59 protein-coding genes, 2 tRNA genes, 1 pseudogene and 1 CRISPR repeat array (1 of these 63 cut by a window edge) are annotated in these 56,114 nt (G+C 44.9%); of the genes and pseudogenes, 25 read left to right on the top strand and 37 right to left on the bottom strand.

Annotation, left to right across the window (positions count from 1 at the left end):
* Positions 1-641: a CRISPR direct-repeat array (repeat unit 25 nt; unit sequence CTTTCAATTCTTTCTTAGTTGCATC) (it extends 497 nt beyond the left edge of the window).
* Positions 642-1,235: 594 nt separating this feature from the next.
* Positions 1,236-1,856: an SAM-dependent methyltransferase gene (locus QXT17_RS05605; protein ID WP_020962216.1), complete on the top strand. Its 621-nt coding sequence runs from the start codon at positions 1,236-1,238 to the stop codon at positions 1,854-1,856.
* Between the two features lie 54 nt (positions 1,857-1,910).
* On the opposite strand, the gene pyk is transcribed toward QXT17_RS05605, so the two are convergent.
* Both pyk and QXT17_RS05595 read right to left on the bottom strand, forming a co-directional pair.
* Positions 1,911-3,308 (bottom strand): pyruvate kinase, encoded by a 1,398-nt coding sequence (gene pyk / locus QXT17_RS05600; protein WP_342783335.1) that lies wholly within the window; start codon positions 3,306-3,308, stop codon positions 1,911-1,913.
* 30 nt (positions 3,309-3,338) lie between these two features.
* Positions 3,339-6,464: a DEAD/DEAH box helicase gene (locus QXT17_RS05595; RefSeq protein WP_020962218.1), complete on the bottom strand. Its 3,126-nt coding sequence runs from the start codon at positions 6,462-6,464 to the stop codon at positions 3,339-3,341.
* A gap of 105 nt (positions 6,465-6,569) precedes the next feature.
* On the opposite strand from QXT17_RS05595, the gene QXT17_RS05590 reads away from it, so the two are divergent.
* From QXT17_RS05590 to QXT17_RS05580, 3 genes are read left to right on the top strand one after another with little or no spacing between them, the layout of a single operon-like run.
* Positions 6,570-7,262: a VTT domain-containing protein gene (locus tag QXT17_RS05590; RefSeq protein ID WP_020962219.1), complete on the top strand. Its 693-nt coding sequence runs from the start codon at positions 6,570-6,572 to the stop codon at positions 7,260-7,262.
* 56 nt (positions 7,263-7,318) lie between these two features.
* On the top strand, positions 7,319-7,567 hold the full coding sequence (locus QXT17_RS05585) for a hypothetical protein (RefSeq protein ID WP_020962220.1): 249 nt from the start codon (positions 7,319-7,321) through the stop codon (positions 7,565-7,567).
* Positions 7,568-7,576: 9 nt separating this feature from the next.
* Positions 7,577-8,455 carry a metallophosphoesterase gene (locus tag QXT17_RS05580; protein WP_020962221.1) on the top strand — a complete coding sequence of 293 codons (879 nt, stop codon included), beginning with the start codon at positions 7,577-7,579 and terminating at the stop codon, positions 8,453-8,455.
* A gap of 8 nt (positions 8,456-8,463) precedes the next feature.
* Here QXT17_RS05580 and QXT17_RS05575 read toward each other — a convergent pair whose 3' ends face one another.
* Entirely contained in the window at positions 8,464-10,377 is a 1,914-nt protein-coding gene (locus tag QXT17_RS05575; protein ID WP_020962222.1) for an anaerobic ribonucleoside triphosphate reductase, read from the bottom strand.
* A 290-nt stretch (positions 10,378-10,667) separates the two neighbouring features.
* Between QXT17_RS05575 and QXT17_RS05570 the strand changes: the two genes are divergently transcribed.
* The 3 genes from QXT17_RS05570 (at position 10,668) to QXT17_RS05560 (ending at position 15,526) form a co-directional block, all read left to right on the top strand.
* Positions 10,668-12,164, top strand: coding sequence for an acetate--CoA ligase family protein (locus QXT17_RS05570; RefSeq protein WP_020962223.1), 1,497 nt, complete (start codon positions 10,668-10,670; stop codon positions 12,162-12,164).
* A gap of 105 nt (positions 12,165-12,269) precedes the next feature.
* Positions 12,270-15,107: a V-type ATPase 116kDa subunit family protein gene (locus QXT17_RS05565; RefSeq protein WP_020962224.1), complete on the top strand. Its 2,838-nt coding sequence runs from the start codon at positions 12,270-12,272 to the stop codon at positions 15,105-15,107.
* 62 nt (positions 15,108-15,169) lie between these two features.
* Positions 15,170-15,526, top strand: coding sequence for an ATP synthase subunit C (locus QXT17_RS05560; protein WP_342783784.1), 357 nt, complete (start codon positions 15,170-15,172; stop codon positions 15,524-15,526).
* 7 nt (positions 15,527-15,533) lie between these two features.
* Here QXT17_RS05560 and QXT17_RS05555 read toward each other — a convergent pair whose 3' ends face one another.
* The 4 genes from QXT17_RS05555 to QXT17_RS05540 are packed head-to-tail and all read right to left on the bottom strand — an operon-like array spanning position 15,534 to position 20,249.
* The gene (locus QXT17_RS05555) at positions 15,534-16,418 is read right to left on the bottom strand and encodes a V-type ATPase subunit (protein WP_342783333.1); all 885 of its coding nucleotides are present in this window, start codon (positions 16,416-16,418) and stop codon (positions 15,534-15,536) included.
* Complete coding sequence (locus QXT17_RS05550; protein ID WP_342783785.1) at positions 16,418-17,020, bottom strand: V-type ATP synthase subunit D; 603 nt, start codon at positions 17,018-17,020, stop codon at positions 16,418-16,420. Before QXT17_RS05550 ends, QXT17_RS05555 begins: the two co-directional genes overlap by 1 nt.
* Positions 17,021-17,028: 8 nt before the next feature.
* Positions 17,029-18,444, bottom strand: coding sequence for a V-type ATP synthase subunit B (locus QXT17_RS05545; RefSeq protein ID WP_342783786.1), 1,416 nt, complete (start codon positions 18,442-18,444; stop codon positions 17,029-17,031).
* Positions 18,444-20,249 (bottom strand): V-type ATP synthase subunit A, encoded by a 1,806-nt coding sequence (locus tag QXT17_RS05540; RefSeq protein WP_342783787.1) that lies wholly within the window; start codon positions 20,247-20,249, stop codon positions 18,444-18,446. The genes QXT17_RS05545 and QXT17_RS05540 overlap by 1 nt, the downstream gene beginning before the upstream one ends.
* Positions 20,250-20,331: 82 nt before the next feature.
* On the opposite strand from QXT17_RS05540, the gene QXT17_RS05535 reads away from it, so the two are divergent.
* Positions 20,332-21,435: a transglutaminase domain-containing protein gene (locus QXT17_RS05535; RefSeq protein ID WP_342783788.1), complete on the top strand. Its 1,104-nt coding sequence runs from the start codon at positions 20,332-20,334 to the stop codon at positions 21,433-21,435.
* A 10-nt stretch (positions 21,436-21,445) separates the two neighbouring features.
* On the opposite strand, the gene QXT17_RS05530 is transcribed toward QXT17_RS05535, so the two are convergent.
* The 6 genes from QXT17_RS05530 to QXT17_RS05505 all read right to left on the bottom strand — a co-directional run bounded on the left by QXT17_RS05530 (position 21,446) and on the right by QXT17_RS05505 (position 26,308).
* On the bottom strand, positions 21,446-22,105 hold the full coding sequence (locus QXT17_RS05530) for a zinc ribbon domain-containing protein (RefSeq protein ID WP_342783476.1): 660 nt from the start codon (positions 22,103-22,105) through the stop codon (positions 21,446-21,448).
* A gap of 61 nt (positions 22,106-22,166) precedes the next feature.
* Positions 22,167-22,514 (bottom strand): hypothetical protein, encoded by a 348-nt coding sequence (locus QXT17_RS05525; protein WP_148681998.1) that lies wholly within the window; start codon positions 22,512-22,514, stop codon positions 22,167-22,169.
* A gap of 106 nt (positions 22,515-22,620) precedes the next feature.
* The gene (locus tag QXT17_RS05520; protein WP_342783502.1) at positions 22,621-23,886 is read right to left on the bottom strand and encodes a M48 family metalloprotease; all 1,266 of its coding nucleotides are present in this window, start codon (positions 23,884-23,886) and stop codon (positions 22,621-22,623) included.
* A gap of 22 nt (positions 23,887-23,908) precedes the next feature.
* Positions 23,909-25,831 carry a carboxypeptidase-like regulatory domain-containing protein gene (locus QXT17_RS05515; protein WP_342783789.1) on the bottom strand — a complete coding sequence of 641 codons (1,923 nt, stop codon included), beginning with the start codon at positions 25,829-25,831 and terminating at the stop codon, positions 23,909-23,911.
* A 152-nt stretch (positions 25,832-25,983) separates the two neighbouring features.
* A tRNA-Asn gene (locus QXT17_RS05510) sits at positions 25,984-26,080 on the bottom strand.
* A gap of 120 nt (positions 26,081-26,200) precedes the next feature.
* A tRNA-Leu gene (locus tag QXT17_RS05505) sits at positions 26,201-26,308 on the bottom strand.
* A 183-nt stretch (positions 26,309-26,491) separates the two neighbouring features.
* Here QXT17_RS05505 and QXT17_RS05500 point away from each other — a divergent pair.
* The 7 genes from QXT17_RS05500 (at position 26,492) to QXT17_RS05470 (ending at position 30,159) form a co-directional block, all read left to right on the top strand.
* Positions 26,492-26,752, top strand: a complete 261-nt coding sequence (locus QXT17_RS05500; RefSeq protein WP_020962235.1) for a histone family protein — start codon at positions 26,492-26,494, stop codon at positions 26,750-26,752.
* A 58-nt stretch (positions 26,753-26,810) separates the two neighbouring features.
* A complete protein-coding gene (locus QXT17_RS05495) occupies positions 26,811-27,086 on the top strand; it encodes a 30S ribosomal protein S17e (RefSeq protein ID WP_020962236.1) in 276 nt (91 codons plus the stop codon).
* Positions 27,087-27,147: 61 nt separating this feature from the next.
* The gene (locus tag QXT17_RS05490; RefSeq protein WP_228647261.1) at positions 27,148-27,495 is read left to right on the top strand and encodes a hypothetical protein; all 348 of its coding nucleotides are present in this window, start codon (positions 27,148-27,150) and stop codon (positions 27,493-27,495) included.
* Positions 27,496-27,501: 6 nt separating this feature from the next.
* Entirely contained in the window at positions 27,502-27,783 is a 282-nt protein-coding gene (locus tag QXT17_RS05485; protein ID WP_342783384.1) for a hypothetical protein, read from the top strand.
* A 91-nt stretch (positions 27,784-27,874) separates the two neighbouring features.
* The gene (locus QXT17_RS05480) at positions 27,875-28,198 is read left to right on the top strand and encodes an RNA polymerase Rpb4 family protein (RefSeq protein ID WP_020962239.1); all 324 of its coding nucleotides are present in this window, start codon (positions 27,875-27,877) and stop codon (positions 28,196-28,198) included.
* A gap of 23 nt (positions 28,199-28,221) precedes the next feature.
* Entirely contained in the window at positions 28,222-28,848 is a 627-nt protein-coding gene (locus QXT17_RS05475; RefSeq protein WP_342783383.1) for a DUF655 domain-containing protein, read from the top strand.
* 9 nt (positions 28,849-28,857) lie between these two features.
* Complete coding sequence (locus QXT17_RS05470; RefSeq protein ID WP_342783382.1) at positions 28,858-30,159, top strand: tRNA pseudouridine(54/55) synthase Pus10; 1,302 nt, start codon at positions 28,858-28,860, stop codon at positions 30,157-30,159.
* A gap of 11 nt (positions 30,160-30,170) precedes the next feature.
* Here QXT17_RS05470 and QXT17_RS05465 read toward each other — a convergent pair whose 3' ends face one another.
* Entirely contained in the window at positions 30,171-30,479 is a 309-nt protein-coding gene (locus QXT17_RS05465) for a 50S ribosomal protein L21e (RefSeq protein WP_020962242.1), read from the bottom strand.
* A 111-nt stretch (positions 30,480-30,590) separates the two neighbouring features.
* On the opposite strand from QXT17_RS05465, the gene tgtA reads away from it, so the two are divergent.
* Complete coding sequence (gene tgtA, locus QXT17_RS05460; protein ID WP_342783381.1) at positions 30,591-32,237, top strand: tRNA guanosine(15) transglycosylase TgtA; 1,647 nt, start codon at positions 30,591-30,593, stop codon at positions 32,235-32,237.
* 11 nt (positions 32,238-32,248) lie between these two features.
* Here the strand turns inward: tgtA and QXT17_RS05455 are convergent, their stop codons facing one another.
* Positions 32,249-32,998: a PAC2 family protein gene (locus QXT17_RS05455; protein WP_342783380.1), complete on the bottom strand. Its 750-nt coding sequence runs from the start codon at positions 32,996-32,998 to the stop codon at positions 32,249-32,251.
* A gap of 161 nt (positions 32,999-33,159) precedes the next feature.
* Between QXT17_RS05455 and QXT17_RS05450 the strand changes: the two genes are divergently transcribed.
* Both QXT17_RS05450 and QXT17_RS05445 read left to right on the top strand, forming a co-directional pair.
* Positions 33,160-33,546: a 30S ribosomal protein S8e gene (locus QXT17_RS05450; protein ID WP_342783217.1), complete on the top strand. Its 387-nt coding sequence runs from the start codon at positions 33,160-33,162 to the stop codon at positions 33,544-33,546.
* A 2-nt stretch (positions 33,547-33,548) separates the two neighbouring features.
* Positions 33,549-33,854 carry a signal recognition particle subunit SRP19/SEC65 family protein gene (locus tag QXT17_RS05445; RefSeq protein ID WP_342783218.1) on the top strand — a complete coding sequence of 102 codons (306 nt, stop codon included), beginning with the start codon at positions 33,549-33,551 and terminating at the stop codon, positions 33,852-33,854.
* Here QXT17_RS05445 and gatE read toward each other — a convergent pair.
* Both gatE and gatD read right to left on the bottom strand, forming a co-directional pair.
* Positions 33,841-35,736: a Glu-tRNA(Gln) amidotransferase subunit GatE gene (gatE, locus tag QXT17_RS05440; RefSeq protein ID WP_342784306.1), complete on the bottom strand. Its 1,896-nt coding sequence runs from the start codon at positions 35,734-35,736 to the stop codon at positions 33,841-33,843. The genes QXT17_RS05445 and gatE overlap by 14 nt on opposite strands.
* Before the next feature lie 6 nt (positions 35,737-35,742).
* A complete protein-coding gene (gatD, locus tag QXT17_RS05435; RefSeq protein WP_342784307.1) occupies positions 35,743-37,104 on the bottom strand; it encodes a Glu-tRNA(Gln) amidotransferase subunit GatD in 1,362 nt (453 codons plus the stop codon).
* A gap of 153 nt (positions 37,105-37,257) precedes the next feature.
* Here gatD and QXT17_RS05430 point away from each other — a divergent pair, with 153 nt between their 5' ends.
* Positions 37,258-37,410, top strand: a complete 153-nt coding sequence (locus QXT17_RS05430) for a 30S ribosomal protein S30e (RefSeq protein ID WP_273026666.1) — start codon at positions 37,258-37,260, stop codon at positions 37,408-37,410.
* 12 nt (positions 37,411-37,422) lie between these two features.
* Here QXT17_RS05430 and QXT17_RS05425 read toward each other — a convergent pair whose 3' ends face one another.
* From QXT17_RS05425 to QXT17_RS05415, 3 genes are read right to left on the bottom strand one after another with little or no spacing between them, the layout of a single operon-like run.
* Positions 37,423-37,794 (bottom strand): ribonuclease III family protein, encoded by a 372-nt coding sequence (locus tag QXT17_RS05425; protein WP_020962250.1) that lies wholly within the window; start codon positions 37,792-37,794, stop codon positions 37,423-37,425.
* On the bottom strand, positions 37,791-38,081 hold the full coding sequence (locus QXT17_RS05420) for an RpoL/Rpb11 RNA polymerase subunit family protein (protein WP_187147050.1): 291 nt from the start codon (positions 38,079-38,081) through the stop codon (positions 37,791-37,793). Before QXT17_RS05420 ends, QXT17_RS05425 begins: the two co-directional genes overlap by 4 nt.
* A 46-nt stretch (positions 38,082-38,127) precedes the next feature.
* Entirely contained in the window at positions 38,128-38,634 is a 507-nt protein-coding gene (locus tag QXT17_RS05415) for a class I SAM-dependent methyltransferase (RefSeq protein ID WP_342783791.1), read from the bottom strand.
* Positions 38,635-38,756: 122 nt separating this feature from the next.
* Between QXT17_RS05415 and QXT17_RS05410 the strand changes: the two genes are divergently transcribed.
* The gene (locus tag QXT17_RS05410) at positions 38,757-39,221 is read left to right on the top strand and encodes an Lrp/AsnC ligand binding domain-containing protein (RefSeq protein WP_342784308.1); all 465 of its coding nucleotides are present in this window, start codon (positions 38,757-38,759) and stop codon (positions 39,219-39,221) included.
* A gap of 15 nt (positions 39,222-39,236) precedes the next feature.
* Here the strand turns inward: QXT17_RS05410 and QXT17_RS05405 are convergent, their stop codons facing one another.
* Genes QXT17_RS05405 through QXT17_RS05390 form a run of 4 tightly spaced genes read right to left on the bottom strand, consistent with a single transcriptional unit; the run spans position 39,237 to position 42,291 of the window.
* A complete protein-coding gene (locus QXT17_RS05405) occupies positions 39,237-40,007 on the bottom strand; it encodes a hypothetical protein (RefSeq protein ID WP_342784309.1) in 771 nt (256 codons plus the stop codon).
* Complete coding sequence (gene cca, locus QXT17_RS05400) at positions 39,965-41,335, bottom strand: CCA tRNA nucleotidyltransferase (RefSeq protein WP_342784311.1); 1,371 nt, start codon at positions 41,333-41,335, stop codon at positions 39,965-39,967. Before cca ends, QXT17_RS05405 begins: the two co-directional genes overlap by 43 nt.
* Complete coding sequence (gene thpR / locus QXT17_RS05395; RefSeq protein ID WP_020962256.1) at positions 41,322-41,885, bottom strand: RNA 2',3'-cyclic phosphodiesterase; 564 nt, start codon at positions 41,883-41,885, stop codon at positions 41,322-41,324. The genes cca and thpR overlap by 14 nt, the downstream gene beginning before the upstream one ends.
* Complete coding sequence (locus QXT17_RS05390; protein ID WP_020962257.1) at positions 41,878-42,291, bottom strand: winged helix DNA-binding protein; 414 nt, start codon at positions 42,289-42,291, stop codon at positions 41,878-41,880. Before QXT17_RS05390 ends, thpR begins: the two co-directional genes overlap by 8 nt.
* Positions 42,292-42,400: 109 nt before the next feature.
* Between QXT17_RS05390 and QXT17_RS05385 the strand changes: the two genes are divergently transcribed.
* A complete protein-coding gene (locus QXT17_RS05385) occupies positions 42,401-43,186 on the top strand; it encodes an ATP/GTP-binding protein (RefSeq protein ID WP_020962258.1) in 786 nt (261 codons plus the stop codon).
* A gap of 10 nt (positions 43,187-43,196) precedes the next feature.
* On the opposite strand, the gene QXT17_RS05380 is transcribed toward QXT17_RS05385, so the two are convergent.
* The 5 genes and pseudogenes from QXT17_RS05380 to QXT17_RS05365 form a co-directional block, all read right to left on the bottom strand.
* Positions 43,197-43,889 (bottom strand): orotidine 5'-phosphate decarboxylase / HUMPS family protein, encoded by a 693-nt coding sequence (locus QXT17_RS05380; protein ID WP_020962259.1) that lies wholly within the window; start codon positions 43,887-43,889, stop codon positions 43,197-43,199.
* A gap of 56 nt (positions 43,890-43,945) precedes the next feature.
* Positions 43,946-44,890: a coiled-coil protein gene (locus QXT17_RS05375; protein ID WP_020962260.1), complete on the bottom strand. Its 945-nt coding sequence runs from the start codon at positions 44,888-44,890 to the stop codon at positions 43,946-43,948.
* A gap of 146 nt (positions 44,891-45,036) precedes the next feature.
* Positions 45,037-45,612 (bottom strand): transcription initiation factor IIB family protein, encoded by a 576-nt coding sequence (locus QXT17_RS05370; protein ID WP_020962261.1) that lies wholly within the window; start codon positions 45,610-45,612, stop codon positions 45,037-45,039.
* 150 nt (positions 45,613-45,762) lie between these two features.
* Positions 45,763-45,876, bottom strand: a pseudogene (locus QXT17_RS10060) (TFIIB-type zinc ribbon-containing protein); the annotation flags it as partial.
* On the bottom strand, positions 45,873-46,157 hold the full coding sequence (locus QXT17_RS05365; RefSeq protein WP_020962262.1) for an H/ACA ribonucleoprotein complex subunit GAR1: 285 nt from the start codon (positions 46,155-46,157) through the stop codon (positions 45,873-45,875). The gene QXT17_RS05365 and the pseudogene QXT17_RS10060, both read right to left, overlap by 4 nt.
* A 104-nt stretch (positions 46,158-46,261) precedes the next feature.
* Here QXT17_RS05365 and QXT17_RS05360 point away from each other — a divergent pair, with 104 nt between their 5' ends.
* The 4 genes from QXT17_RS05360 (at position 46,262) to QXT17_RS05345 (ending at position 50,432) form a co-directional block, all read left to right on the top strand.
* Entirely contained in the window at positions 46,262-47,533 is a 1,272-nt protein-coding gene (locus QXT17_RS05360; RefSeq protein WP_020962263.1) for an NOP5/NOP56 family protein, read from the top strand.
* Positions 47,530-48,231 carry a fibrillarin-like rRNA/tRNA 2'-O-methyltransferase gene (locus QXT17_RS05355; RefSeq protein WP_020962264.1) on the top strand — a complete coding sequence of 234 codons (702 nt, stop codon included), beginning with the start codon at positions 47,530-47,532 and terminating at the stop codon, positions 48,229-48,231. The genes QXT17_RS05360 and QXT17_RS05355 overlap by 4 nt, the downstream gene beginning before the upstream one ends.
* A 61-nt stretch (positions 48,232-48,292) precedes the next feature.
* A complete protein-coding gene (locus tag QXT17_RS05350) occupies positions 48,293-49,216 on the top strand; it encodes a helix-turn-helix domain-containing protein (RefSeq protein WP_020962265.1) in 924 nt (307 codons plus the stop codon).
* 61 nt (positions 49,217-49,277) lie between these two features.
* Positions 49,278-50,432 carry a tRNA (guanine(10)-N(2))-dimethyltransferase gene (locus QXT17_RS05345; RefSeq protein WP_020962266.1) on the top strand — a complete coding sequence of 385 codons (1,155 nt, stop codon included), beginning with the start codon at positions 49,278-49,280 and terminating at the stop codon, positions 50,430-50,432.
* Here QXT17_RS05345 and QXT17_RS05340 read toward each other — a convergent pair.
* The 8 genes from QXT17_RS05340 to QXT17_RS05305 form a co-directional block, all read right to left on the bottom strand.
* Positions 50,419-50,850: a translation initiation factor IF-2 subunit beta gene (locus QXT17_RS05340; RefSeq protein WP_020962267.1), complete on the bottom strand. Its 432-nt coding sequence runs from the start codon at positions 50,848-50,850 to the stop codon at positions 50,419-50,421. The two genes, QXT17_RS05345 and QXT17_RS05340, sit on opposite strands and share 14 nt — an antisense overlap.
* A 65-nt stretch (positions 50,851-50,915) precedes the next feature.
* Complete coding sequence (locus QXT17_RS05335) at positions 50,916-51,473, bottom strand: hypothetical protein (RefSeq protein WP_052887163.1); 558 nt, start codon at positions 51,471-51,473, stop codon at positions 50,916-50,918.
* 89 nt (positions 51,474-51,562) lie between these two features.
* Entirely contained in the window at positions 51,563-52,117 is a 555-nt protein-coding gene (locus QXT17_RS05330; RefSeq protein ID WP_020962269.1) for a phosphoribosyltransferase, read from the bottom strand.
* Between the two features lie 42 nt (positions 52,118-52,159).
* Positions 52,160-53,149: a ribose 1,5-bisphosphate isomerase gene (locus QXT17_RS05325; protein WP_020962270.1), complete on the bottom strand. Its 990-nt coding sequence runs from the start codon at positions 53,147-53,149 to the stop codon at positions 52,160-52,162.
* 6 nt (positions 53,150-53,155) lie between these two features.
* A complete protein-coding gene (locus QXT17_RS05320) occupies positions 53,156-54,118 on the bottom strand; it encodes a translation initiation factor eIF-2B (RefSeq protein WP_020962271.1) in 963 nt (320 codons plus the stop codon).
* Complete coding sequence (locus tag QXT17_RS05315; protein WP_020962272.1) at positions 54,099-55,004, bottom strand: ribose-phosphate pyrophosphokinase; 906 nt, start codon at positions 55,002-55,004, stop codon at positions 54,099-54,101. Before QXT17_RS05315 ends, QXT17_RS05320 begins: the two co-directional genes overlap by 20 nt.
* 29 nt (positions 55,005-55,033) lie before the next feature.
* Positions 55,034-55,351 carry a hypothetical protein gene (locus tag QXT17_RS05310; protein WP_020962273.1) on the bottom strand — a complete coding sequence of 106 codons (318 nt, stop codon included), beginning with the start codon at positions 55,349-55,351 and terminating at the stop codon, positions 55,034-55,036.
* Positions 55,341-56,111: an RNase P subunit p30 family protein gene (locus QXT17_RS05305; RefSeq protein WP_020962274.1), complete on the bottom strand. Its 771-nt coding sequence runs from the start codon at positions 56,109-56,111 to the stop codon at positions 55,341-55,343. The genes QXT17_RS05310 and QXT17_RS05305 overlap by 11 nt, the downstream gene beginning before the upstream one ends.
* Positions 56,112-56,114: the final 3 nt, after the last annotated feature.

Genomic DNA, 56,114 nt, shown 5'->3' with positions numbered 1-56,114 from the left:
AATGCCGCGCTCAACATCCTCAAAAAAGCCTTTCAATTCTTTCTTAGTTGCATCTGGAGGTTGGGGACTTCGAGGAACGAAAAACTCTTTTAGACTTTCAATTCTTTCTTAGTTGCATCCTCGAGGTCTAGGATTGCACTCTTAAGCCTAATATAGTTCTTTCAATTCTTTCTTAGTTGCATCTCTACCTGGCTAAAAGATTTGATTACTATTTCTTCCACTTTCAATTCTTTCTTAGTTGCATCCTCAGGGCGAAAAAACTGGCCGCGGTGAACCCGGCAATCAAGACTTTCAATTCTTTCTTAGTTGCATCCCGCGAGAAATTCAAGCATGCAAAGGGTAAAACGATAGGAGCTTTCAATTCTTTCTTAGTTGCATCTAGGTTGAACGCTTAGCCATTACAAGTACCAGCTTGTTCTGCTTTCAATTCTTTCTTAGTTGCATCTAGGCGCACCGTGAGGAGCATCATTGCGCGTGAACGTGTGACTTTCAATTCTTTCTTAGTTGCATCAATAGTCTTTTTTTCTTTATTTCTTGAGGTGATACAGTCTTTCAATTCTTTCTTAGTTGCATCCGGGCGGCGTCGTGGCGCTGGCGCTTGCAGCCATAGGGATAACTTTCAATTCTTTCTTAGTTGCATCCGAAATTTTTTACCCAGGAGGGGTTTATATGTTTAACGTTTGATTTTATCAAGAAGTCTGCAAAACTGCCCTAGCACTAAAATTTACACATTAGAAACTTCTGAAACTTCCTTATCGAGAAACTTCCCGAAACACCCCGTTTTAGGTCGGGAATTTTTCCCGTAAACCTAAATTTAAAATAACCTTCCCAACGAGAAACTTCATAAATAACTTTTAGTTTGGCTTTAAGGAAGATATTGACAAAAATCTATTTTGGTTTATAAGAAGGCTTTTGTATACTTGGAGAACTGGAGGGGTGAGTTTTCCTGTTTGGGTCTGACTAATCACTTGAATGTTTCCTGTCGGAGGTTTCGGGCTATCTGGGTTTTGATTTAGGATGGCCGTGTGTTTTCGTTTTTGAGTGGTGGATCCTGGGAGGCTGTGGCTGTGGACTGTTGTTTTGGGGGCGCTCGTTTTAAATAGGTCTCTACGTATCTAACAATGCAATGATGATCCTTGTAAGGTCTGTATAGGTGATGTGTCGAACCCCGCTGAGCTAGAAATTCTTTAAAGCGGCATTGTTGTTTCGTTTTTGTGGGTGGGTGCCAGTATATTGTGGCTATAGAGGTGCTTGAGCCGTTTATAAGCAAGTGGATGTTCCACGAGTTAAAGCATGTGTTAGAGGTGCTTCCCGGGGACTGTGTTCACATTTATAACGTTAGGAGGGAATGCGAGGTCTCCATTCTTGCGGGTCTTTTCGGCTATGTGTCTCAGGGGAGCATAGCGGAGAGCGGGGACTTGCAGCGGTTTGACAGGGTGTTGGTGCTTGATCCACGTGCAGAAAAAGCGCTCTCGCCGGGGGACTTCTCGGGCCGGGTTCTAGTCGTTGTTGGTGGTATTATGGGTTCGCATCCACCTTCTGGGAGAACCCATAGAGAGCTGACTAGCAGGCTTTCCGTGGGCGAGGCGAGAAATATTGGGGCTGGGCAGTATACGATTGACGGCGCAGTATATGTGGCTAGCGAGGTTGCGAGGGGGAAGAGGTTGGAGGAGGTCCCCTTTGTTGACGGGCTGACTTTGACGGGTGAAGGTTTCGAGGTGTTTTTGCCGTATCGCTACCCATTGAGGAACGGTGCCCCGTTTATTTCTGAGGAAGAGAAAAGATACATTCTAGAGGAGCTAGAGGAGGACGAGTACCAGTTTTTATCCCAGGGCAGGCCCCCGGCCATATGCTAGAGACATGTTGCCGTGCCGGCGCCAAGCCCTCTTGGTTCTTGTTCAACGGTGCGTTTACTCGCTTGTCTTGACTCTTTCTACAGATACGAGGTCGGTTGAGCCGCGTCTCCTGCCAGACGTGAAGACTACTAGTTCTCCCACGTTGACTAGGCTGTTTTCGAGGGCTTTTGCGAGCATTTTCTGGAAGATTTCTGGGTCGGTTTTTTGTATCTCTGGATAGTAGAGTGGAGTTGCCCCGCTCATGAGGTTTGTGTAGCGTGCTGTTTTGAGGTCGTTTGTAATGAGTATTACTGGTTTCTGTGGCCTGAACTTTGAGAGCCGTCTCGCGGTGTTTCCCTTTTCGGAGAACGCTATGATCTTTGCGTTGATTATTTTTGAGAGGAGAACTACTCCTTCCGCTATCGACTCGTATAGGTCGGCCTTGTCTGACGTTATCTCTAGGGGTTCTGGGGGGAGTTTCTCTGCCTCTGTGATTATTTTCTTGAGCCAGACAACTGATTCTACTGGGTATTTGCCCGCGGCTGTTTCTCCTGCAAGCATGAGGGCGTCGGCCCCCATTCGGACCGCTGTTATGACGTCTACGACCTCGCTCCTGGTGGGAATGGGGTTGTTGATCATTGATTCTAGGAGCTGGGTGGCAACTACGCTTGGTTTTCCCTGTCTTCTAGCCTCTCTTATTATGAAGTTCTGTAGCCTGTAGATTTCTTCTAGCTCATAGTAGTTTGCTAGGTCGCCTCGCGCAACGAGGACTGCGTCGCTCAGCTGGAGTATGCTTTCAAGGGACTCCACTGCGCTTTTCGTCTCTATCTTTGCCATTATCTTGACGTCTTCTGCGCCCAGGTCGAAGAGAGTGTCTCGTAGTTGCTGTATGTCTTGAGGCTTTCTTACAAAGCTGAGAGCAATAACATCGAAGCCTGTTTTAACTGCGAACTCTATGTCCTTCATATCCTTCTCTGTGATCGTGGGTAGCGGGACATCCTTGCCCCTAATTGTTACAGTCTTCTTGGGCTTGACTTCGCCTTCTACCACCGCTTGGCAGACGGCTTCGCCGGCGCCGACCTTTGTGACTCTAAACGTGAGTGCGCCTCCTTCGACTAGTACCTCGTCTCCCTCCTTAGCTATTTCAAAGAACGGGGCATAGGGGACTGGGACTTTTTTGCTCTCGGCTGTCTCTTTCGCGTTTACAAAGACTACGTCGTCTCCTGGGTTAACCCTGAAGCTGTTGAAGTTTCCTAGACGTATTACTGGTCCCTGCAGGTCTCCCAGTATCGTTATTGGACGTGTCTGGGTCTCGAACTTTCTGAGAGTATCTACTATTTCCTTGTATTTTTCATAGTCTGCATGGGAGAAATTTAGCCTGAATATTCTTACCCCTTCCAAGATTAAGCGTTTTATTGTTTCCTCGCTCCAAGATGCGGGTCCAAGCGTTGCCACGATCTTAGTTCTTTGCATGGGTTTTGTTTGCCTGGATTTAATATAAAGCTATGTTTGTTCCTCTTTTTGGCCTAATAGAAGCCACAGGAGATAAATTATCCTCGCGTTCTCTTCGACAAATTTTTTGAAGAATTCGTCGTAGGTTTCGCTTACCATGTCTGGATAAATTTTCCTGGAGTTTTTTACCTTCAGCTGGAGGTTTGTTATCTTGAGTTCTAGGTCTTCTAGCCTAATGGGCTGTGTTACCCCTATTGCCCTGTATGCGTCGCTTCCAAGGAACTGCCTAATGGTCAGGAGGGTGGCAGGCGAGCCAAATTTTTCTTCGGCTTTCTGCTTGAGGTCTATGACTAGTTTGAGCTGGATGAGTCCGCTTAGGAGGGCTGCCTGGTATGTTAGGCCAGAATTGTGGAGCTCGCTTCTTACCCTGTCAAGGTCATAGACCAGGATCTTAAAGCCACTATTGACAAGATTCATGAGCGTGTTGTTTACTGTGTCTACGGGGCCGCTTGACTTGTAGTAGTACTTGTCGAACGAGGATACCTTGGCTTCTTCCCCGTCGTAGATGCAGATATAGGTTCTGAGGACTTCTCCCGTCTCTGTTAGGGGGATCTGGAGGGTTTCCATTGATAATACTTTGAGGTGCCTGCCAGGCTTCGGCACGAAGAACTCTTTTCCGCCAAACTGAAGTCTTATCTTGTTCTTTGCAAGTATATATTCCAGGACCCTCTTCGCAAACATTTTCGCAATGTCCCAGCTCCCAGACAGCGAGACCCATTCAACGTGTGCCTCCTCGTCCCTCTGCAGAAGGTATATCTCGCTGAGATCAGAGGGGGCGAAGCCGTCTATTTCATTGTAGATTTTTGCCCAGTCTAGCTTCTCGATGTAGCCTGCACATTCTTCTTCCCACAGTACAAGGGTTTTCCTGCCCCCAAAAGATGAGAGGGAATATGAGAATGTCCACAGGGGAAGATTGTATTTTTCGCGCAGAAAGACTGAAAGCGTGGCCAGCCCGAGCCTTATCTTGTTGGTGTCTTCCCGAGAATCGAGCTCGTATAGTTCTCCGTACGTGAAATCACTGTACCTGCCGGCCACGAATCCTGGAACCTCTATTACCTTGCGTCTATGCAGGATGAGCGTTTTTCCGGAAAGGTCGTACACTTGGCCCCTCTCGCTCTCCGTTATCCAGAGAACCTTGTAGGGGAGCTTAATGTACATCCCGAAGCCAGTAGTTGGCGGTATCACGTTGCTGACGGCTTCTGAGCGTAGCAGCCCCCTATAGAAGTCTCTGTAGAGGCTTGGTTGCTCGCCCCACTGTATCTTTGTTTTTTTGTATTCCTCGATGGTGTAGGCTAGGGCATCGTGGCTGTAGAGGAGCTGCTCGCTCAATGGATACACTTCTATTTTCCTGACTACTCTCCCCTTGCTACCGCCGATCTGAATATTTGCAACGATGCCATCACTAGTGTAGTCGAAGCATCCAACTTGGAACTTTTCCACGAGGTCAGAGAACGAGACGTCTTCTAGGTATTTCTCTGACGAATCTATCTTGAAGACTCTTTTCACGCCGAACGGTGGGGCATATTCGTAAAAGTTGATATAGTACCATGCCTGTTCCCCTCTTTTGGTGAGCCTGTTCCCCTCGAGAAGCCCTAGACTCTGCAGGAACTCTGCTTCGCTTCTTGACAGCTTTTGTCTCGCCTTTACCTTGAATAGGTAATAGAACAAGTATGCATACTTGTTGTCCTTGTTTATCAGCGTGATTTCTAGTGGAGACTTCACCCAGCTAAAGAAGGCGTCTACGCCACGCGAGAGTAGTTCGCGGTCCCACCTAGAGATAGGTATTATTATAGACTCGGTAAACTCTTGTTCAAGCCTTCTACCTTTTCTTCCCTCCTTTTGGTAAAACTCCCTTACATCTTCTGGAAGCCCAAGATGTATTATCCTGGCTATGGTTCCAATGTCTATTCCCTGGGCAAGGGTCTTCGGAGAAATAATGATCCTTATTTCTCCCTTTCTGGCTTTTTCCTCTATTTCCTCTCTTTGCCTTTTCGAAACAAGGTGGTGATGTGTAGCCACGAGTTCAAGGTTTTTCTCGCCGAGCCGGCTCCTCAGCTTCCTGTAGAGGTCTTCTGCAGACTCAATACTACGTGTAAAAACAACAGTAACGACGTCGTCCTCCAGATATGAGGAGACAATTTCCACGGGGTCTATAAAAGGCGATGGGACATCTACTCCAAGCGCCCTGAAGACCTCCACTATTTTGTACAAGTTTTTCTTGAAAAGGTCGAAGTCTTTTAGTGAACGCTTTATGTCTTCACCGACTCCGGCCTCTTCGAGCAGATATGCGTGTTCCTGTGCAAACTTCCATAGTTCTTCCAAGTTTTTCCCGAGAACCAGTATGTACTTGTTCCTCCTCTTGAAGGGCTTACCTTCTATAACCACGCATTCACGTGAAGTTGTCTCTGTCAGCATGGCGCATAGCTCCTCGGGGTTCGAGATCCCGGCGGTCAGCACAGCTACCTGTAGCTGTTGCCTGATTTCAGAGAGAATCTTTAGCATAGAATAGAGTAGGGCGATTTCTCTTGGGCTATAGAAGTCTACCTCGTCTATAACGATTAGGTCTAGATTGTTAAGGAAGGCATACAGGATTGAGCTGGAGGGTTTTGTAGCTATTCTCTTTATCTCCATTAGCATGAAGGCTGGATTAGTCACAACGATGTCTGCCTCTTTTAGTTCTCCTCTCAGCGTAGAAATCTTCTTTCCGTCTCTTAGCAACTGCTCTTTCGAAACAGAGTCTATCCTTGCAGTCTTTATGCCAAGGCTACGTGAGTAGTCCTCTATCCTCTTCAACTGGTCAGAAGCAAGGGCCAGCGTGGGGTAAATTGCCAGGGTCTTTTTGCGGTGTTTCCACGCATATATGAACCATGCCTCCGTCTTCCCACTGCCAGTTCCAGCCCTCAGTATAATGTTTTTTCCCTCGGTCAGAGCCTGGAGTGCCCTTAACTGATGCACGTATATTTTTCTCGTCAAAAGTTTCCCAAGTAGTCCTTCAGCCCCGCTTATGCCAAATAGCTCTGAGAACGTTGTTTCAAGCGTTTCCGGCTCTGACTCCGGCTCCTCGCCTGTAGTGTAGTAGTAGGACAGCTTGTCTAATAATGTCTCCGAATTAAGCATGTCTTCCTAGCGTTGCGATATTTCTAGGCATTATTTTACCCTTTTGCTGTTTTTCATTTCGTATATAACTTTATAAGGAGAGTAGGTCTTCAACCTTAGAGTAATATGCATCCATTCATCAAATGGCTGTTTGATGTTGCTAATTGGGTAGGAGGCTACCCAGGGATTTTTGTCATTTCTCTTCTTGGTAACCTCCTGCCGTTTATGCCAATTCCCTACCTTTTCGTGGTATATCTCTATGCGACCTTTATTCCTGGCTCCAACCCAATCTTGGTTGGTATCGTGAGCGGCCTCGGTGGTGGGGTAGGCAAGCTTCTTGTCTACCTGGCTAGCAGGGAAGGTGCACATGTAGTTTTAAGCGAGGAGTCACAGAAGAGATATGAGCGAATCGGCAAGCTACTAGGAAACTATGGCGCCCTAATGGTCTTTCTCTTCGCAGTTACACCTTCTCCCGACGACGTAATTATTATCCCGCTTGGCCTCATGAAGTATGACCCCCTAAGGTTCTTCGTCGCAGTTACAATCGGAAAAATAATGATCAGCATTGCTACTGCATATTTAGGTAAAACTGTTGCATTTTTGACAAAAGAAAGCCTCCTATATGAGATCATAACATCCATACTTCTCTTTTTATTTGTAATGATATTGCTAGTTATCGTTGACTGGGAACTACTTCTAACAGACCTAGGAGAAAAGGGACTGCAGAGATTCCTCATGGAACTTAGGAGGAACGGCTTCTCAAGGTATCTCAGAAGAACTAATCGAGCAAGAGAAGACACGGGAAATTCTAAGTCCTAATAATCTCAACCCTCAAATAAAAAAGGATATTAAGCTGGAAAACTCCTGGTTTCTTCGTGGCCGAAAAAGACTATAAGTATGAAATCGAGATAATCAAGCTCGAAAAGCCTCTGAAGATTGACGCAAAGCTTCTAGAAGACCTAAAGCAGGCCAAGCTTTCCAGAAAAATGATTGCAGAAATGAAGAAAGAGGCTGTAAACTGCCCTGTTCTAGGCACACAGGTGCCGTTCCTACAATGCTATAACTGCAAGAACTTTGTCCGCAGAGTCAAGGGAAAAGTTTATTGTAGAGGCAACCCACTCTAAGATAAAGCTATGGAGAACCGTCCGGGAATAGAACAAATTGAAGAGACTGCAAAGAAATACTATTTTCCCGACAAGGATTTTTCCATTGAAAAACGCCAAGTAGAAGAGCTTCTCGAGGAGTCAAAAAAGACGCTATCTCGGGAAACTATAGTCATAGATGCAGAGACGGGCAAGGTGCTCTTTGTGGGAGATACTCATGGGGACATTGAAAGTACAAAAAACGCGTTGCTGAAGGCGGTTGAATTATCGGTAGACAAAGTTGTATTCTTGGGGGACTACGTTGACAGGGGGCCCTACCAGTTGGGAAATATTCTCTTTCTGTTAGAAGTAAAAAACATGTATCCAGGGTGGGTCTATCTTCTCAGGGGCAACCACGAAACAAGGGTGATGAATGAGGCGTATGGTTTCCTTAGAGCCGTGACTCGTATATATGGGCCAGGTTTGTACGACGTGTTTGAAGAATTGTTCTCGAACCTTAGTCTAGCATTTTTGTTGAACAAAAGAATACTTGCCGTACACGGGGGAATACCTATTCGACCTATATCTATCGAAGAAATTCGCGGAATTCCCAAGGGTCTAAAAGACCATGAGATTGAAGGGAACGATATAGTTCTCCAGATGCTCTGGAATGACCCGGACGAGTACATTGAGGACTATGCCGATAGCCCTAGGGGTCCAGGCATCTATCTCTTCGGCAAAAGAATTTTTGAAGAGTTTATGTCTAGAAACAGCCTAGATTTGCTTATAAGGGCTCATGAGCCGGTAGAAAATGGTGTCAAGTATTTGTTTGATGGGAGGCTGGCCTCAGTTTTTAGTTGCAGGTTTTACGGTATTTCGCCTGCGGCATTGCTACTGGATGGTAATAAGAGAGAAATTGTAACGCTCTAGTTTTGCGTCTAGTATGTTACGCGTAGTTTGAACTCTGCCTTCTTTCCTATGTTCCAGTTTCTGACTGGCCTATAGTATCCGACTATCCTGCTCCAGTGGTCTACCTCGTTGCTGCCGCAGTGTGGACAGGTGTCTATGTATCCCGTCACGCTTTTTCCACATTTTCTGCAGACGGTTATTGTTGGGGTTATGCTGAAGTAGACTACCTTCGTGTTTGTGGCTATCCTGTATATGAGGTTTCTAAGTGCCTTGGGGTCTGGCTGCTCGTGTAGGAATAGGTGCATCATTACTCCTCCCGTAAATTCTTGCTGAACCTCGCCTTCCCATATTGCTCTCTGGTATATGGGGACATCAGCATAGTATGGCACGACGCTGTTGCTGTAGAAGTACGCGGTGCCATCCGTGGGTATGAGTATGTCGCCGTTTTGCAGCTCTTCCTTGAAGAGCTTCACGTCTGCCGAGGCGAGTTTGTAGCCTGTGCTCTCGCCTGGTATCTCTTCAACGTTGTATAGGACGCCGTCTTTCTGTTCAAGCTCTTGTGCCCTCTCCCTTATGAGCGACACCATCTTTTTCTCGATGTCTATTGCCTCCTTCATGTCGCTTGTAGAGCCCTCGAACCACAGCTTGGGGTTTCTCATGAAGTTTGCAGAGGCTTCAGGTAAACCAATCACGCCGATAGTGTTGAAGTGGTGTTTAAAGTGCCCGAGGTAGGTCTTTGTAAGAGGCATCAATCCAGCCTTAAGAGATTTCTCATATCTCTTTCTAAGGGTGTTTAGCACGCTCCTGGCATTTTCCAGCAGAGAGTCCAACAGTTCCTCGAATCTAGGCCACTCTCCCCTGCTAAGTATCGCTAGCCTTGGCAAGTTAAGCGTAACAACGCCTATGCTCCCGGTGGCGTCTGGCAACGCCCATATACCGTAGGCTCTGGAGTTCTCTTTGGACTTCATGAATTTTTCAAACGCGTCCTCTTCGTCTGCATGGTCAAGCTTGAGCTTGAGCCCGTTGGACGCCCCATTCATTACGTGGCTTACGTCGATTGTGAGGCGGCAACACATCGCGTAGAGAGCTTCAACGTTGCTTGCATAGCCGTTGAGCAGGTATGCGGAGCCCTTCCTAGACAACGTCTCGAAGAATACATCTGTGAAATCTCCCCATCTCCTGCCGTTCCAGTCGAAATTCTTGGTAAGCATCACTGTTGGAATGGGGAAGGTGAAGGGTTGCCCAATTGCGTCCCCGTCCCTATAAAGCTCGAATAACATCCTGTCGGCTATTAGTGCCTCTTCCACGTAGTCTCCAAGGGTTCCCTTCTTTTGTCCCCCAATTATCGCCTCTCCTTCAAGCATGTCTTTGCTAGTATCCATCACTATCGTTATATTGGTGAATGGGCTTTGATAGCCGGCTCTAGCCGGATAGTTAAGCTCGAAAAGCATTCCCTGGAGTATCTGCTTTACCCTCTCTGGCGACAAGGCGTCTTTAGCTATGAATGGAGCAATGAATAGGTCGAAGGCGCTGACTGCCTGCGCGCCTGTCCACTCCTGGGCACCCATAAAGAAGAAGTTCGTTAGATGGGCAACGGCTGTGTCGAGGTGCTTAGCTGGAGAAGAAACAATCGTGGGAGTCTTAAGACCCATCTGTAGAACCTTCTTGTAGCTCCATCCGGCACAGTAGGGTATCCAGAGCGCGTCTGGAAGCTTGTGTATGTGCAGATCCCCCCTAAAGTGTTGCTCGACGGCTCCTGCAGGCAGGTACTCTGCAAGTACTTCTCTGCGTTTAACCATTTTCTCGAAGAGATAATTCCTAAAATTACTGTAACTAACATTATGATTAGCGTTTTCATTTTTCTCCCAATCTAAATCCGAAAGATACGATCTCTCAAACTCAACAATTTCTGGAACCTTTTTCTGGGCAACAGTTTCAACCATAGTGATCACGTAGATGTGTATGTGCAGACAAGTTTTTCACTGTCTGGAAATATATGCAGGAAGAACTCATAATCGAAAATGAATATCATAGTAAAAATGCTAAGACTAAATTTATTTTATGACTTTTTACAAAATTTCTCTATCAAGTATATCGAAAAATCTAGATAGTTTTTCGTTGCTTGTAGTAGATCAATTAAAGGCTAAGTGTTCATCTTTTGTAGTTTCTCCCATAGTAGGTCTTAACATTAATAATAAAAATATCTTCATTCCTATACATACAATCGGTAAGTATGACTGACCCGAATCTTGAGAAGTTTTTTAACCCCGAGAGCATTGCTGTTATTGGGGCTTCCCGGGAAGAAGAAAAGCCCGGCCACGTCATCTTTAAGATTCTGCTTGAAAACAGGAAGAGGGGCCTCTTAAAGGCAAGGGTTTACGGGGTGAACCCTAAGGCAGACTATATTTTAGGAGAAAAAATCTATCCCAGCGTCTCCGCGATACCTGACAACGTTGATCTTGCAGTTATCGTGGTTCCAGCTAACCTCGTAGAGAGCGCGATGGAGGACCTAGGAAAGAAGGGCGTGAGGGCCGCAATAGTGATCACTGCCGGCTTTAGTGAGATTGGCAACGTAGAATTAGAGAGGAGAGTTGTTGATAAAGCCAAAAAGTTTGGAATCAGAATTATGGGTCCAAACTGTGTCGGAGTGTTCTCTGCGTGGAGCGGTGTTGACACTATATTTCTGCCGTACACCAAGGTTCTTGGTGACGGTAGAGAAGTTTTGAGTGCACCAAGACCCGAGAAAGGTTACGTAGCATTAATTTCGCAGAGCGGCGCTGTAGGCACAGCGGCCCTTGACTACATGTCTGGAGAGGGTATAGGGCTTTCACACTTCATCAGTGTTGGCAACAAGGCCGATGTCGACGAGGTCGAGCTGATCGAGTTTTTGAAGAACGATCCACGGACAAGAGTTATACTGCTGTATGTTGAAAACATAAAGGAGGGCAGGAAATTTATAGATATAGTTAGCGAGGTCACAAAGGAAAAACCGGTAATAGCCCTGAAGGCTGGCCGAACAGCGGCAGGAAAACGCGCAGCCGCTTCACACACAGCGGCTATCGCTGGCGTAGACGAAATCTATGATGCGGCGTTCAGGAGGGCTGGCGTTATAAGGGCAAACGACATCGAGGAACTGTTTGACTTGGCAAAGGCATTTGTCAAGCAGCCTCCCGCCAGGGGAAACAGGATTGGAATAATCACCGATGGGGGCGGCGCAGGGGTCATGGCTACGGACATGGCCGAGATGCTTGGCTTGAGGGTTCCCGAGCTCAAGGGCGAGGCTCGGGAAAAGCTGGAAGAGCTGAAGGATAAAGGTTTTCTACCCAAATATTCACAGCTGTCAAACCCAGTTGACTTAACAGGCTCTGCTACCAGTGAAATGTTTGTAGAGTCCACCAGGATACTTCTCGAATCAGACGAGGTCGACGCTGTCGTTATTTTGGCTCTGCACCAGGTGCCCGGCATCCCTGACCCAGTAGCCCTCGCACGTGAAATCGCAGGCATTGCCAAGAACTACGATAAACCTGTCGTCGCTGTAGACACTGGGTGGAGCGAGACAGCCATACTGGAAAGAAGGGAATTCGACATAAATGGTATACCAGCGTATCCTACTCCCGAGAGAGCTGTAAAGTCCCTTGCAGGTCTGATTAGGTACGGTGAGTACCTTTCTCGCAAGGGGGTGCTTGATAGATACGTTGAGGGGATCCTAAGGCTAAGGGCTAGAGATTAAGGTTCTTCTCTTTATGTATATCTTTTTATATATATAATGAGGTATTTGTTAATAGTAAATATTGAAAAATTTATATTGGTTTAGCCAACTGTTATATGAGGAAAATTGTCGCTACCAGAAAAAGTTGCAAGGTTTAGGGCAGCGGCTCCAGCTGAGCAAGAAGTAGCATTGCTAAATGCAATTATAAGTGTTGGCAGTGTCCACTTGGAAAGCGAGCTTGGGTCTTTGAAGAGTGCTCTACCAGAGCTTCTTGTAGATGTCCTAGAAGGCAGAGTGAACTATGCTAACCTGAATGTTGACGAGGCCTTAGAGGTTGCAAGGAAGGTTCTCCGCCCAGAAGACCCGTTCCTGCTTAAGCTAGAGGACAAGGTAAAGGAATTGAGACAAGTAGAGTTTATAGAGAAAATTTTGGATAAGCTTGGTGGAATAGGGGTTTCGCCTGACAGCTTCGGCAAACAGCGTCTCGGCGTCATAACGGGCTTTATGCTGGTTAGAGATGAGAACGTGCACGATGCCATAAGTGAACTTGTAAATGCTGGGATAATTGTTAGACGTGCAAGAGTCTCACCCGAGCACCACATAGTCATCATGATTTACAGCGTCAACAAGAGCCAAGAGGTAGATGCAGTAAAGAAAAAATACTCTTTAGGCATACAGTTACCGCAGTGGTTCTTTGAGCCCCTAGAAACGGCAAAGAGAAGGGCCGAGGAAGAAAAAACCAGGATCAAAAAAGAGATAATAGAGACGCTCGTAGAGATTGCTGGTGTCCTAAGAGACGCCTTTGAATTTGAAAGAGCCACTAGGATAGAAATTATCTCTAACACCTTGAAGGCAATAGAAAACGCTGAAAAGAACATCCAAGAACTAGAGAGACTCTTCACTGAACTCATGGCTTTTAACATCGTGCACGGGATCTGTAGAAAGAGAATCACTGTTTTCGAAGAAATCGGCCTTAAAAAACCAGTATGTGAGCTTTTAAGAAACATACTCAATAACGAAAAGGTTACACGTCAACAGTTCAGGAGAGTGCTGGCTCATATCTTTTCCCAGGAGGAACTAGACGAAATCGAAAACGAATATACAAGGCTTCTCTCTCTACAAAGCCTGTATAAAGCCTTGGGGACACTAAAATTAGAAGAATTAGCCGAGAAAAGCGTTTACATTGTGGCATCAGGAGGACAAAGACTAGAAGAAGTAGAGCGCCCAGAATACATTGTGAGTTATGGGTACAAGACTATAAACAAGTTTGCTGACGAAGACATGCGTATCTACATCTTCTCAGTCCCGGAGGAAACCTCGTCAGCTTTAGTCAATTATTTGAAGGACAGACTGAGGGCACAAGTAATTGTTGTAACTAGAGACAGCCAAGCTTTTAACAATACTCAGGAACAGCTTGCTAGAAGCCTAGAAACTGTAAAAAACAGTCTTTTGACAACTATAGTCTCAAGGAGCATCTTTAAAACAGGTACAAAGCCTGAAAGGATCCTCTCAATACTTAACAATGAGGAGCTGAAAAAAGCCTACAGCTACATATCCCAGCTTAAAAGTGGTGTTCCACAGAGGGGGCTACCAGAGGGAGACATATATTCATATCTAAAGTCTCTAACAGGGCTCGCAGATGAGACTTCCGAGGAGATAAGCCATGTGCGCGAGGAAATAGAGTTTGTAAAAGAGGTTCCATGTGAAAACGTTACGGAGAGACTCAGAAACATTGAAAAATCCCTCGTAGATGTCTCGAGCAAGCTTGTCGAGCTACTTTCATACAAATCCGTCGTTGAAACAATGTTTAGGGCACAGCCACTCTTGAGTGAGATCAGGGTCTTCAGAAGCAGGAGAATCACGGTCATAGAGGGGTATGTCCCAGTAAAATATGTCCCACTGCTAGAACAAACACTAAAAAGCAAGGTGCCGAGACTCTTGTACTTTAAGTACTTCGAAATCCCGAGGACAGCCACTGCTCCTACCTATGTCGAAAGAAAAGGCTTGAAGAAATACTTGTACACGCTTACGTCGATGAGGGGTACACCAGCCTACTGGGAGTTAGACCCAACACTCATCTTTACAGGGCTATTCATAGTCATGTATGGAATGATGTTCGGCGATATTGGACACGGACTAGTACTCTCGCTGTTCGGAGCATTCATGTGGAAAACGAAATACAGGCTGTTGGGAATAACAAGGGAGGGAGCAGCCACACTAGGGGTTCTCTCACTGCTAGCAGGACTTGCGAGCATGATTTTCGGCTACATATACGGAACCATGTTTTTCTTGGTGCCGCTCGGCAAACCCATTATTGCGCCTATACATGACGTTTACGGCATAATAGCTGTAGCTCTATGGTTCGGAGTTGCACAGCTAATACTGGCATTCATACTGAACATGGTAAACCTGTGGATATATGGAGACAGGCTTGGAGCCTTGTTCAGTGGCATGGGCGGCGCTGGGCTCGCCTTCTACGGTTCAGGAGTAGTAATCGCGTATAGGCTGGCCACCTCTGGCTTCAATCTAGCCATCCTGTCATCGTCCGAATTAGCCCCGTTCATCTCGGTTCTAGTTATAGCTTTGCTCAGCGTAGTGGGCTACGGCATGTTCGAGGCCTTGCACCGTGGAGAAAAAGAGAAATTTATGCACGCAATCAGCGAAGTCATAGAAATGATTATTGCATTCCCAGCTAACTCGTTGTCATATATACGGCTAGCCGCATTTGCAATGGCACACGAGGCCTTCGGGATACTCGCAGAAAACATGGCCGGCTTTACTGGGCCCATAGCTAGCTACCTTGTGGCAAACTTTTTAGTACTAGGAATAGAGGGGCTGGCCGTCGGCATACAGGCTATGAGACTTACATACTACGAATTCTCCACAAAGTTCTTCAAGGGCACAGGGATAAAGTTCGAGCCCGTTGCTACTCCGATATCAAGCATAGAGAAGACAAAAGCATAAGTAGTTAAAAGAATAATATTCAATAACATTTTTATACTCTTTTTCAAGATATCTTTTTTTGTATGAAGCACAAGAAAATAGCATACCTGTTACTGATGGCCAACATAGTCATCATGGTGCTAGGGCTAAGCGTCCTTGCCCATGCAACCTCGAAAATAGGCACCGTAAATCTCCAAGTACAAGAGACAACTAAAAGGCTAGAGCTTCCAGACGCAATAGCCCTATTGGCTGGAGCAATCGCTGTTGTTGGCTCAACCTTTGCTTCGGGTATAGCACTAAAAGGCGTAGCTACAGCAGGCTTCGCAGCAGCTGCAGAAAAACCCGAGCTGTCCACGTGGCTGCTGATCATGAGCGGTCTAGCAGAAGGTATCGCGGTCTATGGACTGCTACTAGGAATACTGATACTTGGAAAGATATAAAAGAAGATTACTCGAGAAAGATCAAATTTCGAATTATTATTTCTCCCGGCAGGCCAATTGTTTTGCCCAGCAGTATTTTTTCGAGGTTCTGGGCTTCTAGCTTGGCGTAAAAGTTGTATGCATAGACGAATGGAATGGTTGTGAAATGTCTAGTCTCTATTCTAGTTATTATTTTTCTCATTATTGTTTCATGTATAGTCTTTAAGAGGTCAGTTGTTGATTCCTCTTTTAATGTTATTTCTGCTGGTTTAGCGTCTAGGCCTGAGTATTTAGCTAAGTTTTCCACTGTTTGTGGCTTTAGAACTCTTATCCAGTAAGCTAGGTGTAGACTTGCCTCGCTTTTTATGGCTTCTTTTAGCTCGCTTTTCTCCTCCTTATCTATTCTTACAGCATCTAGCTGTTTCATGAGGTAGGCATAGTACTGGAAGTCGAGAAATGCTTCTCTCTCTGCTACCAAGCCCGTAGTAAAGTTGGGGACATTGGTTGTCAGCAGGTAGCTTTCTCTGAGTACCTCCCATATAGAGGACTCTGTTTTTAGGTTTGATATCTTTGCTGGGCCAATGTGCCTCCCGTAGGGGTAGTATATGACTGGCCTTGCGTAGCCGAGTATGTGTCTTAGCTGTATCTTTATGTTTTCAATTTCAAGCCTGTCTAAGAGCGCATAGATGAATGGCGAATATTCTTGTGACGCTTTTGCCAGGAGGCTTATGCGTGAAACGTATACCCGGTATATTTTTTCTAGTTTTTCTTCTAGTGTATCCTTCTCGCCAATCAACAAGTAGTCTTTGAAGGCGCCTATATCCTTGTCTCCATTTACTATTTGTTCGTAATCGTTCCTGGTTAGGAGCCTGGATTTTAAGCCGTGGGCCCTCACAGCAATATAGTTTTCCATTACTTGCCACCTAGGATTTTTACACGTACGAAGTCTTCTAGCTCCTCGTCTACCACTTTTTCTTCGACCCTTCTTAGTGCTGACTCGAGCTGTGGGATGACGTTTTTCTCGAGACTGTTCACGACTCTGTTTATGTAGAGTAGCTGGTCGCTTATCTTCTCTACTGCTACCTCCTTGTTAGCTACATCGATCATTGTCTTGACGGCGTTCCACAGGTTCTCGATAACCCTCCGGTAATCGGGATCTGCTAGCCTCGTCCAGTCGGGCTCCTCTGCTATCCTTATCTGGGGGACTGGTATGCCCTGGTAGCTGACTATTATGTGTGTGAGTTTAGGCGGCCTTACCAGCGATGACATTGATCTAAACTCGTGTTCGCCCCTGGCCATACGCATTATGGCGGCGTACCTTGCAGCCTCTATGAATTGTTTCTCTGCCTCTGGCCGCTTCCTCAACTCGTCCATAATTGCTAGAACTTCTTTGGCGAGCTGGTCGCGCCTCATCTGCAGGACGTCTTTTCCCCTCTTTACGAGCTCAAGCTTTCTTCGTAGATACTGTAGTGTGCCCCTCGAGGCCGGGAGAAAGGCTAATTCTTGTAGGGCCATAGTCTTCCCTAGCTCCTGTACTTTGGATGATATTTTTCGATGATTTTTTGCGGAATCCTTACTAGTTCTTCTTCTGGGAGTATTGAGAGGACTTGCCATCCAATGTCGAGTGTTTCCTCGATTGTCCTGTTCTCGTAGAAGCCCTGGTTGACAAACTTGTTCTCGAATTCTTCCGCAAACTTTAGGAAGCGCCTGTTTCTCTCGCTTAGTCCAACCTCGCCTATAATCCTGGCTAGGTCTCTTGCCTTCACGCCCCTTGAGTAGGCGTCGTAGAGCTGGTCGGCGAGGTAGCGGTGATCTTCACGTGTCTTTCCGGGTCCTATTCCTGACTTCATTATCCTGCTCAGGCTTGGCAGAACATTGATTGGCGGGTAGATTCCTTGTGCATACATTTCTTGTGCCAAGAAGATTTGTCCCTCAGTTATGTATCCCGTTAGGTCGGGGATTGGGTGCCTGAGGTCGCCGCCTGGCATTGTTAGTATTGGGAAGAGAGTGACTGTCCCTTTCTTGCCTTTTATCACGCCTGCCCTTTCATACAGCGTGGCGAGGTCGCTGTATAGGTATCCTGGGTAACCCAGACGTCCTGGGATTTCTCCTCTGGCGGAGCTTACTTCGCGGAGGGCTTCACAGTAGTTTGTCATGTCTGTCATGATTACTAGGACATGCATGTCTAGGTCGAATGCTAGGTATTCTGCGACGGTCAGGGCTATTCTAGGGGTCCATAGCCTTTCTACTGCTGGGTCGTCAGCCATGTTTAATATTGCGACTAGTCTCTCTATTGCTCCTGTTTCCCTGAACTGCTCTAGGAAGAATTCTGCCTCTGTTTTCCTTAGACCTATACCTGCGAATACAACTGCGAACTGTTCTCCTTCGCCTCTAACTGTTGCCTGTCGGGCTACCTGTGCGGCTAAGAGGTTGTGGGGTAGCCCTGAGACGCTGAATATTGGAAGCTTTTGTCCTCTGATCAAGCTGAAGAGCCCGTCTATGGCTGAGACGCCTGTTTGGATAAAGTCTTTGGGGTATTCTCTTGATACAGGGTTTATTGGCTCGCCAGTGATTTCTCTGAGCTCGCCCGTGACTATTGGAGGCAACCCGTCGCGTGGCTCGAAGCGCCCGTTGAATATTCTGCCGATTACGTCCTCTGAGACCCTTATTTTGAATGTTGAGCCCGTGAACTTGAGGACTGTGTCTGTGTCGAGGCCTTCTCTGTCGCCGAGAACTTGTACGGTCGCTTGTCCGATTTTTGTCTCGAGTACGCTGCCAAATCTCTCGCGGGCGTCTTTACCGTAGATCCTGACAACCTCGTTGTATGCGGCGTCCTCGACGCCGTCGACGATTAGGAGGTTGCCTCTGATCTCTCGTACTCCTCTGTATATTCTTCCTGGATACAGCTGTATCAATTTCTGGAGCATTGTTTCTGCCATCAGGCTACCACCTCTTCAGCTGTAACGCCTATCGTTACGCCGTGTCTTTTAGCTATCTCGTCCAGCTTGGACATGACCCTGTCGTACAGCTCCTTCACGGCTGCGAGCCCTCTCTCGTCTTCTTTTACTCGCATCATCTCGTATATTTCTGGCAACTTGGATATTTCCTCGATTGATACGCGTCTCCTGATGAGTTCATATGACTTGTCGAAGAAGTCCATCATGAGCTTGAGGAGCCAGTACTGTTTCTCTGGTTTGCAGAAGACGTCTTCGCCGCTGAGGGCTGTCTGCCTCAAGAATCCCTCCTTTATTATTTCGGAGGTCAACAGTATTAGGCGCTGGTCGTCTGGCAGTGCTCCTTCACCCACGACGGAGGCTATTGCCTCTATCTCGCTTGCAACGGTTAAGAGCCTGAGGGCTTTCTTTCTGTACTTTGGAAACTCTGGAGAGACGTTCTTCACCCACCACTTTTCAACGATGTCTGCGTACTGGCTGAAGCTTTTAAGCCAATTTATTGCTGGGAAGTGGCGCCTGTATGCCAGGTCCGTGTCTAGTGCCCACATTGTTCCTACGAATCTCAGGGTGTGTATTGTTACTGGCTCGTTGTAGTCTCCTCCAGGAGGCGAAACAGCGCCTAGGACTGTAACTGACCCGCTTCTTTCTGGTTGCCCCAGCGCCAATACGCGGCCTCCTCGCTCATAGAACTCTGCTATTTTGTCTGGAAGGTAGGCTGGGTATCCCCTTTCTACAGGCAGTTCTCCAAGCCTGCCGGCTATTTCTCTGAGTGCCTCTGCCCATCTGCTGGTTGAGTCGGCTATCAGCGTTACATCGTAGCCCTGGTCCCTATAATATTCAGCAATAGTTACGCCCATGTAGATTGAGGCCTCCCTTGCGGATACAGGCATGTTGGATGTATTCGCGATGACAATGCTCCTCTCGATAATTGGACGGCCTGATTTGGGGTCCGTTAGCTCTGGAAACTCCTTCAACATTTCCGCAATCTCGTTGCCACGCTCGCCGCAACCAATATAGACAACTATCTGTGAATCGCTGTACATCGAGACCTTGTGCAGTGTTACTGTTTTACCGGTTCCGAATCCTCCGGGGATAGCTCCTGCTCCGCCTTTAGCTATTGGGAAAAACGTGTCTATGATTCTTTGCCCAATCAAAAGGGGAACCTCGCTGGTAAGCCTTTCCTTGTAGGGGCGTGCCTGCCTGACTGGCCACTCTTGCTTCATTGTTAGTTCTTGTCTTTTACCGTTGTTTTCAATTACGAGGACGGGGTCTTCGACTGTGTAGTCTCCTTCTGGGACAACTCCCACCACTGTTCCGCTGACGCCTATTGGCACCATTATGCGGTGTTCGACGAGTGGTGTCTCTGGGACGACACCTATTATGTCTCCGCTTGAAACCTTTGTCCCTTTCTCTACCTTGGGGATAAAGTGCCATTTCTTGTTCCTGGGTAAGGGATTTACCTTGACTCCCCTCTTTATAAATGGGCCTACAAGTTCCTCTATGTTTTTGAGCGGCCTCTGTATACCGTCGAATGTTTGTGCCATTAGTCCTGGGCCAAGCTCTGCGACGAGGAGTTTTCCCGTGGCTATTACTGGCTCTTTTGGCTTGACGCCGCTTGTGTCCTCGTATACCTGTACAGCGAAAGAGTCCTGCATTACTCTTACTACTTCTCCGAGGAGCTCCTCGTTTCCTACGTAGACGACTTCTCCCATCTTTATGTCGGGAATCCCCTTAGCTATTACGACGGGGCCCGAGATGCTGGCAATATACCCCTTTCTATTGCTAGACATTATCAATCCCTATTTTCTAGTTTATGACAAGTTTAGAAACAAAGGTTATTATTATTTATTTTTGTATAAGTCCATGGCCGTCGTGGATATGGTGCTCAAACAGAGAGAACGAACTGCAATATATATAGGTGTCATCGTTCTCGGCTTATCCATTTCTATTACAGGCGCAACCCCAATAGGCTCAAATACGTACATTATAAGGACAAGCTACATAGTAAATGGTGGATCAGGACAACTGCCGCTTGAAGTTTTCTCCCATAATCTTCACCTTGTCCCGTCACTGCCAGGCTTCCAAGAAAGAGTCTCTGCAAAGCTCTACGTAGATTCTCGAGAAGTAAATTTCTCCATCGGGATAGACGAAGAGGGAAACGAGTACCCATTTGTGAGCCTAAGCTATGCAGGCCGCCTCAACATAACGCTCGTACAAAGAGTCGTCGTTTATCCGGCCTCTGCCCGAGGCTTCTTTAAAACTGCCGACAACTTGCCCTGGCCTCTACGTCCCGAGGATGAACTCCCTAGGAACGGTTTTTGGCGTTGCAACGGGACAAAGATTAACCTACCCTACCTAGAAAATGTTTCTAAAACACTGTCCATGCAGTCTGCGTCACCCATTGAATACGCGGAGAAAATTGTTTCCTGGCTGAAAAACAGGGGTGTTAAATACGAAAACAGTTTCGGCGGAGTTGTTTGTCCCTCGCGTTTTCTCGAGCAGGCTAGTGGGGCGTGCGGCGAATATGCCAGCTTTATAGCCGCACTCTTCAAGATTAAAGGAGTCAAATCCTATGTCTTTTACGCCCTCGTGTATAATGCAAAAGCTCTTGTAACCTCTAACTCGACAAATTACTCGTTTGTAACGAGGGGTGCCTATCCACACATGTTTACAGTGATAGATATCGATGGCAAAAGAGTACCTATAGACGCGACCGCGAACACTGGGGATCCAATAAAGGGGGCTTCTGTGGTAGCCTTCGACAATGTAGTTATTCTCTACAAGGTTATGAATAGAGACCCGAATGACTACCTGATACTATATGCCCCAAACAATGATGCCAAGGTATCACTGATAGTAGAGATTATACAGGCAGACACGTCGACTCCCATGCTGGACACCGAGATTCTGCTGGGACTCCTGGCAATAGCACTAGTCCTAATAAGTAAAAGATGGGACACAGTCGAAGAGGATTAATGCTTGCTTCTCATCGGAGATATTTTCCACAGTATGGGCATATAATGTGGAGGTCGCCATAGGGCAGCTCGCGTCCACAGTGGGGGCAACGTTTTATACTGTCTTGACCAGCTTCGAGAATTTGTTCTTGTTTAGGCTCCACTGGAACCACAACCTGAACCGGTTCCTGTCTCACGGGTTGCATAGGTGCCCGTCTAGGCTGTTCAATGAGTGGTTGTTCAACTGGTGGTGCCTCGTATTTTCTTTGCGGTGTAGTGGGAGGAGGCCGCACTACTACTGGAGACGGCTGAACTAGTGGAGCGGCCTGGAGGGGCGCCTGTGGCTGCTGGATAATTGTTTCTTTGGCGGGCGTCTTGGGGAGGGCTTCATAGAGTTGCTTGAGTTTTAAGGTGTATGCCCTGACTGTTCTGTCTATTACTAGATAGGTAGAGACGAGAGCAACGGGGATCTCGGCGCCGATTGAAGCTAGGAGAAAAAGTATGTTCTGTCCTAGAAACAAGTATATAAGTATTCCAGAAATCAGTACAGAGCCAGTCACGCCTAGGGAAATATAGAGATACTTTTTTGCTTCTTCGCGTAGTTTCTCTGGGGACAGCTCTGGTCTGATCTTAGCTGGATTTGGTTCTCGAGGGTTTTGCCTGGAGTTTCTCGCGGGTATTTTTAAAGGCAAATTCTAGCACCAAAAATCTATGTTGTTTTTCAATATTTGTTGTTATCGTTTCTTGCAATGATTATGCTTCTTGTTGTGGCATCACGAGTTTTTTGACTACGGCTTTTTCCTCATCTATTTCCAGGTCCGCTATGTCGCTCTTACGTAAGAGATCTAACACGTCTTGGGTATTGCTCGAGATTCTTGGGTTAGAGACTTTAACCTCGAGACCCAGAGACTTTACGAGCTCCTGTAAAGTATACGTGATGTCTCTGACTTGGCTTCTGACTTCGACAAGTGAGTCTTCGGCCTGGGAGAGTAGCTTTAAAACCCTCATGAGAACCTTTTTGCTGTCGTCTGGTATCTGTTCGTTTATAACGAGGTCTTCTATAAGTTGCATTGCTTCCCCAATATAGTTCCTCATACTCATAGCATACAATAATTGGAAGACCCAAGATTTATCTGGCACGATCCATAAATCTTGTAAATATAGGGGTAATACTTTCTTCCTACAACGTAATGTCTAGTAGCTGTTGCTAGCTGAGAAGGAACTTTATCATTTCGAAAATGTGTCCCTTGATGAAATGTGAATGCTCTACTGCATGGAGTCTCTGGGTGGGCAGAGGGTAGCTAGCAATGTTTAGCAGGTTCAAAATCTTTGTCACGGCTGTCTCGTGTCTTATCAATCTTGGATACTCGAGTTTGACTATTGTTTTTGAGTATACGTCTCCACCGACTTTTCTTGTAGCATATACGTCTGCCCTGAGCTCTATAGCTTTAAAAAGAAGAGACAAAGAAACATAGTATGCTACGAGAAAAATTATAAAGAATGAGGAATGAGGGCTTGAGGAAAGTATCCAGTAGGCTATCGGAACTCCTGTCAAGAATAGAAGAGGTAAGACTACTGTATCCCTGTTTACGATGTGAGAATATTCATGCATCAGGACGCCTTTTAGTTCTTCCGGAGTTAGCTCTGCCAATAGTCCAGTAGAGATAAGAACCAAGGGCCTTGGGAATGAGATACTGTAGGATACACGCTTTACCGTGTTAACTAAGTAGACCCGTGGCTTCTTTTTGTTTGTCTGGAAGACTTCTTTAAAGTCAAAGACGTATATTGATAGCTTCGTAGGATTTACACTGTTGTTCCTTAACACTGTCGATATTGTTTCTTCATCGATTTTTTGGCTAACCACCTGATATAGAGCTTTTTTTGTTGAGAGATATTTTTCTCTCGGCAATTCTTGACCGTCAACCTGTATCTTGATAACTAGGAGTTGCTTGTCGTCAGTTCTCGTTGCCTTTAATGCGATGGGTAATACAAGGCTCACTAGGCTAATGAAGACGAAGACCAGTAGAACAGTGTAGAGGAAAAGAGACCAAATAGATGCCTGGAAAATTTCTGCCATGAATATAAGTAAAGTTAGCAGTGGGACTGCAAGGAACGCCCAATTATATACTTCCCTGTTTTTCGAAAAGAATGTTTTAGGCTTCGCTTTTCCTTTCGAAAGGGGAAAAATGAATACAACTTCTCGTTTTGAGCCGCAGAGTGAAAAAATTTTTTGGTAGAGTTTTTTCAGGTCTAAGCCTTTATGATTCTTGTCTAGAAAAAAGGACACTTTATGGCCAGAAAAAATTACACCTATCTTCTCTCCACTGTATATGTTCTCGGCTACGACAAGATTTCTTTTTTCAGTTCTTACCCGGTAACCATTACTTGCTAGGAAAATTTTGATTTCAGAAAAAACTTTCTCTGTTTCATCGAGACATGCTGGAGGAATAAAGAAGTCTATTTTTTCGTCCATGAAACCACGGAAAAATACCTGGTTAGTCGAGCTCGATTTCTACTTCTTCCTTGTCTTTGCCTCTCTTTACGCCTGAAAGGAGCACGCCTGCAACCATTGTTGCGGCTCCTGCCGCAAGTGTCTCTACCGCAGTTATTGGTCCGAGGAGTGGGATGTCTAGTAGTATGCCCGTGTTGACTGTGACTTCTTGGTCGCCTGTAAGCGTTATTGTGGTCTTGGTTGAGATTCTCTTGTAACTTGCCTCGATGGTGTACTTAGTAGTTGGTAGCTGCTGGAAGACCGCTATTCCGTTTGCATCTGTCTCCATTGACTGGGAATATCCACCGTCATTTGTAATGGTTACGGTTGCTCCGGTGAGGGTGTTGCCCAAAGCAGTAACTACCTTGACACGTAGGTTGTAGACTGGGCACTTGAGTACTATGTCTTGGTCCATGAGGGTGCCAAGAGTTATCGAGGCTATGTCGACTCCCTTGAATGTCCCAGTGATCTTGTAGACGCCCGGAGCATAGATGTTTATCTTTGCTGTGCCATCGGCTCCGCTCAATGTGTCAAGTGAGACTGGGCCTTCCACGTGAACCTTTACGCCTGAGATGGGGTATCCTTTCGAGTCGACAAATTTGAGTGTAAGTGGTGCCCAGTTAATGTTGAAGACGTAGGTTCCATCCTCCATGGCATCGCCGTTCTTTACCATTATTGTAGCCTCGTTTTTCTCGAGGACGGCTGTGCGCCATGTTCCAAGCCATCCAGTAGTGTAGTTTTCTACGTTTTGTATTACTTGTCCGCTTGGCAGTACTATTGAGGAGATTCTGGCGATTGCAGGTACCTGGACCACTATGTAGGCTGAGTACGCATTTCCTATGTCGGCCTTTGAAACCTTTACTACTAGCCCGTTAGGTGTCCAGGTTCCAGCCTCCTTGTAGTATATTGGAACTATCAGGGCCTGCAGGTCTCTATTCTGGTTGTTGTTTATCTTTACTGTTTGTCCAAACACGATGTAGCCCTTTATCCAGTAGTTCATGAGGAGCGGCGGTATGAGGAGAGACGCTCCCCTTATATCGAATTCTTCCTGCCTTGAAAAGACATAGCTAGCCATTGCTGCCTCGATACCGGTTGTTGGATCGATTGATAGGGGTCCAGGAGACACTGAGTAAAGGACTACTATGAATCCAAGTGGGCTCCAACCGTTTCTGTTCTTGAGGCTGAATACCTTGGAGGACTTTGCAGGCACAGTTATTTCGGTAAATGTGTCCTCTACCACGAGGAGCGCGTTTGGCATGACTTTTTCTTCTCCCTTGGCAACCGTTATAGTGTATTTTCCGAACCCGACTCGTCCAACATTTATCTCGACATGTTTTGGATCAACTTTTACTATCCCTGCACCTAGCCTCTCCTGTATGCCGAGATCCATTAGGTTGTCGCCATTTGGACCAATGACTCCAGCTATACTGTAGGGTGCATAGTTGTCGAGTGTAACTTTGAGTATGACGTCCTGGATTCCTAAGCCGGAAAATTCCGAAGTGTCAACTGTTAAGTTTCCATCGCCGAGCTTCTCATAGTAAGTCTTAACAAAGTACGTCAACACCCTGACACTTACTGTGCCATTGAAGCCGTTCGATGCTAAAACGACTTCCCCACTATTTGATGCTATCGATTTTACCTTTCCCATGGACTGGCTAACCGAGTCATATTTTACTGGGACAATCTGTGGTGGAGCCGCGTCGTCGAAAACCACGACCACTTTCTCTAGCTTGAAGCCTGGCGGCTCAGCCGCCCCTGCTACACTAATAACGTTCTTGCTTCCAAAGTCTAGAACCAGACTATCCGATACGGCGAGCTGGACATCGACCTTAGCGTAAAACTCGGCGTTTACAGGCTGGGGAACCACCATGCTAACCAATGGTAGAGCTACAAGTAGCACTACTAACAATCCAATTATTCTCTTCATGCCAGTTCAACTAATCACATTTCACGGAAACAAAATTACTTGTTCAATCCTTAATCAACAACAAACCACTGTAAGAAAAGCGTATTACAACCAATATTTCCAGGGCAATGACTTCAGGTGTAAACAGTAAATGAGACATATAATAGAGAAAGTGGCGCCGGGGCCGGGATTTGAACCCGGGACCCCTCGGTTAACAGCTTCACCCCACACAGGGTGGTCGAGTGCTCCGCCTGGCTGAGCTACCCCGGCCCGAGGTTTAAGTCTCCAATGCTCGCTCCATTATGTTTTGTTCTGGGTTTTATATTTTTTGTGGAAGGGGCAGAGCGCCTGCAAGTCCTACTGTGCTTGCCAGCCTGTTTTTGAAAAAAGTGGTGCGGGGGCCGGGATTCGAACCCGGGCAGGCCTACGCCAGCGGATCTTAAGTGTGGGCCTGTGTTTTCCAGGCCGCCCCCTTTGTCCTAGCTCGGGCACCCCCGCCAAGATATCTGTGTATTCTGAGGGCTATAAGATTTTCGTGGTAAATAGGTATATGATATCAAGTGGGTTTTCTCGTGTTTTTCTTTAATGTTTAATCTCTTTTTTCTTATAGAGGCCTTACTTTTTCTTTGTTGATGAAAAGTTAAAATATTTGTTTAAAATTTGTGTCTGTGGCTATAATGTATGTCTGATAGGGGTCAAAAATCGAGGGACCATGAGTTGCCTCTAGCTCCTCTGCGTAGGATTTTTCGAAGCCAGGGCGCCGACCGTGTTAGTGATGATGCTGTGGCATTGCTCCGTGAGTATCTAGAGAAGGTTGCTAAAGAGATAGCTTTGGAGGCTGTAGAGGCTTCTCGGCATGCCAACAGGAAGACCGTCACAGATGAGGATGTAAAATTTGCTATTTCCCGTCTGCAGAGGACGTATATGCTCCAGTCTCTATGAGACATGGAAAAGCGGTAAATTTATTTTTTGGAAGTTTTGTTGCACGTAGGGGGACTAAATGGGCAATGTAAAACCGAAGCTGGTCAAGAGGACAGCCAAAATGCTGGTAGAGATGCACCCAGACGCGTTTACAACGGACTTCGAATTTAACAAGAGGAAGGTAGCAGAGCTCTTAGATATATCTTCTGAAATGTTGCGAAACCAGATCGCTGGCTATGTTACTCGGCTAGTTAAGCGGCAGAAACTTATTGAGCAAAAGCTGGCTATGCGTCAGGAAATTACCATGACGGACGAGGAGGAGTACATAAAGAGGATAGAGGGCTTCACGTCGTAGAGACTGTTCTCCAATTATTCTATTAGAAAATTAAAAATAGGTGAGGGTGAATATTATCTCTATGATAGGAAAAATTGTAGACGTAAATGATTTAGGCTATGCACTTGTAAAACGTCTCACAATTTCTTCTGGGAACGCCGAGGTGGAGGTAGAGGTACCTGTACGTGTGCTGCAGGAGGCAAACTTTTACGCGGTAAAGGACCGTGACGTAGAGTTTGAGGTTTCACACGAAGTTGGGGATCTCGACAAATGGCAAATCGTGATGTCGGGAGAAGTCTATTTGAAGAATGAGAAAGAGAAACTAGTCTTTAGTTCTCTTGGTGGTCTCCGCTTGGCTATAAAATCGGAAGAGTTTTACCGTGATTTAAAGGTGGGAGACAAAATATATTTTAAGCTCCGATCCGTTTAAGACTAGATGATGGTTGGCGCCAATTTCTTGGATAAAGTTTTGGACTGGACTCGCAGAACCAATTCGCTTGTTGAGTTCTTCTTTAATGAAACCCCTTACCGTGTCCGGATAGACAAATTTATCAGGGCGGAGGATGCCTCGGGAAACATTGTTCCGTGGAGCAAAGCCTTTGGGACGAAAAAGCCTATTGATGTCTTTGTAACCTTCCATGTAAAGAGAATACTTGTTAAGAGAGACGGGAAGGAAGAAAATTACAGCAACCTCGAGGAGTTTCTAAAACTAATTTAGGTTGAGAAGAAAGAAAAAGAATAAGTATATATAAAAGATTAAAGAAGAGAAATATTAAGAAACATTATAAAGGGGATAAATCTTGCCAAAGATGCTTTCAGAAAAAGACCTAACATACCCGGAGGCATTGAGGATCCTAGAACAGGAAGAATCAAAAAGGGACTTAACGAATATCGAGCGATACACACTTGAGTATCTCCGAAAATTTTCCAAAATAGGTGACCCTGCGAAGGCCCGAGAGGCAGTGGAGCGTCTAGTCAAGGAACTGGACATACCAGAGACAATCGCTGTCCAACTAGTAAATGTAAAACCGTCCGACGTTTCAGAGGTCAGAGTTTTTCTTGCCACTTTAAACAAGGTCTTCACCGAGGAGGAATTAAAAAAGATAATTGAAATATTGTCTTCGACAGAGTAAAAAATTTTGGGAGGCGATTTTTCTTGCATTCAAGAGGAGACTATCCGAAGAGACCTTTTAAACCTTTAGAAGAGGAAGTCATTGTTCTAGACGTCCTTCCATACGGTGATCCTATCCGTGGCATACGGTCACCCCTGATACAGACAATTGGAGTTTCAAGGTTTCTTCTAATAGAGCTTAGATCACTTATACATCAGGCGCCATCCCTAAAGCCACTGGACTTGGTGTCTCTTAGTTCTAGCCTGGACGGCAAGATTCTAGCATTTGGCAGATATCTGACATACGAGGACTTAACTGCTACTGCGAAGTCTACTCTTCCAGATGCCATCGCATTGATTGTCAAGTCTCAGGAAAAACGTTTTGTAAACTTTTTCAATAACGCCCAGCCATTGTCGAAAAAGGCACATACATTGGAACTTCTTAAGGGCATAGGCAAGAAGACATTGTGGACGATTCTAGATGAAAGAAGAAAAAAGCCTTTCGAGTCTTACGACGACATAAAGAAAAGAGTCGACATTGACCCTGTAAAGCTTATCGTTGAAAGGATACTTGACGAACTTAGAAGCCCACAGACAATATACTTATTTGTTAATCCTCCCTATGGTCCTTCTCCCAAGAGGAGCTTTGAAGAACGTAGAGGCTGGGGCTAAGGGTTAGATATGGTGTCAGAAGTTCTTCAAAAAGCAGAGAAGATTCTTCGTGAAAACCCCTCGGTTTGCGACTGGTGTCTTGGAAGATTTTTCGGTCTTAGAGGCTCCGAGTTAACTAACGCCGAGCGGGGAAAAGCCATAAAGACACTTCTATTCATGGAGGCGTATCAGGCTGTACCAAGAAATGTTGATGAAGAACTTCTCAAGGGCCTCGCCAGGAGCGGCTTTACCCCCGCACGAGAACTCGTCAAAAAGCTTTTTGGGGAAGAAGTCGGAAAGTCCACGTGCAATGTGTGCGGTGGCCTCACAGAGAAATATGAAGAGATAGCGAAAAGGGTTCTAGAAGAAGCAAAGAACTACGAGTTTACGACTTTTGAGATAGGGATACGTATTCCTCCGAGTATTCTTCGTAGAGAAGAAGACTTCTGGGTGAGGTATGGATTATCGTCTGCCGAGAACCTCAAGAACGAGGCAAGCAGAGAGATAGGCAAAGCCTTTTCAAAGCTTTCTGGAAAAGAGTATAGCCGAAACAATCCAGAGCTTACCATCATTATAGACCTGGAAAATGATGGTATCGAGTTTCTTCCTGCACCCCTGTTCATATATGGGAGATATAGGAAGCTCGTACGTGGACTTCCGCAGAGTCCGTGGCCACAGCCAGATGAGCGTATAAAGTTCCCAACAAGTATTGAGGAACTTATCGCGAAGCCGGCCATTGAAATGTTTAAAGCTGAAAATGCTAAGCTCCACGCTGCTGGGAGAGAAGACATAGATGTTCGCACCCTCGGCAGTGGGAGACCGTTTGTTTTAGAGCTTAAAAGACCGAGGATAAGAAATGCGGACTTGAAGATTTTGCAGGAGAAGATAAACAAGGATGCTAATGGCCTTATAGAGGTATTTGATCTGAAATTTGCCGACAGGAAAACTTTGAAGAGGCTCAAAAGTCTATCATCAATAGCTAAAAAGAAATATGTAGCCCGCGTCGTCTTCGAGGGACCTTTGGACGATGCCAAGCTACAGGAACTACCCAAGATTTTCCATCATGCCACGATTAATCAATGGACGCCAACAAGAGTACTCCATAGGCGTGCAGACAAGCTTAGAAGGAAAATAGTGTATTCAGTTGATGCTAGGAAGATTTCTGACAATGAGGCTGAGCTCGTTATTGAGGCTCAGGGAGGATTCTATATTAAAGAATTTATACACGGAGACAACGGCAGGACAACGCCGAGCATAGCTGAGTATCTGGGTGTAGGTGTAAAAAGTATAGAGCTGGATGTAGTTGAAATTGAAGAAGCTTTTTCAAGTTAAACAGCTAACGCCTAGTTCTGTGCTTGTTGTACTGCGAAGGGTTTCATATGCTCGGGAGTAGTTATTATTTTCTTTATTTTGCTCCCCACTAAAATCTCTATGACATATGCTCTTCCACGTTTTTCAACTATTGTCCCGATTTTTCCTTGGTAGCGTCTATGGGGCGCAGTTTCAATGTATGTGGGATCTATGTCAATAATTACTTTGTCATTTATATTGTACTCATACATTAGTCTGCTGAGGCCCCTGTATCCTCTTTCGCGTGGATGCTGTCTAAGTAGTTTTCTTCCCCTGTTCCGGTATCCATGCGAGTGCCTCATAAGTTTCCCTCTTCGATATTTTGCTGTTTATTTTTAAACATTGCGGCGCCGCAAGTAGACAACGCCCTAGGGGGAATACATTTTAAGCTGGTGCCTTGTCTAATGCTAGATATGGTTTGGAGTGAAGTATTCGAGATAGAAGAGATAGATCTCCTCGGTAGAAATGGGAAGCTTTACACGAGAAGAGGAGTCGTAGAGACACCTACATTGACCCCCGTTATAAACCCGTCTAAACCCGTGGTTGAGCCGCGGGAAATCGCCGATATGGGCTTTAAGCTGTTGATGACCAATAGTTACATTGTTAAGCGTCACTATGGTGAGCTGGCTAAGGAAATAGGTGTCCACGGCGTTCTCGGCGTAGAAACCCCCATCATGACAGACTCTGGCGCGTATCAGTTAATGGTATATGGCCATGTGGAAGTGGATCCTATCGAAATCGTGAATTATGAAATTGAAATCGGGTCCGATATTGGAGTTATCCTAGACATCCCCACAAGGAAAGGTGTAGCCAAGGAGCAAGTCTTGAGCGAGGTAAACGAAACAATTCGAAGGGCAAGCGATTCTCTGAAGCTGGATAGGAAGGGTATGCTCCTTGTAGGTCCTGTGCAGGGAGGCCAGTATGTGGACATAGTTGCTTATTCTGCTAGCAAGATGGCTCAGATGCCTTTCGATGTGTATGCAGTTGGAGGCCCTACACAGTTTATGGAGGAATATGACTTCCCAGAACTCGTCAAGCTGGTCATGACTGCACGGCTAAACCTGCCCTGGGAGGCACCCCTCCACCTGTTTGGTGCTGGTCATCCAATGATGCTTCCCTTGGCTGTAGCGATGGGTGTAGATACTTTTGACTCTGCATCGTATGTTCTCTATGCACGAGAAGATAGGATTTTGACGCCTAGAGGAACTCTTCGTCTAGAGGAGATAAGGGAGCTCCCCTGCAACTGTCCAGTATGTTCAAAATACACGGCTAGTGAATTGAGAGAGATGCCCAAGCAGGAAAGAACTGTCCTACTTACCAAGCATAACCTATACGTCATAATGAGGGAAATAAGGAACATACGTCAAGCAATCCATGAGGGCAGGTTGTGGGAAATATTAGAAGAAAAAGCCATGACACATCCATCCATGCGGGAGGCGTTAAAAACCTATGCAAGGTATGCTGAATACATTGCAAAGACACATCCAGTTACAAGGTCGCCAGTACAAGGTGTTTTCTTTTATAGTTGGCTGAGCAGGTACAGACCGGAGGTTGTAAGACACATTAATAGACTTGCTAGAAGACACCACAAGTCCCGTGACATACTGCTTGTGTTCGAAGAAACACCACAGAAGCCATTTACCCGTATGGGACTTATAAAAGAGCTTCTCTCTATTGACAAGGATCTACCAGTCGACGTAGACTTTGTTGTGCTGTCTGCATCTTTTTCAATAATTCCTCTTGAACTGGACGGCGTGTATCCTCTTTCACAATACGAAGCTGCAAGTACAGTATTTGAGGAGGCAAAGGACGAGATCTCGGCGGATCTTGTATGGTTTGTTCTGAGCAAAGAATACAAGGGACTCATTTTTGTCTACCACTCTCTTCCGAGAAGCTTTGTGGAACAGCTTCAGCAAAAACTTGTGCTTGAGGGGGTACTCTTTATACCTATAAAGATTGAAAGCTATAATGATGCCTTAAAAAATCCCGGAGAACTCGATGCAAAGATAAGGCAGTCAATACGGTCTCTGGAAAATATCCTTTCTTCAGAAAAAAGGTAAGGCCTCAGCGTTTATACATGGTACACTAGCGATTCACGGTTTTTCATTGTGTCTTTTATTTTCTTTTCGAGCTCCTCTAGCTGTTTCTCTAGCTGTTCACCCTCCTCCAGCAACTCTTTAACATCTATCCCTATGCCAGTGATGTTTGAGAAAATTTCTACTGCTTGGGCAGCAGCTCTAGGATCAGGTCTATCGAGTGACGCATATGGAAGAATAGCTACGGCTGGAATATTTCCTGCTTCAAAGTAAGTAAGTAGGGTGGCTAGGGGTCCTACTATCCCTAGCCTTTCATCTATTATTGGAAGCCCATGTTTATTGATGATTTCGGCATAATTTGACAAGAAACTGCTTGTCGGTGCGATTCTCGGCCTTGAGTCTGGCTCTGCAAATGACGCGTCAAGGCCCCCAAAAAGTATGACCATGTCCACATGCATGTCGAATATCATTTGTGCGAGCATTTGTGGAACGATTATCGAGTCTTTTGGACTCACTGGCACATTTGGTAAAAATGCCAGCAAGTCGTCCTTCGCATATAGTTCATATGGTGTTACCACACCGTTTTTTATGCTGACAAAAGGGGTCATGTTCGGAGTCAAGACCATACCTACCCTTTTGGCTTCAAGCTTCGTGACTATGTGTCGGGTAGCTATCCAGCCGACATGCCCTACACCATGAAAGCCCGTAACAAATATTTTGGGAGAAACTCCTTCACTCAGCAATATTTTAGTGTTCTTAGCATAGACTATTTCACGCGTCCCCATATGAGTCTCTACTCTTCATACACAGTTGCTTAAATTTTTTGATGCACAAGGAAAGCTTATGCTACGAAACAGGAAACTCTTGGTTTCCCCTACCAGTTGATACTGGAAACACCTGAAAATATTTATATTTTCAGTTTTTGAATTGGAAAAAGGGTAGAGGTATGGGTATATACCACGGTAACGATTTAAGAAAAATAACAGGAGGACTAAAGGGGAGAACTGCAAAGAAGAAGAGAAAAGCCTTGACAGGGGGATATCCTATACTCACAACTATCGGACAGAAAAACGAGATTAAAGTTGTAAAAGCAACTGGTGAGACATACAAAGCCAAAGTAAAACAAGCTATGGAGGTAAATGTGTATATTCCGAAAGAAAAGAAAACAGTAAAAACGAAGATTACCAAGTTCATTGACAATCCCTCAAACAAAGACTTGGCTAGAAGGGGCATAATAACCAAGGGAGCAATAGTCCAGACAGAAATTGGAAAAGCTGTGATTACCTCCAGACCTGGCCAGGACGGGGTCTTAAACGCGGTTCTCGTTGAATAGAAATGAGAAAAAGAGAAGGATATATTATCTGGCCGGAATATTTTGACTCTTCAAAGCCCAGAAAATGGAGACGCGTCTCTAAATCTCTCTCTGTCGATAAACCAACAATAGAAGAAATAAAGGACGCGGCAGTAAAGGCTGGATTCACGGTAATTGTCGACCCAGAAGCCAAGCATCCTGGTTTCTGGTTTGACTCGAGAGGCAGGTTGATAGTAAAAGCACAAATGAAGAAAAACGCCGTGATAAAGACTATTGCGTTGCACCTTAAAAAAATTAGGGAAGAAAAAGCACGCTCTAAGAAGAGATAGCCTTCTTAAGTTCTTCTCGGAGAACCTGCGCTACCACTGCTCCGTCTATTCGGCCTCTAACTCTTTCCATCACTATTCCCATCAGTTTTCCAAAGCTTTTTTCTCCCTTTTGCGAAACGTCTTCTCTGTTCTCCTGGATTACTTTCCTGACTATTTCTCTTAGCTCTTCAATAGTAAGCCTTTCTAGCCCAGCTCTTTTTAAAACTTCTTCGAGAGATGCATCAGGATTCTTTGCAAATTCCGTTAAAACAACTGGTATTGCCTCTTTTGCTATTTTACCATCTGCTACAGCCTTAAATGTGGCGAGTAAGTGTTCTTCTGTTAGGTTTTCTACTGGTATATTGTCTCGCCGGAGACTTACAATGGTGTTCGTCAATGTTGTAGCTATGAGCTGCGGTGCCAGGCCAGTTGTCTTAACAGCTTCTTCGAAAAAGTATATTTGTTGCTGGCTGAAAAGCTGGAACGCCATATCTTTTGGCAAGCTATATTCTTTCATTAATCTTTCAAGTGTCTTTTCTGGGGGCTCTGGCAGGTTTTTCCTCAACTCTTCTAGGTATTCTGGAGTTATCCTGATTGGTCGTATGTCGGTCTCTGGATACATTCTAGCGCTTCCAGGCCGTGGACGCATAAACTTTGTGGTTCCATCAAGATTCGCCGCACGTGTTTCCTCTGGGACACCTTCTAATGCCTCTTTTGCCCTCTCATATGCAGCTTTTAATGCCCTCATTACTTTTTCGCGTGAATCCACAATTAGTATAAAGGCGTCATTCGCCTCGACTCCTAGCCTGGTCTTTATTTTTTCAACTTCGTCCTTGGTTATCCCGTATCCTGGTAGCTCATCGCTGTGAAATAGTCCCCCAACTCCGCCCCAATATCTAGCCCTGTCGGCTAGTTCTGTTCCAAGCCTGCGTCCTGGCTGGATTTCTCTGCCCAGTAAACCTCCAAACCCCTTAAGTTTAAGGGCCAAAGCTACGCCTCCAGAATCGAGAGCCTTCTTTACTACTTTTGACTGTGAACTTCTTAGTATATCTGTGACGTCGACAGGCTCAAAGACGAGGTCTTCTTCTTTGACATTTCTTCTTTTGAGCTCATCTCTTATATCGAGCAACGATAGTTGCCTTTGAATTTCCAATTCAACTATTTTAGGTATGAGGTCTAGGTATTGTACACCTTTAATTTCTATCCTTGCACCTCCCTCCACAGAGATGTTGAGATCCTGCCTAATCGTTCCTAGACCCCGCTTAACCTTCCCCAAAGCCCTCAACAGTAATCCTATACGTAGCGCGACTTCCCGTGCCTCTTCTGGAGACTCTATGTCTGGAGCCGTGGCCACTTCTATGAGAGGGATACCTAGACGATCCAATCTGTAGCTAACATACCCCTCATGTTTCTCCTCGGTTTTCCTGGCCGCATCCTCTTCCAAGCAAACAGTCTGAATACCAATCTTCTTTCCATTAACATCAATAGACCCACCTAGGCTTATCAGAGACGTTCTCTGGAAACCCGAGACATTCGAGCCGTCGATAACTATTTTCCTCATAACGTGTACTTCATCTACGATGCTAGCTCCAATCATTAAAGAGAATTTCAGCGCCAGCTCAAGTGCCTCACTGTTCATGTTGTGGGGAGGCTCCTCGTCCATCTCTACTAGACACACGTTATCCCTGTGACACTCATATCTATAGGCAAGCCCCTTCTCGTATTCAAACAAGACCGCTGGGTCTATTTCTCCAATTTCACTCTTAGCGAGCCTGAGCCTCCTCGTAAACACGAAATGAGGCGGATCCTGGGTCAGCCTCGTTGGACAAGAGCAGAAAAGCTTTTCAACCGTGTCTAGCATCTGGTGTATCTCTAACCCACATTTTATCTTCACGCCTTGCATTTTGCATCACCCGCGATAGGCTCCAGGATAATTTTCAAACCCGGTCCTCTTGTCAAACTCAAAAGCAATATTTGTCTGGAAAAGCCTCTTTGCCTCGTCTAAGTCGTCCGTCTGCCCAAAAATCCAGCTAAGCTTGACATATGCTGTTTCAGGGGTCATGTCCTCGGCTGGCACGATGCCCGCCTTCAACAACTCAACACCAGTTCGATAAACGTTCAGGTTAACCCGCCCCCATAAGCACTGGGAGGTCATTGCAACAAATACACCTTGCTGTACAATGTCTCTAACGGCACCTATAAGCCCTTCATTTATGTGTCCCAGACCTGTGCCTTCAATAACTAGGGCTTTATAGCCCCTCTCAGAGAAGAAACTAAAAATGTCAGGAGTCATTCCTGGATAGAACTTGACTAACGCGACCTTGTCGCTGAATCTGGGATAGGCTTCTACAGCTTTTTCTCTTCCCTTGTACTTGTCAGTCTTGAGCTTTAGCTCTCTCGTGTATGGATTAATCTCTGCAAGAGGAACTGCATTGATACTCATAAAAGCATCACGTCTGCTTGTATGCATCTTACGGGCCCTCACACCCCTGTGTACAAGAATTAAGTCGTCGCTTGTAGTTGCATGCATCGCTATGACGGATTCCGCAAAGGGGGCTTTGATTGCGGCTATTGTTGCTCCAATTGCGTTGAGAGCCGCATCACTGGAAGGCCTGTCTGAAGACCTCTGTGCTCCAACAAAGACTACTGGGCCCGGAGCCTTTTGTATAGCGAATGCCATTGCGGCTGCAGTATAGTGTAGAGTATCGGTGCCATGTGCCACAACTATCCCCTTCACGTCGGGCTCGTCTCTGAATACTTTTTCGATTTCTTGGGCAAGCTGGCTCCAGTGACGCGGAGTCATGTTCTCGCTGAAGATGCTATAGACCGTCTTCGTAGTGATATTTGCTATCTCCCTAAGTTCAGGTATCATTGAGTAGAGCTCTTCTGCGGTAAAATATGGGTAGACAGCGCCTGTAACATAGTCAACCCTAGAAGCGATTGTTCCACCCGTACTAAGAAAGTGCACTCTTTCCCCGCGTGGAGTTTCTCCGCCAGGATATAAGGCCTCTTTTGATGTTGGCTGAGCCTTGCCGCTAAATTTCTCTACCAACGTAATGGAAGATATTCTCTCAGCAGAAATCCCAATATTATAGCCATTATCAAGCTTTACAACAATAACATCTGGGTCTCCGAAGGAGGGGCGAGGCATCACTAGCCCTTCGAGGGTCTGCCCGTTTGTAAGAGACAGTTTTACGCGGTCAAAAGTAGACGCGCCTACACTTGATAAGAGTTCTTTAACCTTAGGACCATAGCCACTCAGAGCTTCCATAGATCTCGCATTCTACTTGAAAATGAACTATAAAAAATCATTTATTTCGCCTTTAGGATAGGTCACCATAAAACACGGCACTTTCTTTTTGCTGGGACGCTTTCCGGCCATAAGCTTTATATACGTTTTTACCCATACATGCATCGGATCAATATGCCGTCCCACGGAAGCTTGACTAAGGCTGGTAAAGTTAGAAATGCAACTCCAAAGATTCCACCGAAACCCAAGAAGAACCTCATTCCAAGAAGAAGGAACTTCAGGAACTATAAAAGAAGGATACTTTACGCACAGTCTGCAAATCAATAAGAAATACTTGATTCAGGTCAAATGTTCTTTGAATACTTTATCGATTAACCCAGCGAGAGCTTCGTCTAAGTTTTTCCCCTTTTTAAGTGATCCGTATACAACTTTTACCCCATCCTCGCACGTGAACATGTTGTTTAGCCATGCATAAGCTAGAAAAGCTTCCACGGCTTCGCCCTTATCAATCCCCTCTATGTCTAACGTCGCAAGGATAGACAAGCTATAGACACTTTGGAGGATCTTTCCCGAAACTTTTATCCCAGTTGCACCTTTCTGCAGTGATAGTGCCGCTGAAGCTATAAAGTTAACAATTGCGTCGCCAAGAAGAGCTAGCTTCTTGTTTGAAAGTATCTTTTTGAAGTTCGCGGGGGAACCTACAAGACTCATTTATGCTGGGCTACCTGCTTCTTTAGTTCCTCGAGCTTGTTCTTTATATTTTCTGTTGCTTCTCGAAAAGCGTCAAGAGGAGACTTGGACCCACTGGTCCTAATCATTAGTCGTGCAGTCTTCAGCAAAGGATGTTCAACCCTATATGCTGCTTCGACATTTGGTATGCTGTTTAACTCGTCTACGATAAGATTTAGGAGTGTGTGACCTTCTCCCTCAATTTTTAGTTCAAGGAAATTCTGCGTATATTTCTCTACATATATTGCTGTTTTTTGGGTAGCACTCACTATTAACACCTCTTGTGCATGTTTTGAGGGTCTGCTATTAATTTTATTATATCTTTACTGATTGTTTTTCTTCCTCGCGTGAACTCTCACCGACAATATAGTAGTAGATTGTGTGTGACCTTCCACCCTCATTTACCTCTAGTATTTTTACAGGCTTCCATCCCGTTATCTGGAAATCATGTGACACTATTCTTGTCTCGGGTTTTAGCTCCTTTTTCAGTTTCGGTTTTAGTTTCTCGTTTACACTTGTCAGAAGATATAGGAAAACTACGTCTGCTGGAGGAAAAGTCACATCAAAAAAGCTCCCATTTACGATTAGTACGTTATCGGATACCCCTGCTTCAATAACATTTTTGTAGGCGCGTTCAAGCAGGTCTTTCCTAATCTCTATACCCACAGCTCTTGCCCCAAAATCTCTTGCAGCAATTATGAGGGAACGCCCATCTCCACATCCAGGGTCCAGAAAGAGTTCGCCATGCTTTAGACCAGCGATCTCCAATGCTTTCTTTATGACCTCATAGGGGCTCGGCACATAGGGGACGATAGTTGACATAGTCAAAAAACATTAGTTCAGCAATTTATCATTTTTCTTTGGCAAGCAATGTCATTGTATGATGATTTTCCGTCTTGAATAAATGAACAAAAGTATATATTTATCTTTACATTTATTACAACGTGATTCATACGAGCCTGACAGAAAAACAAATCGAACTGATAAAGCATCTCTTCAAGAAAAGCAAGCCAATGAGAGTATTTACAGTCACTGACACACAGCTAAAAATCTCACAGGACATTGGAATATCCCGCCAAGCGCTAAATATACATTTAAGGAAACTGAAGGAGCTAGGCTACATACGAACAGGAAGAGGATTCATAGACCTAACAGAAAACGTGTTGCCAATCATAGGCAAACAGAGGGGAGACGCTTTCATCTTTGTAAAGCTCGATCCACCCAAAAGGCTACCAGCATACGAGGCCATCAAAGAACTACCCGTCGACAAAATCTACAGAGTAACAGGCGACATAGACGTCATTTTACAAGTGTCACAGCCTATGCTGGACGAAGTTCTAGACAAAATCAATTCGATCGACGGCGTAAGAGAAACAAAAACCTACGTGGTTATCGAGACATTAAAGTAGTGCCTCAAATTTGCTTCAAGAAAACAGGACTTCATTTATCTCTTCAACCAGTCTCATTTCTCTTTCATTTTTGTATTCCCTAAGCAGAAACCTGATTTTCTGGATCTTGCTGGAGTCTAGCATTAGATTCTTCGAGAGCTTTTCTGGTAAATGGGACCACTCGCCTAGAAAATATCCCATGAATTGCGCAAGGTTTGATCTCCTAGAAGAAACAGAGGCAGATTCAAAATCAATAATGTAGGGCTCCCTCTTCCTCGGATCTATAATTACATGGTTAAATGGTCTCGACAGTTCGTTATGAGCTATGCCAATAGTGTCTAAGAGGTAAAGCTTATAGAGAATCTTATGGAATGTCTCTTGTAATTCTTCTCGGGAATTTATACCTTGCAACCAGTCGGCAAAGTCAAGCCCCTCTATAAATCTCCATACCAAGAAGTTTCTGGATGACGCTAACAATTCAGGCCCAATGTTTGTTCCCTTGATTTTTTCTAGAATCTTGGCCTCGTGCAGAAGTGAGAACCGATTAGCATCTGTTCTCCTAATTTTTACGGCCACAGGTTCGCCCCTAAGAAAGCCTTTAACAACGAGAGCCGTTGTCCCTTTCCCAACTATTCTTTTTCCATAGACTTCACTTCCCCCTCCGAGGCAAAGGGTTCGTATTCCCAGCAAGCCTAGCTCTACACATCGTCTTATAGCACATGTAAGTTCTCTAGAAGGGTAGCACAGGACAGTGCTGAACTCGTTTATTGTATACACATTGTCCAGTTCTCGACACCGGTAACCCATCGGTAAACCTCGACATAGTATTCCTGCGGAAGATACGAAACAATATCTCTCAGTTTATTTATCTCCCACGAGAATCCAGGGTAGCTCTTTAGAACTTTTAACAAATAGTCTCGAGGGTCAAGTGGTATTCTCTTCCTCAATACTGCTACTCTTCCTTCGATTATTATTGGAGCGATATGTCTTGAAGCCCATTTTTTGACGAATTCGACACTGTTCGGGTGCCAGACGGGTGGACCCATGTGCAGATAAATAGGAGACTGCACCATGTGTTCAAAAAAGAACAATATTGCCGGAGACCCATTTATCTTTGTCACGTGTGTTCTAAGGACTCTAAAGCCGTAGCTTTCCATTGCACTTGAGGATTTTCTAGCTATCCTTTGAAGCTTTGCAAGCAGTGCGTCTTCAGGAAGCTTTGGATACTTTGCCGCCATAGCTACAAGGACGTCATAGGAGTTAAGAACCGAGACGAGCTCCTCGAGTGTAACTCTAAGGTTTGGAGGATCCAGCAGGCAACACATAATGTCTTTGTTTTCTGAAAATAGTTTTCCTATCAGAATAAGTTTTGATAATGCTTCTTGGCTAACCGAGGCCGCCGCATTACGCTTATGGTCGACGGGGTCGATTACAACTATTGGCTGGCCCTGGAAGAGTTTTCTGGCCTCTGGAGATGGAGGAATGAAGATTCTTCCCGGCCTCCAATTCGCCGCTGCTAAGAGGAGATTCTCTAGACCGCCAAAATATGTGACAAGAATTTCAGCGAGATACCCCGAGAACCCGTGTACGCTTTGCTCGGCACCGTAGATGTCTAGATTCATCAAGAGCTTCTTGAAGAGCCTGATTTCGGCCTTGAGGTGCGGTTTTTCTGACAAAACCCTCTCTAGGTACTCTGTGTGTAGCTGGGTCCTATCGACAGGCGTTGCGACTTCTTGAGAGGAGGAAACCCTATAGGCTGGTACCAATTCTACCTCTTGTCCATCTGGTAGTACAAGTGTATAGTAGGGATGCGATGCGTAGCGTTCCTCTACGTACGCGTTCAGATCTCCGGCAACGCTGTGGGCAACCTTCTTTACTAGCTGGCTCATTTCCTCGAGGGCGTATCTTTTGGGAAAGAGGACGAAGAGGTCTAGGTCTGCCTTGCCTCTAAGCCATGTATCGTGCCGATAAGAACCATGATACTCGGCCTTTACTGTTTCATCTCCAATTATTTCTCCAATACTTTGCTGTACAAGTACCCTTACTTTGTCTGCCAATTGACTTATCTTTTTCCTTTCCTCTGGGGAGGGCTCTATCTGTTTAACAACTTTTTCTAGACATTCAGGATAGCTCATACCTCATTAGCTCCTTGTAAATTGGACCCCTAGGCGTCAAGATACTCTGATATAGCGCAAAATACTTTATTTCTTGGGTCCCGAATAATAAATCTTTAGAGGAGTCAATTATTTTCCTAGCCTCAGCGTTGAGAGGTCCCTTGAGTCTAGCAATGGTAAGATGTGGGTGAAAATCCTCGTCTGGTTCTGGGAGCTTTATGGATGCAAGTTTTCCTCTAACTTGATTCGCCAGTGATACTAGATCTTCTGCTCCTTCCTCTACTCCTATCCAGAGAACCCTTGGCCTCGACATTGCCGGAAAAGCGCCTACGCCTTTCAGGGAAATCCTAAACGGGTGAAACTTGACTTCTGAAAGCCTATTTTTCACTGTTTCTAATGTTGTCAATGGTATTTCGCCTAGAAATCTTAAGGTGAGATGAAAGTTTTCTGTTTCCACAAATTTGGCGTGGAGGCCTGATTTTTGTAGATCCTGTTGGAGAATGCCTATGCGTGCCACGGTTTCTGGGGCCTCAATTTTCACCGCGATAAAGCTACGGATGAGCTCAGTCATCTTTCTCAAGCCACTCTTGGAGTTTTGGGCACGAATATATTTCTCTTTCTCCAGATGCACATTTTTGCAGGTATGGACAGTAGAAACATGGTATATTGTCCAAGAAATCTGGAAGCCTTATCTCCTCGTGTTTTCTCGCTAACCTGAGAATATAGGTTTTCCGCCCCTTATACGTCACTTGTTCTTTTACTAGGAGGCCCTGTGCTTCTAGCTTTCTAAGAATCTTTAAACCCTTTCTACTGTCTAGGTCGAGTTTTTTCCATATTTCTCTTTGAAGTATCCCGTTGTCTCCGGCTTCCCTCAGTATCTCGAGTATACGTCGCTCTAGAGCTTGAAATTGAACCGAGCTTTCTTCTAGCTCTTCAATGTCTTTTTCCTCGGTGAAGGCTCTTGTAGTTGGTGCCACACTATCCCCCTACTTTATTTTGATAAGAACAATAATATATTGTCTTCGATTGGCGCGCTAAAAGCTAATTTATTTATGAAAAAATGATTATTCTCCTAGGGTAGAAAGCATGCAACACTTGCTGGTATTCATAATTGGTCCAGCTGGTTCTGGAAAGAGCACTTTCACATCAAGCTTTAAAGACTGGCTTTTGTCCCAGAACGTTCCTGTATCCACCATAAATATGGATCCGGCCGTAGAATCGCTCGAATATGACCCAGACATAGATATTAGGGAATTTGTATTTGTGCGTGATGTATTGGAAAAATATGATCTTGGCCCGAATGGTGCAATTATAGCTTCACTTGATCTCGCAGTTGAGTATCTAGATAAAGTCACGGACCAGGTCAACGAGCTACCGGAGGGATATGTCCTAGTCGACACACCGGGGCAAATGGAGATATTCGCTTATAGGCAGAGCGGAAGGTACATTATTAAGGAGCTTTGTCCTTTGGATAGGAAGTGCTCAGCAGTATTTTTGATTGATGCAACAATTTGCATGGAGCCCTACGACTTCTTGTCGCAGATCTTTCTCTCGTCTTCGGTTTACTACCGTTTCAGGGTTCCCCTTTTAGCCCTCATTAACAAAATCGACCTCCTGGATCAGAAAGAAAGAGAAAAAATAGCGAAATGGGTCTCCGAGAAAGATGCATTAGAAAATGCCCTGGAAGGCATAGAGTCAGTTGACAAGGATTTCACGAGAAAAATTGCAAGGATGCTGTCTGAATATATGGAAATCGTACCGTTCATACCTGTCTCTTCAAAGCTAAGTGAAAATTTTGAAGAAGTCTATTATTACCTCCATCAAATATATCGTGGCGGCGAGGACTTCGAAAAAGAAGAGCTTGAAGAGTAAAAAACTACATTTAGAAGAACTCCTTAACTTTTTCAATACTCGGAGACTGTGTAATGTACCTTCCCACTACATATATGTCTGGATCTAGGACAGACACTTGTTTCATGGTTTGGGGCGTTAATCCGCCTGCAATCGCGATTTGAACATCCGGGTAGGTCTCTCTAACAGTCTTCACTATGCTTACCAGCTCCTGGAAAAAGTTTATGTTTGCTGTTTCCTCGTCGATCCCTCTGTGTAGGTAAAGAATAAGGTTATTTTCTGGGAAATTAGTCTCCTTTGCTACCTTTAGAGTTTTTTCTATTTCTCTTCTAAGCTCTTGTAGAGGCACACCGATAAAGTCTACTCCTGCTTGTTTGCCGTATTCGAGGCTAGTTTTAAGAAAAGACTTTACAGTTGCAAGCGGGGCACGTGCAAGGACAGATGCTATGTCTGCCCCGTTCCTGTATGCTAGAGAGGCCTCGAGCTCTCCAACGTCCGCTGTTTTTAGGTCTGCGAGGACTGGTAAGTTGCCAGAGGCTAGCTTAAGTTTCGGGAGAAACCTGAGCCCAAGCATTTTTATGAGGGGGGTACCAGCCTCTATAATTATTCTTTCTCCAGGAATCAAGCCTTGCTTGCATGCCTGACTTACCAGTGAAGAAATTTGCAGGGCTGGTTCTTCGTCGACTAAGTCGATCGCTATCTGGAGCTTGTATTTTCTCGACACGAAATAAGCATGTCCCTATAGTTTTAAAGTTTTGGCTGGCTGTGCTGGGTAGCTGGCTACTGTTGCTTGAGATTTAGTAGGTTGAATTCTGCTAGGAGCTTGTACTCTTCGAGGGTTATTGGTTCGCCTTTCTGGTATTTCTCGAAGGCCTCTAGTGCCTTTCCTTGTAGCAGCCTCCTCCTCTCATCGATGTGTCTGGCAAGCTCTTTTGCCTTTAACAGGATGGATACTCTTTCGAGTTCTTCTCTAATGGCTCTCTCCTCGCTCAGCAAAGAGATGTAGAGCTGGTGGTGCTGGTTGGCTTCTTCCCTAATCCTGTCACGTTCCTGTCTGAGCGATATTATCTTTTTGACGAGTTCTTCTCTTTGCTGCTTCAAGTTCTGCATTGACTCCTTGAGTTTCAAGTACTCTGCCACCGTGTTTTTCAGCTCTTCATTTATCTGTTGTATTTCTTGTTTGAGGGCAGGGATCTTGTTTCTGATTTCGTCTATTTTTGATCTGAGCTCATTCAGATGCTTGACGTTGACATAGATTGACTCGAGGCTACGGATCTTGTTAATTACGATTTTTTCGACTTCTGGCGGCAAAGTGGTTGTCTGGTACTGCCATTCTAGCTGTTCTATCCTGCTTCTAAGCTCGTCTTCATCTATTCTTTTTGCGCCAATGAAGCTCCTCAAGTTTTTGTATTCAACGTTGAGGCGTTTTAGTTCCTCCCTGAGGCGGTTGAGCTCTTCTGTCTTTGCTTTTCTATCCTCCCTTAGCTTAGAAAGCTTCTCGTATAGACTCTTTTTCTGTTCCGCAACTGTAGAGATCTGTTGCTTTAGCTGTTGATATTGTTCACGTAGGGTTCTCAGCTCGGCTGATAGCCTCTTTACTTCGCTATTTGCTGTGTCCCTTTTTGCCCTGGCATCCTGCATTTTGCCTGTGACTTCCTGTAATTTCTGCCTGAGGTCGATCAGTTGTTGTTTTAGTGATTCGATGGATTCTGTATCTGCAGACATATGTTCTGCGCCTTGTGTAGTCGTTTTGCAATTCGTGGATTTAACCGCTTCACTTATAAATCTTTGCTTTAAAGTGTTCGTAGTTTTAAACGAAGCATCATCAAAATTTTTGGGCTGTTTATCTTATGATGTAATGGAGATTAGGTCTATACTTCAACTATGACACAGAATTTCTGGCTTACTTCTTTTATTATTCTTCTCAAGGTCAGTGATGAAACTCCTGCCTGTTTTGAAATTTTTGACTGAGGAAATTTCGTATCAAGCATGGTAGAAAAAATGTATACAGACGCGGCCGCTATCCCTCTAGGCTTTTTTCCGTGCAGTAGACTTCCCAGTTCGTCGGCGAATTGTGCTAGGAGAGAGAGGTTTATTCGAGATTTTTGTTGAGAAAATTCTTGCGAGGAAATTATTTGTGAAATATATTTGCTTGGCTTTGCCAATGAAGACCTTTTGCTTTGGAGATAGCCATTCATCAGCAAGTATCTATAGGTTTTTCTTATCTTGGACTCTGATACACCTGTTATTTCTGCAAGCGTCCTGAAAGAGACATTTATGTTTTCCGAATTAGCAGAAACGAAGTAGATGATTGAAGAGATTATGGCCTTGTGGTTTTTCCCTTTCAGAATTCCCTGTTTGTGTAGCCTAGTAAAGATTTCTTTTGCTTCTTCAATGATGTACTGGGGGAGATTGACTTTCTTAGCAATTACCTCTGTTTGATACAATAGATTTTCTTCGCGTGAGACTCCACTTCTAGTAATTCTTTGAGCGATACGATGTTTCTCTGCGATTTCCGGAGGTGTAGTGTCTATTCCACGCTTTATGGGATGGTCATGTACCTTTCTCTGGAACTCTTCTTTTGATCTTGCTGATCTTCCTTCCTGTAATAGCTGCTCTGGGAAAACATACCCGCAGTTTGGGCAAACATATTCTCCTGTTTCTGCATTAATTATGGGGGCAACCTTTAGGCCACAGTTTGGACAAGTTATTTCTTGCCCTTTGCTTTTTTGCGTCGTGCCTGGTCACCTGTTCTTGAGGTATTACCCGTCCAGTAGAGCATTTTACCGACAAGTGACTCTGGCTTCCACCGTGACGCGTCTACTTTGACCAATACAAAGGGGGAAGAAACTGGACCTATAACGTCGTACACATAGCCGACCAGCATAGCTTTTTCATCGTAGACTTTTTCTCCTATCGGTGGCGCATTTTTTGCTTCAACTACAAGATTCCTGTTTCTCGAGAGTAGCCTTACACGACCAATGAGTTGCATAGGATTACTTTACACAGGCAAGTAATTTAACTTTATTATCTGGAAAGGGCCAAGACAAAAACCTATAAATGTTAGATTAAAGGCTACATAACTGTGAATGTTGCATGCCTCAGGAAGTCTACGTTCACTTTACGCCACTCGGAGTAATACTTTCAAGTGACGAAAAGAATATTATGGATGTAATTTGCTTGTTCAAAGACAAGACTCCAAACGAGCTGGCACAAATTCTGTATAGCATAGAGAATGCCAGCTTGCCAGATGACGTTTTAGACAAGGTGTTCTCAAAGTTTACAGGCGGGAAAGACTACGTATTGATACTTGAGGACGAAGACTTGGCCCGCAGGGTTTCTCAAAAGTTTCCAAGTCTAAATATTCGTGTTGCACCATCAAACAAAGTTCACAGAGCAATAAGGCTCCAACAAGTAGAGATTATTTCCAAGAAGTGTGGAGTTTCTCCAGAGGAATATTACAATATAGTCTGGCAAGCCACAAACGTTCTTTCGAGGCTAAAAGTGAGAGAAAAAGCAGAGAAAAGAGACTTATACATAGCACAGGCAGTAAATGCTCTAGACGACATCAACAAAACAATCAATTTATTCGCTTCAAGAGTGCGTGAATGGTATAGCCTGCATTTCCCAGAACTCAACGATATAGTGGAGGACCACGAGGACTACTTCAAAATCGTCAGCAAGATTGGTGGACGAAACGAAATTACAAAGGAAGCACTAGAGAAACTTGGATTCAAAGAAGACGTTATTAAGAAAATTGTTGACGCGGCATCCTCTAGCATGGGGGCAGAACTAACAAGCTTCGATTTAGAGGCGCTCCGGCTGGTATCAGACATAGGTTTACAGCTCTACGACGCTCGTAGGAAACTCGAGAAATACATCGATGAAGCTATGTATGAGGTCGCGCCAAACATACGAGGAATAGTTGGCTCGGTTCTCGGCGCCAGATTAATATCTCTCGCAGGTGGACTAGAGAAATTGGCGAGAATGCCAGCAAGCACTATCCAGGTTCTGGGGGCTGAGAAGGCTCTCTTCAGGGCGCTACGCTTCGGGGCCAAGCCGCCGAAACACGGTGTCATTTTCCAGCATCCATACATCCACAAGGCGCCAAAGTGGCAAAGAGGTAAAATTGCAAGGGCCCTCGCAGGGAAACTAGCAATAGCCGCCAGAATCGATGCTTTCACAGGTGAATATAGGGCAGACGAGCTTCGAGAAGACCTTGAAAAGAGAATAGAAGAGATCAAGACACTGTATGCAAAGCCCCCTGCGAAACCACCTAGGCCCCCCAAGAAAGAGGGACATAGAGAGGGCCACGGCAAAAAATTTGAAAAGAAAAAATTTGAAAAAGGTAGAGGTGAGAGAAAGTGATTAGACCAATAAGGATACGTGAACACGAGAAGTTTCAAGGAATCTATGTAGTCGAGTTCGAGGACGGCTCGCAAAGACTAGCTACAGCGAGCCTTGCGCCAGGCGTCAAGGTCTACGATGAAATGTTGATACCATTTGAGAACAAGGAATTAAGGACATGGAACCCGTATAGAAGCAAGCTTGCAGGAGCCATACTAAAGGGTATAGAATTAAACCCGATAAAGCCGGGAACAAAAGTACTTTATTTAGGCGTCGCGTCTGGGACAACCCCAAGCCACGTCTCCGACATTATTGGTCCCAGCGGTATATTGTATGGTGTCGAATTTGCCCCACGTGTGATGCGTGAATTTGTCGAAAAAGTTGCCAAGTACAGGAAAAACGTTATACCGCTCCTCGCAGATGCCCGGTTCCCAGCCAAATACGCACATATAGTTGAACTCGTAGATGTTGTCTATGCCGACATAGCCCAGCCGTTCCAGGCAAAGTATGTGGCAGACAACGCAGACTTTTTCCTAAAGCAGGGTGGCCACATCATGATGGCAATAAAGGCTATGAGTATCGATGTAACAGCGGCTCCTTCAGAGACCTATAAAAAGGAAATCTCTCACTTAGAAGAAAGAGGCTACAAAGTAAAGGATGTAAAACACTTAGAGCCGTACGATGAGGCACACGCGTTCGTGATAGCAGAAAAGACGTAAGGTTTATTGGGAAAAGTTTAAAAATAAAGGCGGTATTTCTTCTTTAGAAGAAACAGACACTATGGTCGACAAGATACACATTCAGCTCAAGAAGCCTAATTATTGTGTTGATGAGCTTACGGTAGTTTCTCGTGAAGTTATTGCGACAAAAAAGGTAAAGGATGCCTACAGTGTTCCACAAAGCATTGCAGATAATCTCAAATCTTTTAGCAAGTTCTTGAACGGCATTCCACTCATAGTGGCAGAAGAGTATAAGGGAGAAAACATAGAAGAAGAAGTAGTTTACACGAGACACAATATCCCTGTGGTTAGCGAGAAAACAGCTGAATCCCTGATAGAGGGGAGAAATAGCTACTTTATATATGTGAATAAGGGAGGGATCTTCGTAAAAATAGACGGGAAAAAGCTTAAAGAGATTAGAGAAAGAAAGGGTATCTCGAGGACACGTTTGGCACGAGAACTAGGGGTGTCAATCAAGGCTGTTGCTTACTACGAGGAGGGGGTAAGTGACGTAAGCCTGGAAATAGCTTCAAAGCTTGAGGAGATAATTGGAGACGAGGTATTTGAAAGACTTAATATTGAGTCTCTAAAAGAACTTGTTCCCCAAAAAGAGACAGTTGTCGAGACAAAAAACACGAAGTCTGGCAAGGAAAATAGGGACATTGAGAGGCTCATCCAGTTTTTAAAAGATATGATAAAAGAGAAATACTTCTTCGACAAAGCTCCTTTCGATGCTGGGTTCAAGGTTTCCACGAGCATGTTTCACAGGATAGCAGTGAAGACTGGTATCCAGGAAGACGAGGAGCTAGAAGAAATTTCCAAGATCTCTAAAGCAACACATACCCCCACTATTGTACTAGGAGAAGAGAATACGGAGACAGCAAGCGATGATGAAAACCTAATAACCCTAGATAAGCAGAAAATAGAAAAAATCCGAGAAATCTTGGCTAGAACCCCCATTTCTAGACAGTTTAGCATCGAATAACTAGTATCCTAAATCGCTGGGGATAAAAGTTCAATAAAGCGTTAAGCCTTCATTTTTACGCATGTCTGTGAAGAGCGACATAATAACAGTGAGGGAAGGTAAGGGATCATTCCTCGTCTACTCGCCACAGAAATATAAGGATCCAGCGTGGGCACCCGTATTCTATAATCCGAGGATGAAGTGTTCCCGCGATATTTCATCCTCAATTATTCAGGCATACGCAAGACTGCTTGGCAAAGAAAGCCTTGTAGTTGTAGACGCTTTGAGCGCCACTGGCATTAGAGGTATAAGGTACTTGCTTGAAAACACGGCAGTTTCAAAGGTTATACTGAACGACTTAAATCCTCGAGCAGTTGAGATTATACGTGAAAATGTTGAAATCAATAATGTTTCAGATTCAGTAGAGATACGCAACGAAGATGCTGTAAGGTTGCTAGCCTCCTTGAGAGGTATAGACATTGTAGATATCGACCCCTTTGGTAGCCCTGCAGAATTCATAGATCCTGCTATTCGGTCCCTAAAACACAAGGGTATGCTCTGTGTAACTGCTACAGATCTACCCCCTCTTCTAGGCAAGTTCCCCAAAACATGTCTCCGCAAGTATTTTGCGAAGAGTATTTTGACAGAATTTTCCCGTGAACTGGCCGTCAGAATAATGATTTATTTTGTGGCACGCGAAGCTGCAAAGCTCCGGAGAACAGCTGTCCCCGTGTTTTCTTTTTATCATAGTCACCATATTAGGACATGTTTCATCGTACTGAGAAGAGAGACCCATTACAGTGGGCTAATTGATTCAATAGGGTTTGTATGGTACAACCCATCGAGCCTAGACCGGAAAGCGGTAAAGCTACTTGATTTTCGACTCGCTGGTAATGAATGGCTTATAGGTGGTCCCCTCTGGATATCTAATCTTGCATCACAAAAAATGGTAGAGACGGTGCTAGAGATTTACAGGGAGAGAGAACAGAACATGGATCTATGCAAGAATGGAGAAAAAATTGTCTCGCTAATGCTGAGTGAGAATGAGATGCCGCCTTTCTATTTTACCACAGAAAAACTGGCGGGGACTTATTCCCTAAAAGAAATGACAACAGAAGAAACTATAGAGAAACTCGTGAATGCAGGTTTTAGGGCTTCACCTACACACTTTGAACCCAAGGGCTTCAAGACAGATGCCAACATAAATGATATAGTAGCTATCCTTAGAACGGCTTAACTGGGGAAACAGCGCCACAGGCCATGCACTTGATATACATGAATTTCTTCTCCTTGACGAGGAATGTGTCAGGAGCATTGCATACTGGGCATTTCACGTATTCGTTGAAAAATCTTTCAAGCAACTTGTTTAGAGTCTGCGGCGAAACTTCGCCGTGTATAACTGCGACACCGTTTTCATAAACACCCGGCAGGGCAATCTCTCTTAGTATGAACCTCAAAAGTACAGGTGGATCTCTGTTCAGAAGGTCTGCAACCTCCTTAAAGTTGTGAATATAGACCTTTTTGCCCACTTTGCTGACCTCAAAGGATGGCAAAACAAACCTTTCGCCTTGGCTTCTTTTCCTTCTCTTTGGTAACAGACTGTAGCCTCTTTCCAATAATTCATCGTAACTCATGAAGCCTTCACTTGTAGCCACTGGTAGACCCCTTCTCCCTATGCACTACAGAGTAATAAGAGTTACGCTTGTAGGTAAGTTACTCGTTACTCACTTGTAATCTCTATAATATCTACGACTCCTTTTTTCTCGAGCTCTATGGCTAGACGTTTTGGTATATGTGCTGTATCTCCCTTATTGTAGGGTCCTCCCCTGAAGTCCTTGTCCAGAATCATAGAGTAAGGCTCTAAAAATGTTACGAGGGACATTTCCATCTTTTTGGGAGCTTCTTTTTGTTTCTCTTTTACCTCTTTTATTGGTTTACTAGTTTCCTGTAACTCTGAGGGTTGCACTGGAGGACGGCCTCCTTCACGTTGCGACATCGTGGAGAGAATCTTGTCTATTATTTCTTTTTCCTCTGGAGGGAGTTCTCGCAACTTATCCATTTCGCCTCTAATGATTAGATCAATTTCTTTTTTAAGCCGGATTAGAAAGAGAATCCTAATTGTCTGTAAAACAGTTATACGTATCTGTGAATCCTTTTTTAGCTCTTCTATCGCCTTCAAAACCGTTTGATAGAATTCAGGCTCAAGCGTTTGGAGATTAATCTCGGTCAACTCTCTCTTGAATACATTGTAAACCTTTGCCGGCAAATCCGTACTCATTAAGCCGAATCATTTTATCTGGGGAACTGGACAATTTATATTTAGCGCGCAGAACAAGGCTTCCACTTGGCTTCCTAGGAAACTACACATTATTGACCTAAAATGTCTCGGAGAATCTCCTCGGTTAGCCCGGCTTTCTTCAGCTCTGATAATAGGCCTTGCGGCAGAGATGCATTTTTGAGTGTTTCTCTAATCTCATACGGAAACACGACCCAGCTTGAATATTCACGAACATAAAAGTCAGGTTTTATGGGAGACCAAGACTTAACGTAGAGAGCAGCTGTTTTTAGTTCTCGTGGTTTCTTGTCCAAAATGTGTCTAAGTGTTTCTTTCAGTGTTTCGCCAGTGTCTACAATATCGTCTACGACAAGTATCTGCCTAGACGCCAAGTCTACATTCAGCTCTTGCAGTAGAGTTGGCTTGTCTCCAGGTTTAGCTACGTCCCTGTAGAACTTTACAGTAACCGCGTATACCTCTCGTATACCTAAAAGGTCCGAAAGAATTCGGCCGACAACCCAGCCTCCCCTAGCTATAGCAACCATTACATCGGGCCGGTATCCTGAATGGGCAATTTTTTTAGAGAGCTCTAGGGTGTCAAGATAGAGTTGCTCCCACGAGATATAGACAAACTCAGTTTTCTCCATACTATTTTTTCTCTCTCCAGAAAAATATTTCTTTCGGTTTTCCTAGGATATATCTTCCTCTACGCGACCCAATATTTCGGAACTGATGACTGGGCGCCCGTACATTTCTTCTATGATGATGGCCGCTGCCTTTGGGGGTATTATACCGAGCTCCGTTATTATGCCCGTGATGTAGTTGGGTGGCGTAACGTCGAACGCTGGATTAAGGATCCTCAAATTGGGATGACTTTTTAAGAAGTCGACGCCTACGATTTCGCTGGGCGGCCTGAATTCTATGGGGACGATGTCGCCTATTAGTGTGTAAGGACTAAACTTGAATGTCTCTGTGGCAACGAAGAAGTCTACGGCTCTCTCGTGGGCGGCTAGGGCGATAAGGCTCGTACCAATCTTGTTTACAACGGCGCCATTTGCCGCCACTGTGTCTGCGCCAACGATGACCCTGTCAACCTTCCTGATTATCTGTCTCACCGAGGACTCAGGGATAAGTGTCACGTTGACGCCTTCTTTTAGTAACATTTCAGAAGTGATGTAGCCCTGGTACATGGGTCGAGTTTCAGTTGCGAAAACATGTAATTTCTTGCCCTTTTTATGAGCCTCAACTATGACACTAATTGCCGCCAAGCTGTTACAGTGCGTTAGAACTGTGTCTCCGTCTCTAAGCATTTTTTCGCCATATTCTGCTATTTTTCTCAGAGCTTGGTCTGCATACTGGATAAAGGAGTTGGCCTGATTGATTACAGCTTCTCTGGCCGCTTGTAAAGTGTTCACGTTGGTGTTTAGTGCCTTTAGAACCCAGCTAACCGCGTTTGGTAGCGAGACTGCTGTGGGACGTGTAGACGTGAGAAGCTTCGCCGCTTCCTTAATATATCTTTTGAAGTCTTCTAGGTCTTCGCCCTTGTAGCTTTCAGCCGCAATCTTCAGGGCTTCCGCGGCGGCCTTTGCTATTCTCCCGGCTCCTCTTATCTTCATGTCCCTGATATCATTGGCTATTTGGTATACTTGTTGGGGGAACAAAGCCGTCTCCTTGATCATGAGAAATTACCCTGTGAGTTTATTGATTTTCTCTTTTAGCTTGTCTATGTCAGCCTGATACTTTGCCAAGGAGTGTGGCCATCCAAATGATTCCCTAAACATCATGACGGCAAACTCGGGCGCTATTACTCCTTTTTCTGTAATGATGGCGTCAATGTATGATGGCGGTGTGACGTCGAACAATGGAGATTTAGGCTTCAGCGCTTTCAACTTTTCCCAACCTTCAGGCATATATTCGCTAATCTCTATTTCTGGGATCTCTACTAGCTCGCCGACAAGGGTCTCAGGGCTAAATTTAAACGTGGAAGATACCACGTAGACCCGAACCCTGGCCTCGTGGGCGGCTAGGGCGATAAGGCTCGTACCAATCTTGTTTACAACGGCGCCATTTGCAGATATTGCTTCGCTGGAGAGAAGAACCTTGTCTACTTCCTTCATGAAAAACCTTACAGCAGAGTCGACAATGAGGTAGGTCTCTATCCCTTTGTCTGAAAGTTCTGCCGCAAATTTCACCCCCTCTCCCGTTGGCCTAGATTCTGTCACGTACACTTTGATTTTTTTGCCTTCTTCTACAGCCTTTTCGATTGTTCTCTTGACAAATAAACTATAGGAGTTTGTCATGACTGTGTCGTTGTTTGCGAGTCTGCGGGAAGCTATCGTGGAGGATTCTTCGATATCTGAGAAAATCTTCTTTACTATTGCTTGTCGAGTGTTCTCGTACGAGGCAATAAAGTCGTCTAGTGTAGATATCTCCGTTACAGCGAGATTGTTGGTTAGTAACCGTACGGCGTTTTGCAGCATTGAGGCTGTTGGTCTGGCTTTCAGGATTCTTTCTAGCGAGTTGACGAATAGTGTGGGGTTCCGGTTCTCTTTGAGAATTCTCCCAAGAAGTTCAAGCGTATAGATAACTGTCTCTGTTGAGCTATAGATTCTACCATTTATTACCTTGTCAAGCTCTGTTTCCAACATGGCTCATTAACCTCTCCAAAGCCTCACCTATGATTTTTGCTACAGAAACACGCATATAGGGATTAATAACTGTATCAGTAGCTATCAAGCTCTTAACTCCAGCTTGGAATATCTTTGCCTCGGCATCCTGGACAAGCAGAGCATGTGTGACACATACGTGTATAGACGTGAAGCCGTGTTCCTTAAGCTTCTCTGCGGCTTCAACAATTGTGCCGCCAGTACTAATAATGTCGTCCACTATAACCGCTGTAGTTCCCTTGGGTATACTGCCCGAGACCTCGACCTCAGTGTCGCCAAAGCGGTGTTTCTCCAAAACAATGTAGGGCGCGTTTACTTTTCCAGAGAAAAGTTTAGCCCACTGTTCTGCTTCCTCGTCGGGAGCAACGACAAGCGCCTCTTGATGATAGTTGTAAAAGTACTCGGCTAATAGAGGCATAGCTGATACTTTAAGCGTCTTCATTTTAAAGAGCTCTGACAAGTCTTTGAACCTATGAAGGTGAGGGTCAACTGTGACAAGGGCATCTATTCCGGCCTTGGAGAGCATGGTGGAAAACATTTTTGCGCTGACAATTTCGCCGGGGTTAAACTCGGAGTCCTGTCTAAGATAGGGTAAATATGGGGCCACTAGTATTACTTCGCCTGCACCCTTATCATGCAGAGTTTCCGATAAAAATACTGTTTCAACGAGAGCGTCGTTGGGACGCCTCGCAAAGCTCTCGAACAATATAATTTTCTTTCCTTTAACATCTGTGGGAAGCCTTAAATATAGTTCTCCGTCAGGAAAGTATCTGATGGTAGAGGGGTAATGAGGAATACCTAGCTGGCTTGCTACTTTTTGCGCCAGGGCATTCGCTTGGCTTCCAGAGATGATTACTATTTGTTCCACAAGTTTTTCTTATGCATCTACATATTAGTTTATTGCTTGGCTTCTAGTCCTGGAAGCGAGGAAACAATTCTTTTGGCTTTACGAAGTGTTCCAGTCACACGGATTATCCTGAACAAGTTATTGTCGTCTAGGATGAAAATTGACCTGAAAAGGTCTTTGGCATCGGCATTTATGCTGTATATGTATATGTTCCTCTCGTCACTGTAAACCTCTTTTAGATGTATCCTAGAAAGCCCATAAATCCCATAGAGCGCCTGTATCCATCCTTTGAGTATATCTTTGGGACTTTCTGTCTGGAGAAGATTACTTTTCAACCGCAGTATAACGTATCTCTTTTTACTTCTCAATCTCTACACCTCTAACAGGAATCTTGCCGCTCCTCTTCAGCTGGTTTTCACTTATCCTTTTATATATGCCATCAGACATGTCCTTTGAAAGCTTTGCCTGGTCGATCTCCAAGAAAATTTTTGCAAAGCTGATTAATGCCCTGGGATCCCTCGGCGAATATATCTGCTGGGGACCCGTTGATACTATTATTTTGAGATTTTTCTTTTTGATGGTTTTCAGAGAATCTCTCAGCGCCCTTATCCGATAGGGGTTAAGCATGTTGCCGGAGAAAAGACTTGAGACTGTCACTTCGATGAGCTTCTCTTGAGCCTTTAATTCTACTATGTCGCCTGAAAAAAACGGGGGAGCCTTTTCTGGGGGCAGACTAATGACATCTATCCTATGATCCCTACTACTGAAGGCCATTAGCTGCCTGTCCTGTGGAGATACAGATATCAAGTCACAATAGCGTCTAATGTTTCCTAGAATCCTTTTGAGTTCTGGCTGATTCGTTACTTCAATGTGGCAACGCGAGAATACGAGTGCACCTTCTTCCCTGGTATTTGCAACCGCTTCATCGAATTTCCTTACAAGAAGATACAAGTCCCCTTTGTACCTAGTAATTCTAGTGGTAACGGCACACCCTGCATATCCGGCTTCAACAGCAACAGAATAAGTGTCGTTTATCCATTTGTGAAGGTCCTCTCCCGACAATTCTTTAAGCCTATCTAGAGGTAGCTCGGCGGCGTAAGCATCTATGTACTTGGCTTTTTTACTCATGTA

Source organism: Thermofilum sp. (genome assembly GCF_038871435.1).
GTDB lineage: Archaea > Thermoproteota > Thermoprotei > Thermofilales > Thermofilaceae > Thermofilum > Thermofilum adornatum.
Note: the sequence above shows the minus strand (reverse complement) of the source record. Positions and strands in the feature narration are given on the sequence as shown.

Excerpts from the sequence above, each read along its gene's own strand:
- pyk (WP_342783335.1), bottom strand. The coding sequence starts at position 3,308 with ATGCAAAGAACTAAGATCGTGGCAACGCTTGGACCCGCATCTTGGAGC.
- QXT17_RS05595 (WP_020962218.1), bottom strand. The coding sequence starts at position 6,464 with ATGCTTAATTCGGAGACATTATTAGACAAGCTGTCCTACTACTACACT.
- QXT17_RS05590 (WP_020962219.1), top strand. The coding sequence starts at position 6,570 with ATGCATCCATTCATCAAATGGCTGTTTGATGTTGCTAATTGGGTAGGA.
- QXT17_RS05580 (WP_020962221.1), top strand. The coding sequence starts at position 7,577 with ATGGAGAACCGTCCGGGAATAGAACAAATTGAAGAGACTGCAAAGAAA.
- QXT17_RS05575 (WP_020962222.1), bottom strand. The coding sequence starts at position 10,377 with ATGGTTGAAACTGTTGCCCAGAAAAAGGTTCCAGAAATTGTTGAGTTT.
- QXT17_RS05570 (WP_020962223.1), top strand. The coding sequence starts at position 10,668 with ATGACTGACCCGAATCTTGAGAAGTTTTTTAACCCCGAGAGCATTGCT.
- QXT17_RS05560 (WP_342783784.1), top strand. The coding sequence starts at position 15,170 with ATGAAGCACAAGAAAATAGCATACCTGTTACTGATGGCCAACATAGTC.
- QXT17_RS05555 (WP_342783333.1), bottom strand. The coding sequence starts at position 16,418 with ATGGAAAACTATATTGCTGTGAGGGCCCACGGCTTAAAATCCAGGCTC.
- QXT17_RS05550 (WP_342783785.1), bottom strand. The coding sequence starts at position 17,020 with ATGGCCCTACAAGAATTAGCCTTTCTCCCGGCCTCGAGGGGCACACTA.
- QXT17_RS05545 (WP_342783786.1), bottom strand. The coding sequence starts at position 18,444 with ATGGCAGAAACAATGCTCCAGAAATTGATACAGCTGTATCCAGGAAGA.
- QXT17_RS05540 (WP_342783787.1), bottom strand. The coding sequence starts at position 20,249 with ATGTCTAGCAATAGAAAGGGGTATATTGCCAGCATCTCGGGCCCCGTC.
- QXT17_RS05525 (WP_148681998.1), bottom strand. The coding sequence starts at position 22,514 with ATGAGTATGAGGAACTATATTGGGGAAGCAATGCAACTTATAGAAGAC.
- QXT17_RS05520 (WP_342783502.1), bottom strand. The coding sequence starts at position 23,886 with ATGGACGAAAAAATAGACTTCTTTATTCCTCCAGCATGTCTCGATGAA.
- QXT17_RS05515 (WP_342783789.1), bottom strand. The coding sequence starts at position 25,831 with ATGAAGAGAATAATTGGATTGTTAGTAGTGCTACTTGTAGCTCTACCA.
- QXT17_RS05500 (WP_020962235.1), top strand. The coding sequence starts at position 26,492 with ATGTCTGATAGGGGTCAAAAATCGAGGGACCATGAGTTGCCTCTAGCT.
- QXT17_RS05495 (WP_020962236.1), top strand. The coding sequence starts at position 26,811 with ATGGGCAATGTAAAACCGAAGCTGGTCAAGAGGACAGCCAAAATGCTG.
- QXT17_RS05490 (WP_228647261.1), top strand. The coding sequence starts at position 27,148 with ATGATAGGAAAAATTGTAGACGTAAATGATTTAGGCTATGCACTTGTA.
- QXT17_RS05485 (WP_342783384.1), top strand. The coding sequence starts at position 27,502 with ATGATGGTTGGCGCCAATTTCTTGGATAAAGTTTTGGACTGGACTCGC.
- QXT17_RS05480 (WP_020962239.1), top strand. The coding sequence starts at position 27,875 with ATGCTTTCAGAAAAAGACCTAACATACCCGGAGGCATTGAGGATCCTA.
- QXT17_RS05470 (WP_342783382.1), top strand. The coding sequence starts at position 28,858 with ATGGTGTCAGAAGTTCTTCAAAAAGCAGAGAAGATTCTTCGTGAAAAC.
- QXT17_RS05465 (WP_020962242.1), bottom strand. The coding sequence starts at position 30,479 with ATGAGGCACTCGCATGGATACCGGAACAGGGGAAGAAAACTACTTAGA.
- tgtA (WP_342783381.1), top strand. The coding sequence starts at position 30,591 with ATGGTTTGGAGTGAAGTATTCGAGATAGAAGAGATAGATCTCCTCGGT.
- QXT17_RS05455 (WP_342783380.1), bottom strand. The coding sequence starts at position 32,998 with ATGGGGACGCGTGAAATAGTCTATGCTAAGAACACTAAAATATTGCTG.
- QXT17_RS05450 (WP_342783217.1), top strand. The coding sequence starts at position 33,160 with ATGGGTATATACCACGGTAACGATTTAAGAAAAATAACAGGAGGACTA.
- QXT17_RS05445 (WP_342783218.1), top strand. The coding sequence starts at position 33,549 with ATGAGAAAAAGAGAAGGATATATTATCTGGCCGGAATATTTTGACTCT.
- gatE (WP_342784306.1), bottom strand. The coding sequence starts at position 35,736 with ATGCAAGGCGTGAAGATAAAATGTGGGTTAGAGATACACCAGATGCTA.
- gatD (WP_342784307.1), bottom strand. The coding sequence starts at position 37,104 with ATGGAAGCTCTGAGTGGCTATGGTCCTAAGGTTAAAGAACTCTTATCA.
- QXT17_RS05430 (WP_273026666.1), top strand. The coding sequence starts at position 37,258 with ATGCCGTCCCACGGAAGCTTGACTAAGGCTGGTAAAGTTAGAAATGCA.
- QXT17_RS05425 (WP_020962250.1), bottom strand. The coding sequence starts at position 37,794 with ATGAGTCTTGTAGGTTCCCCCGCGAACTTCAAAAAGATACTTTCAAAC.
- QXT17_RS05415 (WP_342783791.1), bottom strand. The coding sequence starts at position 38,634 with ATGTCAACTATCGTCCCCTATGTGCCGAGCCCCTATGAGGTCATAAAG.
- QXT17_RS05405 (WP_342784309.1), bottom strand. The coding sequence starts at position 40,007 with ATGGGTTACCGGTGTCGAGAACTGGACAATGTGTATACAATAAACGAG.
- cca (WP_342784311.1), bottom strand. The coding sequence starts at position 41,335 with ATGAGCTATCCTGAATGTCTAGAAAAAGTTGTTAAACAGATAGAGCCC.
- thpR (WP_020962256.1), bottom strand. The coding sequence starts at position 41,885 with ATGACTGAGCTCATCCGTAGCTTTATCGCGGTGAAAATTGAGGCCCCA.
- QXT17_RS05385 (WP_020962258.1), top strand. The coding sequence starts at position 42,401 with ATGCAACACTTGCTGGTATTCATAATTGGTCCAGCTGGTTCTGGAAAG.
- QXT17_RS05375 (WP_020962260.1), bottom strand. The coding sequence starts at position 44,890 with ATGTCTGCAGATACAGAATCCATCGAATCACTAAAACAACAACTGATC.
- QXT17_RS05365 (WP_020962262.1), bottom strand. The coding sequence starts at position 46,157 with ATGCAACTCATTGGTCGTGTAAGGCTACTCTCGAGAAACAGGAATCTT.
- QXT17_RS05360 (WP_020962263.1), top strand. The coding sequence starts at position 46,262 with ATGCCTCAGGAAGTCTACGTTCACTTTACGCCACTCGGAGTAATACTT.
- QXT17_RS05350 (WP_020962265.1), top strand. The coding sequence starts at position 48,293 with ATGGTCGACAAGATACACATTCAGCTCAAGAAGCCTAATTATTGTGTT.
- QXT17_RS05345 (WP_020962266.1), top strand. The coding sequence starts at position 49,278 with ATGTCTGTGAAGAGCGACATAATAACAGTGAGGGAAGGTAAGGGATCA.
- QXT17_RS05335 (WP_052887163.1), bottom strand. The coding sequence starts at position 51,473 with ATGAGTACGGATTTGCCGGCAAAGGTTTACAATGTATTCAAGAGAGAG.
- QXT17_RS05330 (WP_020962269.1), bottom strand. The coding sequence starts at position 52,117 with ATGGAGAAAACTGAGTTTGTCTATATCTCGTGGGAGCAACTCTATCTT.
- QXT17_RS05325 (WP_020962270.1), bottom strand. The coding sequence starts at position 53,149 with ATGATCAAGGAGACGGCTTTGTTCCCCCAACAAGTATACCAAATAGCC.
- QXT17_RS05320 (WP_020962271.1), bottom strand. The coding sequence starts at position 54,118 with ATGTTGGAAACAGAGCTTGACAAGGTAATAAATGGTAGAATCTATAGC.
- QXT17_RS05305 (WP_020962274.1), bottom strand. The coding sequence starts at position 56,111 with ATGAGTAAAAAAGCCAAGTACATAGATGCTTACGCCGCCGAGCTACCT.